50 protein-coding genes (2 of these 50 cut by a window edge) are annotated in these 57,671 nt (G+C 53.0%); 31 read left to right on the forward strand and 19 right to left on the reverse strand.

What is annotated here, in order from left to right; all coding sequences use genetic code 11:
* From pseC to C8N40_RS23075, 4 genes are all read right to left on the reverse strand, one after another.
* Positions 1-1,103: the 5' portion of a UDP-4-amino-4,6-dideoxy-N-acetyl-beta-L-altrosamine transaminase gene (gene pseC / locus C8N40_RS06675; protein WP_108211024.1), read on the reverse strand. The gene continues 103 nt to the left of window position 1, outside the view; 1,103 of the gene's 1,206 nt are visible here — the first part of the coding sequence; the start codon lies at positions 1,101-1,103; its stop codon lies off the left edge, out of view.
* A gap of 75 nt (positions 1,104-1,178) precedes the next feature.
* The gene (gene pseB / locus C8N40_RS06680) at positions 1,179-2,198 is read right to left on the reverse strand and encodes a UDP-N-acetylglucosamine 4,6-dehydratase (inverting) (RefSeq protein WP_108211025.1); all 1,020 of its coding nucleotides are present in this window, start codon (positions 2,196-2,198) and stop codon (positions 1,179-1,181) included.
* Positions 2,199-2,480: 282 nt separating this feature from the next.
* Complete coding sequence (locus C8N40_RS23070) at positions 2,481-3,437, reverse strand: AMP-binding protein (RefSeq protein WP_245905026.1); 957 nt, start codon at positions 3,435-3,437, stop codon at positions 2,481-2,483.
* Positions 3,323-4,111 carry an AMP-binding protein gene (locus tag C8N40_RS23075; protein ID WP_245905027.1) on the reverse strand — a complete coding sequence of 263 codons (789 nt, stop codon included), beginning with the start codon at positions 4,109-4,111 and terminating at the stop codon, positions 3,323-3,325. The genes C8N40_RS23070 and C8N40_RS23075 overlap by 115 nt, the downstream gene beginning before the upstream one ends.
* 121 nt (positions 4,112-4,232) lie before the next feature.
* Here C8N40_RS23075 and C8N40_RS22600 point away from each other — a divergent pair, with 121 nt between their 5' ends.
* Positions 4,233-4,391, forward strand: coding sequence for a hypothetical protein (locus C8N40_RS22600; RefSeq protein WP_170114032.1), 159 nt, complete (start codon positions 4,233-4,235; stop codon positions 4,389-4,391).
* Here C8N40_RS22600 and C8N40_RS06690 read toward each other — a convergent pair.
* Positions 4,384-5,706, reverse strand: coding sequence for a glycosyltransferase family 4 protein (locus C8N40_RS06690; protein ID WP_108211026.1), 1,323 nt, complete (start codon positions 5,704-5,706; stop codon positions 4,384-4,386). The two genes, C8N40_RS22600 and C8N40_RS06690, sit on opposite strands and share 8 nt — an antisense overlap.
* 187 nt (positions 5,707-5,893) lie before the next feature.
* On the opposite strand from C8N40_RS06690, the gene ffh reads away from it, so the two are divergent.
* Positions 5,894-7,228, forward strand: coding sequence for a signal recognition particle protein (ffh, locus tag C8N40_RS06695; protein ID WP_108211027.1), 1,335 nt, complete (start codon positions 5,894-5,896; stop codon positions 7,226-7,228).
* Between the two features lie 928 nt (positions 7,229-8,156).
* Here ffh and C8N40_RS06700 read toward each other — a convergent pair.
* Positions 8,157-8,642 (reverse strand): nucleoside deaminase, encoded by a 486-nt coding sequence (locus C8N40_RS06700; protein WP_108211028.1) that lies wholly within the window; start codon positions 8,640-8,642, stop codon positions 8,157-8,159.
* Between the two features lie 664 nt (positions 8,643-9,306).
* Between C8N40_RS06700 and C8N40_RS06705 the strand changes: the two genes are divergently transcribed.
* A complete protein-coding gene (locus C8N40_RS06705; RefSeq protein ID WP_245905028.1) occupies positions 9,307-9,891 on the forward strand; it encodes a hypothetical protein in 585 nt (194 codons plus the stop codon).
* A gap of 7 nt (positions 9,892-9,898) precedes the next feature.
* Here the strand turns inward: C8N40_RS06705 and C8N40_RS06710 are convergent, their stop codons facing one another.
* Both C8N40_RS06710 and C8N40_RS06715 read right to left on the reverse strand, forming a co-directional pair.
* A complete protein-coding gene (locus C8N40_RS06710) occupies positions 9,899-10,492 on the reverse strand; it encodes a DUF429 domain-containing protein (protein WP_108211030.1) in 594 nt (197 codons plus the stop codon).
* A 211-nt stretch (positions 10,493-10,703) separates the two neighbouring features.
* Positions 10,704-11,282 (reverse strand): DinB family protein, encoded by a 579-nt coding sequence (locus C8N40_RS06715; RefSeq protein ID WP_245905029.1) that lies wholly within the window; start codon positions 11,280-11,282, stop codon positions 10,704-10,706.
* A 203-nt stretch (positions 11,283-11,485) separates the two neighbouring features.
* On the opposite strand from C8N40_RS06715, the gene C8N40_RS06720 reads away from it, so the two are divergent.
* Positions 11,486-12,193, forward strand: coding sequence for a class I SAM-dependent methyltransferase (locus tag C8N40_RS06720; RefSeq protein ID WP_108211031.1), 708 nt, complete (start codon positions 11,486-11,488; stop codon positions 12,191-12,193).
* Between the two features lie 62 nt (positions 12,194-12,255).
* Positions 12,256-13,164 (forward strand): YihY/virulence factor BrkB family protein, encoded by a 909-nt coding sequence (locus C8N40_RS06725; protein ID WP_108211032.1) that lies wholly within the window; start codon positions 12,256-12,258, stop codon positions 13,162-13,164.
* Positions 13,165-13,364: 200 nt separating this feature from the next.
* On the opposite strand, the gene C8N40_RS06730 is transcribed toward C8N40_RS06725, so the two are convergent.
* Together C8N40_RS06730 and murB are read right to left on the reverse strand one after the other, a co-directional pair.
* Positions 13,365-13,862: a hypothetical protein gene (locus C8N40_RS06730; protein WP_146173526.1), complete on the reverse strand. Its 498-nt coding sequence runs from the start codon at positions 13,860-13,862 to the stop codon at positions 13,365-13,367.
* Between the two features lie 110 nt (positions 13,863-13,972).
* Positions 13,973-14,989, reverse strand: coding sequence for a UDP-N-acetylmuramate dehydrogenase (murB, locus tag C8N40_RS06735; RefSeq protein WP_108211034.1), 1,017 nt, complete (start codon positions 14,987-14,989; stop codon positions 13,973-13,975).
* Between the two features lie 203 nt (positions 14,990-15,192).
* Between murB and C8N40_RS06740 the strand changes: the two genes are divergently transcribed.
* The 4 genes from C8N40_RS06740 (at position 15,193) to C8N40_RS06755 (ending at position 18,438) form a co-directional block, all read left to right on the forward strand.
* A complete protein-coding gene (locus C8N40_RS06740) occupies positions 15,193-15,705 on the forward strand; it encodes an LVIVD repeat-containing protein (protein WP_108211035.1) in 513 nt (170 codons plus the stop codon).
* Position 15,706: 1 nt separating this feature from the next.
* Positions 15,707-16,456, forward strand: coding sequence for an LVIVD repeat-containing protein (locus tag C8N40_RS06745; protein ID WP_108211036.1), 750 nt, complete (start codon positions 15,707-15,709; stop codon positions 16,454-16,456).
* Between the two features lie 16 nt (positions 16,457-16,472).
* The gene (locus C8N40_RS06750; RefSeq protein WP_146173527.1) at positions 16,473-17,150 is read left to right on the forward strand and encodes a hypothetical protein; all 678 of its coding nucleotides are present in this window, start codon (positions 16,473-16,475) and stop codon (positions 17,148-17,150) included.
* 103 nt (positions 17,151-17,253) lie between these two features.
* Positions 17,254-18,438, forward strand: a complete 1,185-nt coding sequence (locus C8N40_RS06755; RefSeq protein WP_108211038.1) for a THUMP domain-containing class I SAM-dependent RNA methyltransferase — start codon at positions 17,254-17,256, stop codon at positions 18,436-18,438.
* A 262-nt stretch (positions 18,439-18,700) separates the two neighbouring features.
* On the opposite strand, the gene topA is transcribed toward C8N40_RS06755, so the two are convergent.
* On the reverse strand, positions 18,701-21,136 hold the full coding sequence (topA, locus tag C8N40_RS06760; protein ID WP_108211039.1) for a type I DNA topoisomerase: 2,436 nt from the start codon (positions 21,134-21,136) through the stop codon (positions 18,701-18,703).
* 165 nt (positions 21,137-21,301) lie between these two features.
* On the opposite strand from topA, the gene C8N40_RS06765 reads away from it, so the two are divergent.
* The 10 genes from C8N40_RS06765 (at position 21,302) to C8N40_RS06810 (ending at position 34,233) form a co-directional block, all read left to right on the forward strand.
* Positions 21,302-21,790, forward strand: a complete 489-nt coding sequence (locus C8N40_RS06765) for a SixA phosphatase family protein (protein WP_108211040.1) — start codon at positions 21,302-21,304, stop codon at positions 21,788-21,790.
* A 104-nt stretch (positions 21,791-21,894) separates the two neighbouring features.
* Complete coding sequence (locus C8N40_RS06770) at positions 21,895-22,641, forward strand: ParA family protein (RefSeq protein WP_146173528.1); 747 nt, start codon at positions 21,895-21,897, stop codon at positions 22,639-22,641.
* Between the two features lie 151 nt (positions 22,642-22,792).
* Entirely contained in the window at positions 22,793-27,034 is a 4,242-nt protein-coding gene (locus C8N40_RS06775) for a HAMP domain-containing protein (protein ID WP_245905030.1), read from the forward strand.
* Complete coding sequence (locus C8N40_RS06780) at positions 27,034-27,645, forward strand: chemotaxis protein CheW (RefSeq protein ID WP_108211042.1); 612 nt, start codon at positions 27,034-27,036, stop codon at positions 27,643-27,645. Before C8N40_RS06775 ends, C8N40_RS06780 begins: the two co-directional genes overlap by 1 nt.
* A gap of 26 nt (positions 27,646-27,671) precedes the next feature.
* Positions 27,672-28,049: a response regulator gene (locus C8N40_RS06785; protein WP_108211043.1), complete on the forward strand. Its 378-nt coding sequence runs from the start codon at positions 27,672-27,674 to the stop codon at positions 28,047-28,049.
* Between the two features lie 225 nt (positions 28,050-28,274).
* Positions 28,275-29,915 (forward strand): chemotaxis protein CheA, encoded by a 1,641-nt coding sequence (locus tag C8N40_RS06790; protein ID WP_108211044.1) that lies wholly within the window; start codon positions 28,275-28,277, stop codon positions 29,913-29,915.
* A 34-nt stretch (positions 29,916-29,949) separates the two neighbouring features.
* Positions 29,950-30,597: a chemotaxis protein CheC gene (locus C8N40_RS06795; RefSeq protein ID WP_245905031.1), complete on the forward strand. Its 648-nt coding sequence runs from the start codon at positions 29,950-29,952 to the stop codon at positions 30,595-30,597.
* A gap of 746 nt (positions 30,598-31,343) precedes the next feature.
* Entirely contained in the window at positions 31,344-32,678 is a 1,335-nt protein-coding gene (gene speE / locus C8N40_RS06800; protein WP_108211045.1) for a polyamine aminopropyltransferase, read from the forward strand.
* Positions 32,668-33,738: an agmatinase family protein gene (locus C8N40_RS06805; RefSeq protein ID WP_108211046.1), complete on the forward strand. Its 1,071-nt coding sequence runs from the start codon at positions 32,668-32,670 to the stop codon at positions 33,736-33,738. The genes speE and C8N40_RS06805 overlap by 11 nt, the downstream gene beginning before the upstream one ends.
* Positions 33,739-33,900: 162 nt before the next feature.
* Complete coding sequence (locus C8N40_RS06810; protein WP_108211047.1) at positions 33,901-34,233, forward strand: phage holin family protein; 333 nt, start codon at positions 33,901-33,903, stop codon at positions 34,231-34,233.
* A 78-nt stretch (positions 34,234-34,311) separates the two neighbouring features.
* Here the strand turns inward: C8N40_RS06810 and C8N40_RS06815 are convergent, their stop codons facing one another.
* Entirely contained in the window at positions 34,312-34,647 is a 336-nt protein-coding gene (locus C8N40_RS06815; protein ID WP_108211048.1) for a four-helix bundle copper-binding protein, read from the reverse strand.
* Positions 34,648-34,820: 173 nt separating this feature from the next.
* On the opposite strand from C8N40_RS06815, the gene recQ reads away from it, so the two are divergent.
* Positions 34,821-36,953 (forward strand): DNA helicase RecQ, encoded by a 2,133-nt coding sequence (recQ, locus tag C8N40_RS06820; RefSeq protein ID WP_108211387.1) that lies wholly within the window; start codon positions 34,821-34,823, stop codon positions 36,951-36,953.
* An 805-nt stretch (positions 36,954-37,758) separates the two neighbouring features.
* Here recQ and C8N40_RS06825 read toward each other — a convergent pair.
* Positions 37,759-39,321, reverse strand: coding sequence for a S8 family serine peptidase (locus tag C8N40_RS06825; RefSeq protein WP_245905032.1), 1,563 nt, complete (start codon positions 39,319-39,321; stop codon positions 37,759-37,761).
* Positions 39,322-39,904: 583 nt separating this feature from the next.
* Here C8N40_RS06825 and C8N40_RS06830 point away from each other — a divergent pair.
* Together C8N40_RS06830 and C8N40_RS06835 are read left to right on the forward strand one after the other, a co-directional pair.
* Positions 39,905-40,660, forward strand: a complete 756-nt coding sequence (locus C8N40_RS06830; RefSeq protein ID WP_342749956.1) for a helix-turn-helix domain-containing protein — start codon at positions 39,905-39,907, stop codon at positions 40,658-40,660.
* A gap of 167 nt (positions 40,661-40,827) precedes the next feature.
* Complete coding sequence (locus C8N40_RS06835; RefSeq protein ID WP_108211389.1) at positions 40,828-41,547, forward strand: pirin family protein; 720 nt, start codon at positions 40,828-40,830, stop codon at positions 41,545-41,547.
* A 143-nt stretch (positions 41,548-41,690) separates the two neighbouring features.
* Here C8N40_RS06835 and C8N40_RS06840 read toward each other — a convergent pair whose 3' ends face one another.
* Complete coding sequence (locus C8N40_RS06840; RefSeq protein ID WP_108211050.1) at positions 41,691-44,096, reverse strand: ABC transporter permease; 2,406 nt, start codon at positions 44,094-44,096, stop codon at positions 41,691-41,693.
* Positions 44,097-44,371: 275 nt separating this feature from the next.
* Here C8N40_RS06840 and C8N40_RS06845 point away from each other — a divergent pair, with 275 nt between their 5' ends.
* The 3 genes from C8N40_RS06845 to C8N40_RS06860 all read left to right on the forward strand — a co-directional run bounded on the left by C8N40_RS06845 (position 44,372) and on the right by C8N40_RS06860 (position 48,349).
* The gene (locus tag C8N40_RS06845; RefSeq protein WP_108211051.1) at positions 44,372-45,757 is read left to right on the forward strand and encodes a sigma-54-dependent transcriptional regulator; all 1,386 of its coding nucleotides are present in this window, start codon (positions 44,372-44,374) and stop codon (positions 45,755-45,757) included.
* Entirely contained in the window at positions 45,747-47,102 is a 1,356-nt protein-coding gene (locus C8N40_RS06850; RefSeq protein WP_108211052.1) for a sensor histidine kinase, read from the forward strand. Before C8N40_RS06845 ends, C8N40_RS06850 begins: the two co-directional genes overlap by 11 nt.
* Positions 47,103-47,896: 794 nt before the next feature.
* Positions 47,897-48,349 carry an OsmC family protein gene (locus C8N40_RS06860; protein WP_108211054.1) on the forward strand — a complete coding sequence of 151 codons (453 nt, stop codon included), beginning with the start codon at positions 47,897-47,899 and terminating at the stop codon, positions 48,347-48,349.
* Position 48,350: 1 nt separating this feature from the next.
* On the opposite strand, the gene C8N40_RS06865 is transcribed toward C8N40_RS06860, so the two are convergent.
* On the reverse strand, positions 48,351-49,223 hold the full coding sequence (locus C8N40_RS06865) for an SDR family oxidoreductase (RefSeq protein ID WP_108211055.1): 873 nt from the start codon (positions 49,221-49,223) through the stop codon (positions 48,351-48,353).
* Between the two features lie 152 nt (positions 49,224-49,375).
* Between C8N40_RS06865 and C8N40_RS06870 the strand changes: the two genes are divergently transcribed.
* The 4 genes from C8N40_RS06870 to C8N40_RS06885 all read left to right on the forward strand — a co-directional run bounded on the left by C8N40_RS06870 (position 49,376) and on the right by C8N40_RS06885 (position 51,736).
* A complete protein-coding gene (locus C8N40_RS06870; RefSeq protein WP_108211390.1) occupies positions 49,376-50,692 on the forward strand; it encodes a type IX secretion system plug protein in 1,317 nt (438 codons plus the stop codon).
* 90 nt (positions 50,693-50,782) lie between these two features.
* Positions 50,783-51,049 carry a hypothetical protein gene (locus tag C8N40_RS06875; protein WP_108211056.1) on the forward strand — a complete coding sequence of 89 codons (267 nt, stop codon included), beginning with the start codon at positions 50,783-50,785 and terminating at the stop codon, positions 51,047-51,049.
* Positions 51,050-51,099: 50 nt separating this feature from the next.
* Positions 51,100-51,348, forward strand: coding sequence for a hypothetical protein (locus C8N40_RS06880; protein WP_108211057.1), 249 nt, complete (start codon positions 51,100-51,102; stop codon positions 51,346-51,348).
* A gap of 94 nt (positions 51,349-51,442) precedes the next feature.
* Complete coding sequence (locus C8N40_RS06885) at positions 51,443-51,736, forward strand: hypothetical protein (protein WP_108211058.1); 294 nt, start codon at positions 51,443-51,445, stop codon at positions 51,734-51,736.
* 178 nt (positions 51,737-51,914) lie between these two features.
* Here C8N40_RS06885 and ychF read toward each other — a convergent pair whose 3' ends face one another.
* Both ychF and C8N40_RS06895 read right to left on the reverse strand, forming a co-directional pair.
* Positions 51,915-53,012: a redox-regulated ATPase YchF gene (gene ychF, locus C8N40_RS06890; protein WP_108211059.1), complete on the reverse strand. Its 1,098-nt coding sequence runs from the start codon at positions 53,010-53,012 to the stop codon at positions 51,915-51,917.
* A 158-nt stretch (positions 53,013-53,170) separates the two neighbouring features.
* Positions 53,171-53,503, reverse strand: a complete 333-nt coding sequence (locus C8N40_RS06895) for a DUF3276 family protein (protein ID WP_108211060.1) — start codon at positions 53,501-53,503, stop codon at positions 53,171-53,173.
* 135 nt (positions 53,504-53,638) lie between these two features.
* On the opposite strand from C8N40_RS06895, the gene C8N40_RS06900 reads away from it, so the two are divergent.
* Both C8N40_RS06900 and C8N40_RS06905 read left to right on the forward strand, forming a co-directional pair.
* Positions 53,639-54,052: a septal ring lytic transglycosylase RlpA family protein gene (locus C8N40_RS06900; RefSeq protein ID WP_108211061.1), complete on the forward strand. Its 414-nt coding sequence runs from the start codon at positions 53,639-53,641 to the stop codon at positions 54,050-54,052.
* Between the two features lie 3 nt (positions 54,053-54,055).
* Positions 54,056-54,967 carry a DUF58 domain-containing protein gene (locus tag C8N40_RS06905; protein WP_108211062.1) on the forward strand — a complete coding sequence of 304 codons (912 nt, stop codon included), beginning with the start codon at positions 54,056-54,058 and terminating at the stop codon, positions 54,965-54,967.
* Positions 54,968-55,037: 70 nt separating this feature from the next.
* On the opposite strand, the gene C8N40_RS06910 is transcribed toward C8N40_RS06905, so the two are convergent.
* Positions 55,038-56,630 (reverse strand): hypothetical protein, encoded by a 1,593-nt coding sequence (locus C8N40_RS06910; RefSeq protein WP_108211063.1) that lies wholly within the window; start codon positions 56,628-56,630, stop codon positions 55,038-55,040.
* A 111-nt stretch (positions 56,631-56,741) separates the two neighbouring features.
* A protein-coding gene (gene pgi, locus C8N40_RS06915; protein WP_108211064.1) for a glucose-6-phosphate isomerase crosses the window boundary here: on the reverse strand, positions 56,742-57,671 show its 3' portion. 717 nt of this gene lie beyond the right edge of the window; 930 of the gene's 1,647 nt are visible here — the last part of the coding sequence; its start codon lies beyond the right edge, outside the window; the stop codon is at positions 56,742-56,744.

A 57,671-nucleotide genomic window follows, 5' to 3' on the forward strand; every position in this document is an offset into this window, starting at 1 on the left:
TCAGCCGCCGGGAAGTCGCCCTTGCTGTAGCCCAAGTTGCGGTAGTAGGGCATGGTGTGGGCCGGGATGTAGTGCACCTGAGCAAAGATGTTGTGCTCCCTGAGGTAATCGTACAGTCCCTTGCGGTCGGGCACGCGGATGACGTAGAGGTGGTAGGCGTGGCCGGTCTCTTCGCCCTGTAGGGCTTCCATAGTAGTCTTCAGCGTCCCAATGCCCTCCACGCCGGCGAAGGCCTCGTCGTATGTTTTGGCTATCGCTCTTCTTCGTTCCAAGCCCTCGTCGGCACGGCTCAGCTGCGAGAGGCCCAGGGCGCAAAGCATGTCGGGTATGCGGTAGTTGTAGCCCAGCTCCTGCATCTCCATGTACCAGCCGCCGTGGTTCTCCTCCATCAGCGCCGGATCGCGCGTGATGCCGTGGGTTCGGTAGAGCAAGAGTTTCTGGTAGAGTTCCTCGCTGTTGGTGGTGACCATGCCGCCCTCGCCGGTGGCAATGTGCTTGACGGGGTGGAAGGAGAAAATAGCCAGGTCAGCGTAGTTCCCGTTGCCGCACAACTGCTTCTCTCCTTGGCTGTCGATAAAGTAGCCGCCGGGAGAGTGAGCCGCGTCCTCCACCAGCCACAAACCATGCTCGTTGGCCAGTTTCCTGAAAGCTTCCAGGTTCACCGGGTTGCCGGCAAAGTCCACGGGGATAATGCCGGCGTAGTAGCCCTTGGGCTTGGTCTCTATCAGCTCGCGCACCTTGTTTATGTCCAAAAGGGCCGTGCCGGGGTCGATATCGCAGAACTCGACCTGGCCGCCGCAGTAGCGTACCCCGTTGGCCGAGGCCACGAAGGTGATGGGCGTGGTGATGACTCTTGACTCGTGGCTAACGCCCAGGGCCAGGGAGCACAGGTGCAGGGCAGCCGTGCCGTTGGCGCAGGCCACGGCGTACCTGGCCCCCACGTAGCGGGCGAAGGCCTGCTCAAACTCGGCCACCTTCGGTCCTTGCGTCAGAAAGTCGGATTGCAAGGTCTCCACCACCGCGGCAATATCTGCCTCGGTAATATGTTGGCGGCCGTAGGGAATAGGGCGATCGGGCTGTTCTGTATGTTTAGCTTCTGACAAGGAGTTAGAAAGTTAGAAGGTTACAAAGTTAGAAAGTTGAAAAGTCACTCATTCACTCAGTCACTAATTCAAAACTTATACAATAAACGCCGGATCTACGTGCTGGCGAATCAGCTCCCGTAGTTGTTCTACGCTGAGCCAGTCGGTGTTGGTGCCGGAGTTATACTTGAAGCCCATCTCGACCATCCGGCCGTTGTGCGCCTTCAGAAATTCTTCTACATTCCAAATGGGGGTAGAGGGAAGTATGATGTAGTATTTGTCCAGTTCCACGGTATTGAGGGAGTCGGTCTCAGTGATCATTTCCTCGTGCAGCTTCTCGCCCGGCCGGATGCCCACGATTTCCTGCTCGCAGTTAGGTCCGATGGCCTCGGCCACATCGGTGATGCGGTAAGAAGGAATTTTGGGCACGAAGATCTCGCCGCCCCAATGGTGCTCCAGCGCATGGAAAACCAGCTCCACGCCCTCCTCCAGGGAGATATTAAAGCGGGTCATGTCCGGGTGGGTGATGGGCAGTACGCCATCGGCACGTTTTTTCAGGAAGAAAGGAACCACCGAGCCTCTGGAGCCAATCACGTTGCCGTAGCGCACCACAGAGAAGCGGATGTCGCGCTTGCCGCGCATGTTGTTGGCGGCCACAAAGAGTTTATCAGAGCACAGTTTGGTGGCGCCGTACAGGTTGATGGGGGCAGCGGCTTTATCCGTGGAAAGAGCCACCACGTCCTTCACGCCACAATCCAGCGCGGCATTTATAACGTTCTCGGCGCCCAGCACGTTGGTTTTGATGCACTCCATCGGGTTATACTCCGCAGCCGGCACCTGTTTCAGGGCAGCAGCGTGTACAATAATGTCAATCCCCTCGCAGGCGCGCTTAAACCGTTCGCCGTCGCGCACATCGCCAATAAAGTAGCGGATAGAGTTATACTTGCTGTGCGGGAACACCTGCGACATTTCGAACTGCTTAAGCTCATCGCGGGAGTAGATGACCACCCGCCGCACGTTGGGGAATCGGGCGTATACCATCTCCACGAACTTCTTCCCGAACGAGCCCGTACCGCCCGTAATTAGTATAGCCTTGTTGTTAAGGTCTAGTGCCATGCTATTTTCTCTCTTTATACTTTGGGCACAAAATGGTCACCCAATCATGCTGCAAGATACTTATTTTAGTGCAAGCACGCATGCACGGGCACGAGTGGCTACCTATAAAAAGAAAGGCGACCTATCATAGCCGCCCTTTTATACTTTATAACCCAAGTTGCGATTTACTTTGGTGGGAAGGTGTAAACCCACCCCCGCCCCTCCCAAGAGGGGAATTCCTGCAAGTGTAATATTATTCCCCTCTTGGGAGGGGTTAGGGGTGGGTCAATCGCAACTTGAGCTTTATACTACCTGCGTGGCTTCAGCCAGGTTCAATTCCCGGGTGGATATCTCCCGCATTTCCATCTTTCTGATTTTTCCTGTCACCGTCATCGGGAACTCCTCCACAAACTTCCAGTACCGGGGGATTTTGACGGTGGCGATTTTCCCTTTGCAGTAGGCGGTTAGTTCTTCCGGTGTGGTGGTGGCGCCCTCTTTCAGCTTTACCCAGGCCATAACCTGCTCGCCATACTTGGCGTCCGGCACCCCGATTACCTGCACGTCCACCACATTCTTTTGCGTCATCAGAAACTCCTCCACCTCGCGGGGGGCAATGTTCTCACCACCCCGGATGATGAGGTCTTTGATGCGGCCCACGATCTTCACATAGCCTTCTTCATCCATCTCCGCCAGGTCGCCGGTGTGCATCCAGCCATTTTGCAATACTTTGGCAGTGGCCTCCGGCATGTCCCAGTACCCGAGCATCACCGAGTAGCCGCGGGTGCAGAGTTCGCCCTGCTCGCCGCGCGGCACGATTTGCCCGGTTTCCGGGTCCACTATCTTTACTTCCAGATGCGGGTGCACGGTACCTACCGTCGAAACGCGCTTGTCGAGCGGGGCATCCGGGCGGCTTTGGATGGAGACAGGGCTTGTCTCGGTCATGCCATAGCACACGGTTACTTCCTGCATGTGCATCAGCTGTTGCACCTTTTTCATCGTGTCGATGGGGCAGTTGGAGCCGGCCATGACGCCAGTACGCAACGTGGAGAAATCATACTTATGAAAGTTGGGATGGTCCAGCTCAGCGATAAACATGGTGGGCACGCCGTAGAGCGAGGTGCATTTTTCGTCCTGCACGATCTGCATCACCTGCTCCGGGTCGAAAGAGGCGGCTGTGATGACCATGGTGGCGCCGTGCGTGATGAGGCCATGTTGCCAATCACCATTCCAAAGCAGTGGTAAAAGGGCACCGGAATGCATACGCGGTCCTGCTGGGTATACTTCAGAATCTCCCCGATAAAAAAACCGTTGTTGAGGATGTTGTGGTGAGAAAGGGTGGCCCCTTTGGGGAAACCGGTGGTGCCGGAGGTATACTGTATGTTGATCGGGTCATCAAAGGTTAGCGACTGCTCCCGTGCCTCCAGCTCTGCGGTGCTTATACGTTTGCCGGCCTCCAGAAAAGCCTCCCAGTCGCGGTCGAAAATTACGGTTTGCTTTGGATACTCGCAGGTAGGGCGTATGGCTTCCAGCATCTCCACATAATTCGTCTGCCTGAAGTTGGGTGCCGCTATTAAAAGGTTTACCCGGCTCTGGCGCAGCGCATACTGCAGGTCGTTGGTTTTATAGCCGGGGTTTATCGTGACAAGTATAGCGCCTACGCGGGCGGTGGCAAACTGCACCAGCACCCACTCGTAGCGGTTGGCAGACCAGATGCCCACCCTGTCGCCGCGTTTGATGTTGTAGGCAAGCAAGGCCTTGGAAACCTGCTCTACCTGCTCCCAGAATTCCTGGTAGGTGGCGCGGTAATTCTGCTCCACCATCACAAGCGCCTCGCGGTCTCCGTACTTTTCAACTGTTCTTTTCAGGCTCTGTCCGATGGTTTCGCCTAGCAAAGGAGTGGTGTTGGCGCCATGGCTGTAAGAAGGGGTATTCATAATAATTTGCGGTAATAAAAAGACACGCAAAATTCGGGCTTTAAGGCTGCTCGGGGTAAGTATAAACGTAAGCTGCTACAATTTCTAAAGGAGAAAAAGCAAGTATAATGGCAAGTATAAAATGAGCACAAAGTCTATTTTACAGGAATTTATACTTTATAAGAAAGCAAGTATAGCTACGATTTCTAACCCGAAAGGTAGCAGGAGCGAGGGAGCAGAAGGTGGTATTCCCCGGCAGAACGACATTGCCGGAAAATGGAAGTATACTTTAACTACTTGAGCAGTTTTTTGATGATCCTGGCCAGTTCCCCTGTCAGGGCCTCGCGGGAGAAGCGGGAGTGGTTGATGTAGGGCAGGTCCAGGTTGGGGTTTATTTTCCAGGCGCGGCTCAGCTGCGTCATGTGGTCGAGCATCAGGTCATAGGCGGTGTAGTGGAACAGACGGCCGGCCCCGCACTCGTCGATGATGTGGTCCATGTCGGAGTGCACCGGCCCTAAGGCAATGATGTGCTTGTTGGAGGCCAGGTACTCAAACAGCTTGCCCGGCACATTGGCGTATACATTCTCCACATCGGCTATGGCCAGGAACAGCACCGTGCTCTCCATCATATACTTAATGGCCTCCTGGTGCGGCACGTAAGGTATAAACTCCGTGATGCCCAGCACACCGGCCTTCTCGATGCGCTTCTTCATCCCTTCCGACACCTTGCCCACAAAGCGCAATTTGTAGTTTATCTCGCTGTGCACCGAAAGCAGGTGGGCCAGCACCTTCAAAAACACATCGATGTTGTACTGCTCGGTGATAGTTCCGGTATAGGTTATCAGAAACTCATCCTTGGGAGGGTTGCTGGGATAAGTGAAGTCGGCTCCGTCATACCCATTGGTGATAACATGCAGCTTGCGGGCATCTATACTTGCCGGCTTGTTGAGGAAGAGGCGCTTGGTATCCTCGCTTGTCACAATCACGGCGTCTGCCTGCTCCAGCACCTGTCGCTCATACTTCTGGTCGAGGCGTTTGGCAAGAGGCGTGTGCAGCAGCTGGTCGTAGTAATGGATGTTGGTCCAGGGGTCGCGCAGGTCGGCTACCCAGGGCAGGTTATACTTTTGCTTCAGCTTCAGGCCGATCAGCTGCGTGGAGTGCGGCGGGCTGGTCGTGACGATGGCTTTATACTTGCCACTCTGCAACAATTCCTCCGCCTTGCGTATAGCATGCTTGTTCCAGCCCACGCGGGCGTCGGGTATGAACAGGTTGCCGCGCACAAACTTGAAGATCTTGTCTACCAGCGTGTCCTTGGCCTGCTGGTTGGCAAAGCCGCTGTAGGGAATCTCCTTTTTGCCGGACAGTTTTTTATAGTACTCGAAAGGCTCTGAGGTGGCCGTGCGGTACACCGGCAGCTCGGCGGGAACTTCCTCGGCAAAGGATTCGTCCAGAAGGGGATAGGAGGCCTGTTTCTCATCTACCGTCAGCACGGTGGGCCGCACGCCAAACTGGGGCAGGTACTTACAAAACTTAAGCCCACGCTGCACGCCCGGCCCTCCGGATGGCGGCCAGTAGTAGGAGATGTAAAGTATGTCTGTCAGTTCAGTTTCTTTCAAAGCGGTCGGCAATAGGCGTTAGCTTTCAAATATAGTGAATAAATGTTTCACAAAAGGCTTTACGCAGCAATGTATCGGCTGTTGTGGCTATACTTTGCAGGGCCGGAAGCGTAAATTCTGATGTTGTGCAATAAAGTGGTAAGTATTCCTGAGAATCCTTACTTTTGTAGGTAAATCCAGAAAAAAGATGTTCGATAATTTAAGTAACAAACTAGACCGCGCCTTTAAAACGCTTAAAGGCCAGGGAAGCATTACCGAAATTAACGTAGCCCAGACCATCAAGGAGGTGCGCCGCGCCCTGGTGGATGCCGACGTAAACTATAAAGTAGCCAAGACTGTCACCGATAACATCAAGGAGAAGGCCATGGGCCGTGATGTACTGATCGCCGTATCGCCGGGCCAGTTGATGGTGAAGATCATGCACGAGGAGCTGACCGAACTGATGGGCGGGGAGAAGCAGGACATCAACCTGAAGGGCGATCCGGCAATTATCCTGATTTCCGGTCTACAGGGCTCTGGAAAAACAACGTTTACCGGCAAGCTGGCTAATTATATTAAAAGGCAAGGTCGCTCTGTGATGGTGGCAGCCTGCGACGTGTATCGTCCGGCCGCGATTACGCAGCTGCAGGTGCTGGCTGAGCAGGTGGGTGTGGAGGCCTATACAGAGCCGGAGAACAAGAACCCGGTGCAGATTGCCCTCAACGCGATTGAGCACGCCAGGAAAACGCACAAGAAAGTAGTCATCATCGATACCGCCGGTCGTCTGGCCGTGGATGAGGCGATGATGAAAGAGATAGAGGAGATCAAAAAGGCCATCAAGCCGTCTGAAACCCTGTTTGTGGTAGATTCCATGACGGGCCAGGATGCGGTGAACACGGCCAAGACCTTTAACGAGCGCATCAACTTCGACGGTGTGGTGCTGACCAAGCTGGACGGTGACTCCCGTGGTGGTGCGGCCCTTTCGATTCGCGCGGTGGTGGAGAAGCCGATTAAGTTTATCTCCACAGGGGAGAAGATGGAGGCGCTGGATCTGTTCTACCCCGATCGTATGGCGCAGCGTATCCTGGGCATGGGCGACGTGATCTCCCTGGTGGAGCGCGCGCAGCAGGCCTTCGACGAGGAAGAGGCCAAGCGTATCAACAAGAAGATCCGCAAGAACCAGTTCAACTTCGACGACTTCCTGACACAGCTGGAGCAAATTAAAAAGATGGGCGACATCAAGGACCTGGTAGGCATGATACCGGGCGTTGGCAAGGCGCTGAAGGATGTGGAGATCGATGATAATGCCTTTAAGCCAATTGAGGCTATCATTAAATCGATGACCCCGGCAGAGCGCGAGAACCCGGATATGATCAGCGGCAGCCGCCGCGCCAGAATTGCCAAAGGCAGCGGTACGGACATCACGCAGGTAAACAACCTGATGAAGCAGTTTAACGACATGCGCAAGATGATGCGCTCGATGAACAAGATGGCTGGCAAGCGTGGTGGCCTCGGCAACCTGGCGAATATGCTGAAGCGCTAAGCTGAGTTATACTTTATTTAAAGCGAGGGCTATACTTGGAAAAGTATAGCCCTCGCTTTTTTGTTAGATGGTTTGAGGTGGGGATATTTAGCTTGGCTATACTTTATACTTTCTGGTTATGCACATCGCTGTTCCCGACATCCGTGTCCGGAACCAGTCCTGCTGCGGATTTCCAAATCCGTTTAATTATACTTCGGCTATACTTCCCCCGCTGGCGCGAGTTTGCAACTCGTGCCTACTTATGATGTTGGGTTTGCAACCCAACTGGCTTGAAAAGCCATACTTTATACTTGGGCTATACTTCCTTAGCCACCGCTTCCTTCAGCTTGACACAAGCTATCCTTGCTAGCCACCTTTCATCCTCTAGTTCCCACAAACGTCTCGTTGCACCTCTGATTTTGGCTCCCTCCTAGGCCGGGAGGCCTCGCCTTCGGGCATCGCGCTGTGTGCCTGAAGCTGCCTCCGCGCTGCTCCGGCTGCCGCATCCGCGGCACCGCAACATGCACAAGGCGCTCAACCCAAAGGCTGGGAAGCAATCCGCTAGCCGCTGCCACTGCTGTCATCTCGACCATCGGGAGAGATCTGAAGAGAAATCCCGGTAGATCTCTCGCGCTGCTCGAGATGACAGGGAACTATGCAAGCACAAACTGTCCCCTTGAGGACTAGCCAAAACGGGAGTTTTGAGCTAGCGAGCGCAGCTCTGAGGGGTGTAATCGCCTGCTAGGTTTATACTTGTAGGGAAAGGTCGCGACCTGTCCGTGCGAGAACGGAGGCTATGAAACTTATACTTCAGCATCAGTAGCTACAGAACTCCCCTCCTTAGCTAAGGAGGGGCCAGGGTGGTTGGACCCGGTAATGCTGAAGGATCCTAGCCACAACCATCTGCTATAAAGCTTTAAACTCCCAAACCCCCTAACTCCTAAACTCTCTAATACCTTTGCTTATCCGGCTTCTTTTCCCAGGCCTCAAAGGCTACTTTGGCCTCCTCCGGGAGTAGCTGCACCATGGGGATGCGCCTTTTCTGGAGCGGCTTTTCCAACTCCTCATAGATAAAGGAATCGTCGAAGCCGATGCGGGCGGCGTCTTCGTGGCGGTTGCCGAAGTATACTTTTTTCAGCCTCGCCCAGTAAATGGCGCCCATGCACATCGGGCAAGGTTGGGAACTGGCGTACAGCTCACAGTCGGAGAGGTCGTGGGTGCCGAGAGCCTGGGTAGCCGCGCGGATGGCTTCCATCTCGGCATGAGCCGTGGGGTCGTGGGAGCGGAGCACGTTGTTATAGCCCCTGGCAATTATTTCCCCGTTCCGAACGATGACGGAGCCGAATGGCCCGCCGAAGCCCTCCTGCATCTTTTCAAGGGATAGCCTGATGGCCTCCCGCATAAAATCCTCCTGCTTTGCCTGGTTGTTTTCCATAGTTTCTTTTGGGTTGTTAAGGAAAGTGTCCGGTTAATGTGGCTTATACTTCGGCAAGTATGAAGTAACCACATTTCACACTGTCTTTCTCACTGACACTTACTCCAAACCTGTCGCTAAAGTTAGGCGTGCGAGCAGTCTATACATACAGTAGGGACTAGAAGTCGGTGCGGCTGTGCAGGGGGCGTAACCTAAGTTCCGCAGGAATCCAAACCTGGTTTGATGCTTTCGCGTCGGCTTGGGCAGGAGATATACGGAAACAGGTTGAGGTTGCGGCAGACGGGAACAAGGGGGCGGTACGAGTTGCTGAGGCCAAAAAGTAAATAGCTTATACTTCACTTGTGCGGTACGAATGCATACTCGAAGTATAAGCTATTGCAACTGTTTCCTCCTAAGAGGTGGTGTGATGGGTGATTATTACTATCAAAAAATATAGCAATTGTAAAATAAGTTTAATATTTTCTTGCTTAAAGATTATTTACGAGGCTGTTCCCATAGGGTTATCATATTTTGAAGTTTTCTGCTGCGGCGGTTGGGTGGCAGAGGGTGTAAAGACAGGGTTTAAGCATGCCTTCTTTAAGTTTTGAAAGATAATATCTTATAGTTTACCTGTGTCGTATCTGAGCGTATAGAACCACATAACCAACGATATTGTATGAAGGACATGTTTAGAATCTTAGGCACATGTGCTGTGCTGGCAGGGCTTTTACTTGGCTCCTGCACCGCTACCCGCGAGCAGCAGGTAGAGGACGACCTGAGCGACTTCAGGGCCTGGGTAAATGACTTTACAGCTAGCGTGGCCGACCGCACGGAGGAAGACTGGAAACGGGCCCGGGAAGATTTTAGCAAACGCACCCAGGAGCTGGACCGCAAGCAGGAAAACTTTACCGATGAACTCAAACAGGATTACCAGAACCTGAAGCAGGAGTTCCAGGATGCCGATGAAGAGTATAAGCGCAGCCACTCCGCTGGAGAGATGGAAGAATGGGAACAAAACCTACTTGGAGATTGGGCCACCACTACGCTGAATGAAACAAATGTAGAGGCCGCCTACGAAGCCTTTATGGAGCGCGTACGGGTAGAAAAAGAGAACTGGACAAACGAGGATTGGGAAATGGCCAAGCGGGTCCTGGAGCGGCTCAATGAGCGCAAGGACGCGATAAGCGGTAATGTTGCCACCGGATCAGAAGTGAAGATTAAGGCGCTGCAGATGGAGTTTCGTACCCTGGAGACAGCTGCCGACCTCTAAGCAGGGGTTATACGATAATCCTTCCCTCATACGGGTCGCCGTAAAGTATAGATTGCTGTTGCTGATGCCTGTGGCCTGAAAGCCAGCAAAGTATGGCGTCTACCTGGTGCCAGTTCCCGGGTAAAGCATGCAGCTTATACTTTAGGATACGCTGGAGGGCAGCAGTGTAATCCGGAAGCGCGGCAGGGTCTTTTTTGTAGCCTTGCAGTTGGGGAAGCAGCAGCCTGCTGGCCTCGGCAGGGTAGGTCTCCAGCATGGCAATGCCTTGGTTTGCCAGCTGCGCGCGCAGCCGCATGGCCCGCGCCGTAAGCCCACCCAGAAACATGGGCGACATGGCCTGCACTTCCCGGTCTGCCTGGCGGTAGAAGAAATCAGCGGCAGGGCTCTGTGCCGCAAAGCCATAAACTTTGGGTAGTGTTAGCGGCGCGTCGATATAGACCACATTTGGCTTTAGTTGCCGCACAAGTTCCTGCAGCCACTGGTCCGCATCGTTTCCTTTCTCGCATTGCCATACATGCAGCTCGCCCTGCTGCACCATGGCGGCGGCCGTTGTCCCGGCTAGTTTGGAGCCGAAGTCTACTCCAAGGTGGTTGTCTTCCATACATCATACTGTTGCTGCCCATTGCTGCTATACTCCCGAATAGGGCTTATAGTTATGCGGAGCAGGAGAGCATGGCCAGCCTGAATTTATATCGAAGTGCTGTGCCGGAAACCTGTGGAGAAAGTATAAGTTGGTTCTAAACTTGTACTTTATGATATGAACTTTATTGGCTTGATATACAGTAAATAAAGATGTTATGGAGAAGAGACGGTTATGCCTGTAGTTGGTTGATGAGTGCCTCCTTCTGGGCCATCATAATCTGCTTGTGGTGAATGAAATGATCCTGCAGAAAATTGAGGGCCTGGCAAATGGTAAGGTAGCCTACCACCGGGTGCTTGAACACACCTTTTGCCAGCAGCGCGGGAGGGAACCCGGTCAGTTCGTCTTCCAGCTCAAAGCGCATCGTGTCCCACTGCTTGCGCAAGACACTTAGCTCTGATACCTCCGGCACGTTGGCCACGATGTCAGGGGCTTTAAACTTCTGCCCCGAGTGCAGCGCCACCTTCATCAGCAGGGCCTTCGCCTCCTGTGCAAAAGGCACGTCCTGCAGTTCCTCGGGCCGTTGCAGCTTATAGCGAACATTTTCCAGTATGCGCTGCTCCACCAGAATAAGGTGGGCCACATGCTGGTTTATACTCCACTTGCCGGGCGCAGGGGCTGCATTCAACTGCTGATGGTCCAGGCCGTCCAGCTCATCCAATAAAGGATTTCTGAGCTCTTCCAGGCGCAAATACTTGGCTTCCAGTTTTGGGTTCATGAGCAGGTTATGGCTGAAGGCGTTAAGTGACATAGGCTTTGCTTCCAAAAAACGATGTTAAATCTATTGAAGTTTCGCAGATATGCAATATCACGATACTACTATTTTTAATATAAACGGCTGATGCAGTGATAACTGTATATACTGTCTTCGAATTTTATCATTTGATAAGTATAAATTGAGTTTGTCCGGACGGCTTTTGTGCCGAAATTGCAGACCTGAAAGTATAAGAGTACATGAAAAATGACCCGATTGGCGCTGCAGTGCTGGATTACCTGGCAGGGGCCGAAAATGCAGAGATCACCGTGGAAAGTAACCTGACCGAGGATGACGTGATTCCGGTGTATTACCTTTTTCGGACGGAGGAGCACATGCCTGAACTGGAACTGCTCGCCCTGGATGCGTGCCGTGGAAGCGTGCTGGATGTAGGCGCGGGGGCTGGCTGCCACGCCCTGGCACTGCAGCAGCGTGGAGTGGAGGTAACTGCCCTGGACATTTCGGAGGGGGCGGTGGAGTCCATGCATCGGCAGGGAGTCAAGCAGGTGCTGCGCCAAAACCTGTTCGACCTTCGGGACGCGAAGTATGACACATTGCTGATGCTCATGAACGGCATCGGTATAGCCGGCACCCTGGACGGGCTGGCGCATTTCCTGGAGCATGCCAAAACCCTGCTCAAGCCCGGCGGGCAAATCCTGCTGGAGTCGTCCGACATCCTGTATATGTACGAGGAGGAAGACGGCTCTGTGCTGCTGGACCTGAACGCCGGCTACTACGGGGAGGTAAAGTATAACATGACCTATAAAGACCAGGAAAGCGGCTGGTTTAACTGGCTCTTCATCGACCCTTCCATTCTGGAGGACCATGCGCTAAGCCATGGCTATACGTTTGAACTGCTGCTGGAAGGGGAAACGGGCAACTACCTGGCCCGGCTGGTGCTGGCGTAGCTGTTCCACTGTATCGTAGTGCTGTGAGTGCCGTACAATAGGAGCTGAAAAGCAACTGGAGCATGAACAAACAGTTAAAACGAAGCTGGAAACTCACCAAGCTAACCTTTAAAAAGTTCTCAGAAGACAGGCCGCTCGACTGGGCAGCTATCATTGGGTTTTATACGATTTTCTCGTTGCCTGCCGTGCTCATCATCACGCTGCGCATAGCCGGCATCGTGTTTGGCGACGAGGCGGTGCAAGGGGAGGTGGCCAAGCAGATTGGCGGCATTGTGGGCCGCAGCAGCGCCCAGCAAATCCAGAACATCATCGAGAACGCCGACCGTTCCGCTTCCACCACCATTGGTACTGTAGTAGGCGTGGCCACCATGGTTTTCTCGGCCACCACCGTGTTCGTGTCGCTGCAGGACTCCCTGAACGCTATGTGGGAGGTTAAAGCCAAGGCGGAGCTGGGCTGGCTGAAACTGGTGGTGGACCGCGTGCTGTCGCTGGCGCTGGTAGTGAGCCTGGGCTTTCTGCTGCTGGTGTCGCTCTCTGTTGATATTGTGATGGGGCTGGTCAGCGATTTTCTGCGGCAGGAGATGTCGGGCGTTGCCGTATACCTGATTACGGTAGGCAATGTGCTGGTTTCCGTCCTTATCAGCGCCGTCATTTTCGCGGCCATTTTTAAGGTGCTCCCCGATGCCAAAATTCGCTGGCCCAATGTATGGGTGGGCGCCACGGTAACGGCTATCCTGTTTGTGCTGGGCAAGTATGTGCTCAACATATACTTCCAGCACGACCCCCTGGCCGATACCTACGGCGCGGCAGGCTCGCTGGTGCTGATTCTGGTGTGGGTATACTATGCGGCTGTCATTTTCCTGCTCGGTGCCGAGTTCACGCAAGTATACTCCCGCGAGCATGACCGCGGTATCCACCCCCAGGACAATGCCGTGAAAGTGGAAACGAAAGAAATAGAGCGGAAAGAATAATGCCAATATCAGGTTGTGCGCTATCTGCCATTATTTTTTTATTAACCCCACCCATAGCCCCTCCAAGGAGGGGAATCCACACTACATGCCAAGCAGTTCGTGCGCATCAAGGAGTCCATAAGGGTATAAGTATAGAATAGCCTGAAAAGAGCGCTGGCCCGGTAGCTTTTCCTACCGAGCCAGCGCTCTTTAAAGTATGGCTACTTCACAAACCGTAGTTCTGCATTCACAGGGTTTCCTCCGGTAAAGGCTTGTATCAGCCTTCTGTCCACTCCGATGATGTCTCCGAGCAGATTCAGGTTGTCCACGTTGATGGTGGTGCTCAGGTCCATGTTCGTCATGGTGAGGCGCTCGATGTCAAGCACTCCCAGGTTCTCCAGCGTAATCTGCGTCTCATCGCTGTTAAATTCCCATTTGCCCTCATAGGTTTGATCCTGGCCGTTGACCTGGAAAGTAGCCTTGTAGGTTTTGTCCGCTTTCACGTTCAGCCGCAGCGTCTGGAAGGTATTCGCATTTTCGCCAACCCCGGGAATCAGGGACACATCGATGCTGTTGAGCAAAACCTTGTCGCCCCGCCACTCGCCGGATGTAATGATTTCAGTTTTAGTGGGTTCAGGCTGTGCATCATCGTCGTCATCGCAGGAGACTAGCGCACTACTCGATAAAAACAGGAACAGGTAGAGTAAAATATTTTTCACACGCATAATAGTAACTGGTAAAAGGTCATACAGTACACTATATAGCGCAGAAAGAGGCAAATGGTTAGGGCAAACCAAGTATAAATTTACCTGCCGGAACCAGCCGTAATTTACATGATATTCACCTCCGGATGCAGCCTGATGCCGAACTTTTGCTCCACTGAGGCAATCACCTCGAAAGCCAGTTTCCGGATGTCCTCGCCGCTGGCCCCGCCATAGTTTACCAGTACCAGCGCCTGGTTTTTATGCACCCCGTAGTTATTGATGACCTTGCCCTTCCAGCCGCATTGCTCAATCAGCCAGCCGGCCGGTACTTTCACGGTTGTTTCCGAAACCGGGTAGGAAGGGATGCCGGGGTATTGTTTTTGCAGCCCCTCGAACTGGCTCAGCGGTATTTCCGGGTTTTTGAAAAAGCTGCCTGCATTTCCGATTTGCTTCGGGTCTGGTAGTTTGCTCTGTCGGATATGGCACACGGCGGCGCTTACGTGCTGTATGGTCGGCTCCTGCACCTGCATTTCCTCCAGCGTGGTTTTTATGGCGCCGTAAGTGGTGTTCAGGGTATGCTTTTTATGCAGCCTGAAGGTCACGTGCGTTACGATGTACTGGCCCTTTAGCTCATTTTTGAAAACGCTCTCGCGGTAGCCAAAGCGGCAGGTTGCGTTATCAAAGCTGCGTACCTCCGCGGTCTCGATATGCACTGCCTCCAGCTCCTGAAACACGTCTTTCAGCTCCACACCGTAGGCGCCAATGTTTTGCAGCGGGGCCGCGCCTACCGTGCCTGGTATCAGCGACAGGTTCTCCAGCCCGCCCAGGTTCTGCGACAAGGTATAAAGTACAAACTCGTGCCATACTTCGCCGGCGCCCGCTTTCAGGTACACATGCTCCTCATCTTCCGCTATTTTCTCCACTCCCTTTATGCCATTCTGCAGCACAAGCCCGTCAAAATCTTTGGTAAAGAGTAGGTTACTGCCACCGCCAAGTATAAGTTTGGGCTCCTGTCGCAGTTCAGGCATTTGCAGCAGCTCCTGCAGCTCTGCCACCGTGTCGAACCGTGCGAAGAGCTTGGCCTTCACGTCGATGCCGAAGGTGTTGTAGGGTTTTAAGGGGAAATCGGTCTGCAGTCTCATAAGCGGGTGTTATTTGCGGCAAAGATAGGCATTTTGAGTTTAAGAGTTCGGGGACAAGGGGCAATCCCTGTTCTATTTACACTTTATGCTGAGGGAGGCGTTGGAAGATTTTAACTGGTGTAAGTATAATAACGTAAAGTTAATATTGAACTATACTAATTTTTTTATACCTTCCATCATCTATACTTTAAGGTGCGCGAACGATGAGAAAACAAGCTAAGAACCTTTTGTTGCTGCTGCTATTGCCCCTGCTTTGCTCTTGCCCGGGTGGCGATGAGCCCATGCCTGAAACGGCGTACTCCCCGATACTGATGAGCCGCCAGCAACTGGAAACATCCATCCTCAGGAAGGAGCCAAGAACTATCGCCAACCCTGGCAAGATCTACCGCTACGGCCACTATATCCTCATAAACGAGCCCTACAAAGGAGTGCACATCATCAACAACCAAAACCCGAAGGCACCTGTCAATATTGCCTTTATACAAGTGCCGGGTTGCGTGGATATGGCCTTGAAGGACAATGTTTTATACGTTGATAATGCTGTGGATCTTGTGGCCATTAAGCTGAGCGATTTCAACAGCATAGAAGTTGCCAAACGGGTACGCGGCGCCTTGCCACCCTTGCTGCCTCCTGACAACCTGGGGGTAGCGTATTCCATGGCTGGCGCACCTGAAGATGCCGTTATTGTAGGTTGGGAACTCAGAAAAGGGGAATAATATGAACAGGTTATACTTCATCGCCCTGGCGGTATTGGGGGCTGGCACTTTGTTTTCTTGCACCAGCGATACCAACCCTACACCTGTAAATGACGGTGCGCAGGGGGCAGGAGGCTCTATGGCCAGGTTCGCCATTAGCGGCAACCACCTGTATACCGTGGACCATTTTGGCCTCAACCTGTTTGACATCAGTAACCCGGAAGACCCCCAGCAGGGGCAGCGGGTGCCAATTGGAGTCGGCATCGAGACCATTTTCCCCTTTGAGGATAAGCTGTTTATCGGCACCCAGACCGGGATGCATATCTATAATGTCCAGCAGCCGGAGTCCCCAAGGCACCTTTCGCAGTACCAGCACGTGGTTAGCTGTGACCCTGTAGTAACCGATGGGCGCTATGCCTATGTTACCCTCAGCACGGGCACCGCCTGCCGCCTGGCCATCAACGAGCTCCAGATCGTGGATTTGCAAAACATCGCCTCTCCCACGCTGCTGAAGCAGTATAGTATGACCAACCCCAAGGGACTGGGCATAGACAAAGGCAAGTTGTTTGTGTGCGACGAGGGACTGAAAGTATACGATGCCACGGACGTAATGGCGCTGAAGCTGGAGCAGCATTTTCAGATCAACGCTTTTGATGTGATCCCGGACAACGGGCGGCTGCTGGTTATCGGCAGCGATGGCCTTTACCAATTCACCTATGAAAACGGCAAGCTGGAACTGCTGAGCACCATCCTGATCAAACCATCCACCTAACCTGCCGCCACCCCCGATGATGAAAACCCTTACTGCCTGTATACTTTTGCTGCTCCTGCCGCTGTTGCAAGCCCGTGCACAGGTGCTGGACCCTGCTCCGGATAAAAAAATAAGTATCAAGTTCAGTCCGCAGCATTTGTTCATAAACGGCCTGCACCTGTATGTCGAGAAAGTACCGGGGCAGGGGAGCCGGCATGGGTTTGTGTTTTCACCCAGGCTTTATGTGGGCAACACGGGTACGGTTGATGTGTTAGCGGGTCGCAATTGGGTCGAGGAGTCTGATGTGAAAGGCTATGGGGCAGAAGTGCTGCACAGGTTCTACCTCAGCGACTACATCAGCCAGTATAACCGAAGGGTGTATCTTTCCTATGGGGTTAATTACCATCGCTTTAACCTTGAGTTTGAAAGGCAGGGATGGGTTCGTGAAACTGATGCAGAAGGGCTGGATGTGTATAAGTACAGGTTGCGCCCCTTTAACGAGAAAATCAACCGCGTGGGGGGAGTTGCGTTACTGGGCCTGCAGGTTCCGGCAGTAGAGGGCGTGTTGCTTTTCGATTTTTATCTCGGGGCTGCCCTGAAGCATAGCTCTGCCAACACCGATTTCAGCCACGTGCGCTTCAACAGGAATGCCTTTGATTTTGGTTACTCAGGCCTGCATTTTGTCAGCGGACTCACTGTCGGGGTGGCGCTATAGGCACCTTCTGTAATAACTTCTTTGCTCCGAAACTGCTTGGCATTGCCTTATTCGGAACTCGCTACACTATCTGCTATCTTTGCAACCAGATAAAGTATAAAGTATGGCGAAGAAGACGCAAAGCGAGAATTTTAATATCATAGCCACCACGCTGGCCGGCCTGGAGGAGGTATTGGCAGCCGAGCTGCGCGAACTGGACATGGAGTATGTAAAAGTGGGGAACCGCGTGGTGACCTGCTCGGGTAACCTGCGCCAGCTGTACGAGGCCAACCTGTGGTGCCGCACTGCCATCCGCATCCTGAAGCCTATCCGCCAGTTCAAGGTTCGTGACGAGAAAAGCCTTTATGAGCAGGTGCAGAAGACAGATTGGTCGGAGTTCTTCGGCGTGGACATGACCTTCGCCATCGATGCGGTGGTGAGCCACTCCACTTTCGAGCACTCGCTGTATGTGGCGCAGCTAACCAAGGATGCCATAGTGGACCAGTTCCGGGCCAACACCGGTGAGCGGCCTTCAGTGGACCGTATCCGACCCGATGTGCGCCTGAACCTGCACATGCACGACAACCTGGTTACCCTTTCGCTCGACTCCTCTGGCGACTCGCTGCACCGCCGCGGCTACCGCCTGCAGACGAACGTGGCGCCGCTGAACGAAGTACTGGCTGCTGGCATCATCGCCCTTTCCGGCTGGGACAAGAAATCACCGTTCATAGACCCGATGTGTGGTTCCGGCACCTTCCTGATAGAAGCCGCCCTGATGGCACAGAACATCGCGCCTGGCCTCTTCCGCCGCGACCCTTACGGCTTTGAGAAGTGGAAAGACTATAACGAGTCGCTTTTTGAGATGGTCTGGAACACAGCTGAGGCGAAGGAAAAGCGTACGCTACAAGCGCAAATTATAGGCTATGACCTGGACGCAGATTACGTAGAGGCTGCCCGCAACAACATCGCCAACGCCGGTCTGGAAAACATCATACAGGTAGAGCAGGCCGACTTTTTCGAAACGCAGGCTCCGGAAGGCCACGGCGTGGTCGTGATGAACCCGCCCTACAACGAGCGCATTCAGTCGGAAGACATCAACGAGCTCTATAAAAACATCGGCGACACTTTAAAGAACAACTACCAGGGCTACGACGCCTTTGTGTTTACCGGTAACCTGGAGGCCGCCAAAAGTATAGGCTTGCGCACCTCGCGCCGTGTGCCGCTCTACAATGGCTCTATTGAGTGCCGTCTGCTGAAGTATGAGCTGTACCGTGGCTCCCGAAAAGGCGGGGGAGAGGAAGTGGCTTAGAAGTTAGAAAGTTAAAAAGTTAGAAGGTTAGAAAGTGGGGGAGATGCAACTGCCCACATTTAGCTCCTAAGCATGTGAGCAGTTTATCAGCAAGGAGCCATAAGTATAAGTATGGCAGCTTTCGCTTAGAGCAAGACTACATACTTATGAAATGCGATAAAAGCCAATCATACAGCTAATCGTGAGCGAAGGGAGTCAAGAATATCATAACAAAAAGAGCACCTTATGCAGGTGCTCTTTTTGTTTGAATGCATAAGTAACGCTATGCCTTTTTCTTAGGCGCGGCTTTCTTGGCTGTGGTTGTTTTTTTAGTAGCTGTAGCCTTTTTGGTGGCTGTTTTCTTTGTAGCCGCAGGCTTTTCGGTTTCAGCTTTCTTTTTAAAGCCGCCGCGGCCTTTCTTTTCAGGCGTAGCCTCGGCCAGCGCCAGGCATTCTTCCAGCGTCAACTCAGCAGGCTCTTTGCCTTTCGGAATCTTCACGTTCTTTTTGCCAGCCGCGATGTATGGGCCATACCGGCCGTTCAGCACCTGTATGTCCGGGTTTTCCGGGAAGGTCTTAATAACTTTCTCTGCATCCGCCTTGCGTTTGGCCTGTATCAGATCTACAGCTTCCTCGGCTGTTACGATCATGGGGTCCAGCGTTTTGGGCAGTGAGTAGAACTTGCCGTCGTGGCGGATGTAGGGCCCGAAGCGACCAACAGCTGCGGTCATTTCCTTTTCTTCGAAGGTGCCTACAATGCGCGGCAGTTTAAACAGCTCCAGGGCATCCTCCAGCGCCAGGCTTTCGATGAACTGGCCTTTGCGCAGGCTGGCATAAACCGGTTTCTCGCCGGTCTCCGGGTTTTCCTCTCCCAATTGCACATAAGGGCCAAATCTGCCCAGTTTGGCAACTACCGTTTTGCCGGAAACAGGGTCCGTACCCAGCTCGCGGGCACCCGAAACTTCTGCTCTGGAGATATTCTCACTCGATGCGATGCGCTCGTGGAACTTCTCGTAGAATTTCTCCAGCATGTCCTCCCACTCTTTCTGGCCCTGCGCAATCTCGTCGAACTCGGCCTCCACACGGGCTGTAAAGGAATAGTCAATCACGTTCGGGAAGTGCTCCACCAAAAAGTCGTTCACTACCATTGCCGTGTCCGTCGGGAACAGCTTGGCTTTCTCGGCGCCCGTAATCTCGGTTTTGGTTTGGGAGGAGATATTTTCTCCTTTCAGCGTCAGTACCCGGAACGGGCGTTCCTTTCCCTCGCGGCTGTCTTTCTCTACGTAACCACGTTTCTGGATAGTAGAAATGGTAGGAGCGTAGGTAGACGGGCGGCCAATGCCCATTTCCTCAAGTTTCTTTACGAGGCTGGCTTCGGTGTAGCGGGCGGCCGGGCGGCTGTAGCGCTGGGTGGCCACCATCTGGCGCAGGTCTATAGTTTGCCCGATGCTCAGAGGCGGCAGCATGCCTTTTACATCCTCATCAGCGCCTTCCTCCTCATCGTCTTTCGATTCGATGTATACTTTCAGGAAGCCCTCAAACTTGATCACCTCACCGTTAGCCTGCAGCTTCTGGTCGGGCTGTGTGGAGATGCCGATGGTTACAGTCGTTTTCTCTATCTCTGCGTCCGCCATCTGGGAGGCAATGGCGCGTTTCCAGATCAGTTCGTACAAACGCTGCTCATTGCGGTCACTGCTCACGGTCATCTGCGAGAAATCTGTTGGGCGGATAGCTTCGTGTGCCTCCTGTGCGGAGGCCGATTTGGTTTTGAAGCGTCGCGTTTTCACGAACTTTTCCCCAAAAGAGCGCTGTATTTCGCGACTGGCACCTTGTATGGCCTCCTCCGACAGGTTCACTGAGTCGGTACGCATGTAGGAGATCTTACCGGCTTCGTACAGGCGCTGCGCGATGGTCATGGTCTGTGCCACGGAGAAGTATAGCTTCCGGCTGGCTTCCTGCTGCAGGGTAGAGGTGGTGAACGGCGGAGCAGGGCTGCGCTTGAGCGGCTTTTTCTCCAGGTTCTCAATTTTATAATCTGCACCGATACATTGCTGCAGGAAATGCTGGGCCTCCTCTTCGGTTTTGAACTTCTGTGGGAGCTCGGCCTCCAGGGTGCGGCCCTGTACATCAAACGATGCCGTAATTCGGAAAGTAGCCTCCGCCTTGAATCGCTCAATCTCGCGCTCGCGCTCCACCACCAGGCGTACCGCCACCGACTGTACACGACCAGCTGAAAGCCCAGTTTTGATTTTCTTCCACAGTACCGGCGACAGTTCAAAACCTACCAGGCGGTCCAGGATACGGCGCGCCTGCTGGGCGTTTACCAGGTCCATGTCGATGCCGCGCGGCGAGCTGATGGCGTTAAGTATGGCGTTTTTAGTGATCTCGCGGAAAACGATGCGACGCGTCTTGGCGTCGTTCAGGTTCAGGGCCTCTGTCAGGTGCCACGAAATGGCTTCTCCCTCGCGGTCGTCGTCCGATGCCAGCCAAACTGTCTCCGCCTCCTTTGCCAGCTTGCGCAGCTGCGACACCACCTCCCGCTTATCGCTGGAGATGACATAGGTGGGCTTGAAACCGTTCTCTATATCAATGGCATTGTTGTCCTTAGGCAGGTCGCGCACATGGCCGAAGCTGGATTTCACAACGAAATCCTTCCCTAAATATCCCTCAATCGTCTTGGCCTTGGCAGGCGACTCTACTATGACTAAATTTTTTATCATCCTTTATCTTTACAGGGCGAACAGGTGAGATTTTGCCCAAAGTTCAAATTTTTTTTTCAACAATTACAACCCAATCCGTATAAGAGGGGTTTAAACTACGCAATTAAAACTCCGCCGGCCCTGTGTCGGGCCAGTACAAGTACTATACGGTCATCCGACAAATCTATGCAAAGAATCGTGCTCCTATGCCGTCATGCTGAAGCGTATGAACCCTTTCCGCTCCAGCCTGACTTTGAACGCGAACTTACTCCCAACGGCCATCAGCAGGCAAAAACGACAGGCCAGTGGCTGCGCGAAAAATTTTCTAAAGTTGATGCCCTCCTGGCCAGTCCCGCTGCCCGGGCCAACGCCACGGCCCGCATCATCGCCAGCCGTTTATACTTTGATGAGGAGAACATCACCTATAACCCGGACCTCTACAATGCCCGCGAGACAAAACTGATAAATAGCCTGGGGGAGCTGCCGGACAAGGTGAAGCAGGTGCTGCTGGTGGCTCACAACCCCGGCCTGACACGCCTTGCCCGCGAGCTAACGGAGAACCTGCGCCTTGGTTACCTCGAGCCAGGAGGCGTTGTAGCAGTAGCCCTGCAACTGGAGCAATGGCAGGAAATCCACACTACCACCGGCCTGCTGCTGGAACAGTTTGAGTCCTAAGGGACCGGCTCCGGAAATATTATACTTTTAAAATATTCCTCTTTTGCTTATTTTAGTGGTGCGGCTGGTTGCAAACGATCCTCCGCATCCTTAATACCCACACCATGAAGACGAAGGTAGTAGCCGTCATTAACCAGAAAGGCGGCACCGGCAAAACAACTACAACCATAAACCTGGGCAGTGCCCTGAGCAAGCTGGGCAAAAAGGTGCTTTTAATAGACCTGGACCCGCAGAGCAACCTTTCCTACTCACTGGCCATTTCTAACCCGGAGGCGACGCTGGCCAGTGTTTTTCTCGGCGACCAGAGCCTACAGGATACGTGGGTAGAGAAGGACGGGCTGTGGGTGGTGCCCGGCTCAAACGAACTGGTGGATGTAGAGATCTCGCTGGTAACAGAGCCGGACCGGGAGAAGTTTCTTCAGAAAATTCTGGCAGAGGCAAAAGGCTTTGATTTTATACTTATTGATTGTCCACCCTCACTTTCCGTTCTCACGCTAAACGCCCTGACTGCAGCCCATGAGGTGCTCATACCCTTGCAGATGGAGGTGCTCACCCTGCAGGGGCTTGATCAGATCATGAACACGGTTCAAAAAGTAAAAAAAGCCTTCAACCCGCAACTTAAAGTAAAAGGAATCGTAGTGGTGATGTTTGATGTGCGCCGAAAGCTAAGCCAGGAAGTGCTGGAGTACCTGCACGAGAATGTTAAAGAGAAAATATTCCGCATCCACATCCGCATGAACGTGAAACTTGCTGAAGCCCCCTCTTTTGGGCAAAGTATTTTGGACTACGACGCTTCCTCCAACGGCGCGCGCGACTACATGGCGCTTGCCGAGGAGTATCTGGAAAGCTGATAAACAGTTATCAGCATAAGCGGGAAATTTTATACTTTTATAGTAAATTGCACTACATACATCCTGCGGCAGCCGCACAGCATGAGGCATAAGCAAGCCACCCGGAGTGGCACTGCACAGGAAAGACACCCTATTCCAACCAAACGAATATATGGCCTTAGGTAAAAACTTGAAGCTGAGCAAAGACAAGCTCATCAGTGACGTAGAAGCCAAAGAAGAGAAGAAAACCACTCCTCAGGCTAAAGCGGAGAAAGGAGCTGCCACCACGGCTGTGGGGGATGCACCGGCCAAACCAGCGGCCCCGGCCCCAAAAGAGTTGCCTGCTAATGCTGCCAGACTAACGGCAGATAAGGCTGACTCTACCAAAAAAAGACAAGGCAAACTGCCGAGTAACCCCGAGTACATCAGCGACCAGTTGAACAGGGTACTCTATGCCCTCGATGCCTTTAAGAAGGGAGACGTATCGGTGCGCCTGACCAAGCAGAACGACGATATTTTCGCCGACATCGCCGAAGCTTACAACTCCATGGTGGAGATGATAGGTGGTGTAGGCGGTGAGGTGTCGCGTATCTCGAAAGTGGCCGGAGTGGAAGGGAACCTGAAGGCCCGAGCATCGGCAGAGAATGCTTCCGGTTTCTGGAAGGACATGATCAACAACATCAACGGCCTCGTGGACTCCATCGCGGTACCGGTACTGGAAGTAGGCAAAGTACTTAAGAATATATCCCGCGGTAACCTGGACGAGACATTCCAGATCCCTGTATCCGGCGACTTCAAGGTCATGGCCGAGACAATCAACCGCACCATTGACAACCTGAACCTGTTTGCCGGTGAGGTAACCCGTGTGGCATTGGAGGTAGGTACCGAAGGTAAACTGGGCGGGCAGGCATCGGTGCCGAACGTGGCCGGTGTTTGGAAAGACCTGACTGACAATGTGAATACGATGGCCTCCAACCTGACTTTCCAGGTGCGAGACATTGCTAACGTATCTACCGCTGTGGCGAAGGGAGACCTAACCCAGAAAGTATCGGTGGACGTGAAAGGCGAGATGGCCGAGCTGAAGGAGAACATCAACCGCATGGTGGACTCCCTGAACATCTTTGCCGGTGAGGTAACCCGTGTGGCCCGCGAAGTAGGTACGGAAGGACGCCTGGGCGGCCAGGCGAAAGTACCGAACGTGGGCGGCGTGTGGAAGGACCTGACCGACAACGTGAATACGATGGCCTCCAACCTCACCTCCCAGGTGCGCGACATCGCCAACGTATCTACAGCGGTAGCGAAAGGCGATTTGACGCAGAAAATCACGGTAAACGTTCGCGGCGAGATGGCCGAGTTGAAGGAAAACATCAACCAGATGGTGGACTCGCTCAACATCTTTGCTGGTGAGGTAACGCGCGTGGCACGTGAAGTGGGTACTGAGGGTAAGCTAGGCGGCCAGGCCAATGTGCCGAATGTAGGCGGCGTGTGGAAGGACCTGACCGACAACGTGAACTCCATGGGCTCTAACCTGACGCTGCAGGTGCGTGACATCGCCAACGTGGCGACTGCCGTAGCCAAAGGCGACCTGACCCAGAAGGTATCGGTGGACGTGAAAGGCGAACTCGGGGAGCTGAAGGACATCCTGAATGAAATGGTGGACCGGCTAAATGTGTTTGGCGCGGAAGTAACCCGCGTGGCACGCGAGGTAGGTACCGAAGGGATGCTGGGCGGCCAGGCCAACGTGCCGAACGTGGCCGGCGTGTGGAAGGACCTGACCGACAACGTAAATTACATGGCCTCCAACCTGACGCTGCAGGTGCGTGACATTGCTAACGTATCGACCGCTGTAGCAAAAGGCGATTTGACGCAGAAAATTACGGTGAACGTTCGCGGTGAGATGGCCGAGCTGAAGGAGAACCTCAACCAGATGGTGGACTCGCTCAACATCTTTGCTGACGAGGTAACCCGTGTGGCGCGCGAGGTGGGTACGGAAGGACGCCTGGGCGGCCAGGCCAACGTGCCGAACGTGGCCGGCGTGTGGAAGGATTTGACCGACAACGTAAATATCATGGCCTCCAACCTGACCACGCAGGTGAGAGGTATAGCAAAAGTAGCTACCGCCGTAGCCAAGGGCGACCTGACCCAGAAGGTATCAGTAGATGTAAAAGGCGAGATGGCCGAGCTGAAGGAGAACCTCAACCAGATGGTGGACTCGCTCAACATCTTCGCCGGGGAAGTTACCCGTGTGGCCCGCGAAGTGGGAACCGAGGGTCGGCTAGGAGGGCAAGCCAACGTGCCAAACGTGGGTGGGGTATGGAAAGACCTGACCGACAACGTGAACTACATGGCCTCCAACCTCACCTCCCAGGTGCGCGACATCGCCAACGTGTCTACCGCCGTGGCAAAAGGTGACTTGAGCCAGAAGATTACGGTAGAGGCCCGCGGCGAGCTGCTCGACCTGAAGGAGAACCTCAACCAGATGGTGGACTCGCTGAACATCTTCGCTGACGAGGTAACGCGCGTGGCGCGCGAGGTGGGTACGGAAGGACGCCTGGGTGGCCAGGCCAACGTGCCGAAGGTGCGTGGTACCTGGAAGGAACTCACTGATAACGTGAACACGATGGCCTCCAACCTGACGCTGCAGGTGCGTGACATTGCCAACGTAGCGACTGCGGTAGCGAAGGGAGATTTGAGCCAGAAAGTATCGGTGGACGTGAAAGGCGAGCTGAATGAGTTGAAAGAGAACATGAACCGCATGGTGGACTCGCTCAACATCTTCGCCGGTGAGGTAACCCGCGTGGCGCTGGAGGTAGGTACCGAAGGTAAACTGGGCGGACAGGCCAATGTGCCGAACGTAGCCGGTGTATGGAAGGATTTGACCGACAATGTGAATACCATGGCCTCTAACCTGACAACACAGGTAAGGGGTATCGTGAAAGTAGTAACAGCGGTATCCAAGGGTGACCTGACCCAGAAGCTGACCCTGCAGGCGAAAGGCGAAATGGCCGAGCTGGCCGATACCATCAACACCATGGTGATCGACCTGAACCGCCTGGCCGGTGAGGTGTCACGTGTGGCAAGAGTAGCGGGTGTGGAAGGTAAACTGACAGAGCGTGCCACACTGCAGGGGGTAGGCGGTAGCTGGAAAGAACTGGTGGATACCCTGAACGACCTGCTGGAGTCCATCGTAACGCCGGTGCTGGATGTATCGCGGGTGGTACGTGCCATCTCCGAGGGTGATCTGACCCAGCGCGTGGAAGCGCAGACCGCAGGCGACATTCTGGACATGGCCAATGCCCTGAACCTGGCCGTTGACAACCTGAACGCCCTGCTGGGTGAAATTAATGACTCGTCGCTGGTAGTGGGCTCCTCTTCTGAGGAAATGGCCGCTAAAGGCCTGGACATGAACAAGGTGACGCTGGATGTGGCCCTGGCGATGCAGCAGATGGCGGAAGGTGCCCAGAACCAGGCCCTCAAGACGGACCAGACGTTTAAGCTGATTGAGGAAATCATGAAGGCGACGAAGGAAACGGCAAATCGGGCTGAGGTAGTGAACAAGTCGGCCTTGCTTGGTGAGGAAAGCTCGCAGATAGGTCTGAAAACGGTGGCCGAAGTGGTGAAGAACATGGAGGAAATTTCCAGCTCTGCCGCGCTCACCGCCAAAACAATTGAGGTACTAAGCACCCGTTCTCAGGAAATTTCCAAATCCCTGGGCGTTATCACAGACATCGCCTCCCAGACAAACCTGCTGGCCCTGAACGCTGCCATCGAGGCGGCCCGTGCCGGGGAAGCCGGACGCGGTTTTGCCGTGGTAGCTGAGGAAATCAGGAAACTGGCCGAGGGCTCACGCAAATCAGCCAGTGAGATTGCCACACTCGTGGAGGACGTGAAGAAAGATACTGCCTCAGCCGCTATGGCGATTTCAACGATGGAGGGCCGGGTGTTGAAAGGAAAGAACGCTACGTTTGAGGCGTCCGGAGCCTTCAAAAACATTGCCGCCTCCAGTGGCGAGACCCTCCGCACCGCGCAGGACATCCTCACAGCGACAGAAGTACAGAAAACCACGATTGGGGATGTAGTGAAGTATGTGGAGGAAGTGGTGGCCATTGCCGAGCAAACGGCCTCGGGCACACAGCAGGTGGCGAGCACCGCCAAGCAGCTCTCCGCCTCCATGCAAGAGCTTACCTCTTCGTCGCAGAACCTGAACGACATTGCGGCAGACCTGCAGGTAAGTATCTCTGCCTTCAAGCTGGTTGACGGCAACCTGGTGTTTAACGATAGAAAGAGACTGCTGTCTACCATTCCGGTGAACCAGCGCAAGCAGCGCGGCAATCAGGCGGCTAGCAAGCGAATCAATTCGGAAGTGCCGCAGCGATTTAACGATGCTCCATTGGGTGACAGGAAGAAGAAATAATGCCGAAGACATCAAAAACAAATAAAAAGGCGGAGCCGGAAGCAGCACTTACGGCTCCGCCCGAAACAACATCCGCGGAGGTAGCTGCCTCTGAGGCAGGTAAGGGAGAGGCAACCGTTTCGGAGGCTGCCCGGGAACTGGTATCCCCTGAAATGGTGCACCTCATCGTGTTCAAATTGGGCACAGAAGAGTATGCCATCCGGATAGACCAGGTGAAAGAGGTAACCGTGACCCCCGAAATCACCCGCATGCCCCGCACACCAGACTTTGTGAAAGGGGTGGCCAACATTCGCGGTGATATTATTGCCATCATAGACCTGGCCAGGCGCTTCAACATCAGGCCGGATGCCGCGGCAGTTGGGGTGAGTTCCAGCTATACGTTGGTGGTGGAAACCGACACCTACAGCATTGGCGTAGATGTGAAGGAGGTGCCGCAGTCGTTGAACCTGCCCCTGACCAAGATCGACAAGACGCCGTCCTTTTTACAGGACGTGAGCGTGAGCGAGAACTTTATTGAAGGAATAGCCAAGACCGACAACCGACTCATCATTGTGCTGGACATGCACAAGATCCTGACACATGAGGAGGTGAACCAGTTGCCTAACTTATAGAACTAAAATTATACTTTATAAAAGGTATGAAAAGAATATTGATCGTAGATGACTCTTTCTACATGCGCACCATGCTTAAAAACATGCTTAGCGATGCCGGCTATGAAATTGTGGGAGAGGCTCCGAATGGGCAGACTGCGTTAGAGTTGGCAAAGGAAACAAAGCCGGACCTGATTACGCTGGATGTGATTTTGCCTGACAGCACGGGGCTGGAAGTACTGAAAGGCATCCGGCAGGAGCAGCCGGACCAGAAGGTGATTATCGTAAGCGCCGTAGGGCAGGAGGTTATCGTGAACGAGGCCATGGAGTATGGCGCCAAATCTTATATCGTGAAGCCTTTCTCGGAGGAGAACGTGCTGGAGGTGGTAAGCAAGGTGCTGGCCGAGGAAGCGCCTGAAAGCTAATTCTATACTTAATCATAAACATGCTATTCCGGTAGGGGCATGGCTTTGTAATCCGGACAGCTGAGCGTTTAAAAGTCCTTTACTGTCTCCCGGTGTCAGGGCGGGCCAGGGGCCTTGCTTATCCGGGAAAGTATAAACTTGTCCTTCCTGAACCAATTATAGCCTGAGCGCTAGGCGCCGGACTGTTTATGGCGGAAGGTCGTGTCAGTACTACTGACGTTATTTATGAAATCGAGAGAACAGGAGTATAAAGAAATATTTATTGCCGAGGCCCTGGAGTACTTTGATGCTCTGAACAGGCATATCAGCACGCTGGAGAAAGAGCCGGAAAGCGAAGAGACGCTTGCCGAGATATTCCGTTTGCTGCATAACCTAAAGGCTAACTCCAAGGCAATCGGGTACCTTCAGATCTCCGATGTCTCTCACAAACTGGAGACGGCCTTCAGCCTTATCCGCAACAAGGAACTATCCTTCAGCGATGAGGTGGTAAAGGTGCTGTTTGATGGCGTGGACCTGCTGGGCGAGCTGATCCATAACGTGGACAACCCGAACTACGGGGAGCCCGATCCGCTTTTGCTTCGCAACCTCGATATTATTGTGGAGAACCTCTCCGACAGTACCATCGAGCTGGCCAAAGTGCAGCGGTATAACACGTCAAAAAACCTGTCGCTGTCAGAGCTTATCTATATCCAGATCCGAAAGCTGGACCATATGATGAACCTGGTGGGTGAGCTGATGATAGACCGCGACCGGGTTCTTTCCATCAGCAGGGAGCTGAACAGCGATGAGCTCAAGAGCGTGAGTTCGCACTTGTACCGCATCACGGAAGAGCTGCAGTACAGTGTAATGGACGCCCGCCTTGTAAACATAGGCTCGCTCTTTAACAAGTTTCCGCGCATTGTGCGCGATGTGGCCGCCGCCGAAGGAAAGCAGGTGAACCTGGTGCTGGAAGGGCATGACATCCAGATCGACAGGAACATCCTGCAGATTATGGCTGACTCGCTGCTGCACCTGGTGCGGAACGCCATTACACATGGCTTAGAGAAACCCGAAGAGCGCCAGGCAGCAGGCAAGGACACGACGGGGCAGTTGAGGCTGGCCGCGCAAAGCGATCGGGAGAACGTACTGCTCCGGCTGATAGACGATGGCCGGGGAATAGACCTGAACGTGGTGCGGCGCACGGCCGTTGAAAAGCAGCTTGTTTCCGCAGATGCTGCACGAAGTATGGGCGAACACGAAGTGCTCTCGCTGCTCTTCGAGCCGGGCTTCTCCACGGCAAAGGAGGTGACCGAGTTCTCGGGCCGGGGCGTGGGGCTCGATGTGGTGAAGAACGCCATCGACTCGATTGGCGGGCGTATCAGTGTCAGCTCCGTAAAGGGCTCCGGCACCACCTTCAGCATGCAGCTGCCGACCTCTATCGCTGTGAAAGGAGCGCTGCTGTTTGAGGTGGACAGTATTTACTTCGCCATTCCGCTCATACACACAGAGCAGGTCGTGTCGCTGGACAAGGACGAGCTGCATGAGGTAGGGGGAGTGCTGATTGCTGACCTGAAAGGGGAGACGGTAACGGTGGTGTACCTGAACGAGTTGCTGAATGCCCCGGAGCAGGAAATGAGGCTGGGGGATAAGACGAGGTTAAACGGGCAGGTACAGAATATCATTATCGTGTCTTACAACAACAGAAAGCTCGGTTTGATTGTAGACAAATTATACAGGCAACAGGATATAGTGGTAAAGGCGCTGAGCAAGCCGCTGGATCAGATTGATATTTACGGGGGGGTGACACTACTAGGCACCGGCAAAGTATGCCTGGTGCTGGATGTGCCGGCCATCACCCGTTATTTTACACAGAGAAGGCAGATTTGAGGCGATGGGTAAATCAAGTACAAACGAGATAACTATGATGATGGAAGCTCATATTTCAGAGTTGGAGAGAGATATTATCAAAGAGATACTCAATATTGGGTTGGCCAGGGCAGCCGATTCTTTTGCGGCTATCGCAAAAGACAAAGTGCTCCTGAAAGTGCCGGATCTCAAATTGATCGAAATCAAAGAGCTTCTCAGCCTGGTCTCGGAGTATGAGAGTACCCACGTGATCATTCAGTCTGACATAAAAGGCGATTTTAACGGCGCCACCCTGATGCTCTTCTCCGACGACCACATCGCGCGGCTCACGCAGGTGTGCCTGGGCGACGACAGCGGCTACAAGGGGGAGCTGTCGGTGATGCAGGAGTCGCTGCTGCTGGAGATCAGCAACATTATTACCGGAGCCCTGGTGACGCAGATGGCCAACATCCTGAAGGCCAATATCTACGGCTCCCCGCCTAAAGCGCCCAAAGGCTACATTGCCGATTCCCTGAAGGATATACTGGTGCAGCACCCGCTGTTTCAGCCGCTAGTGTTTACGGTCATCACCCGTTTTACCCACAATTACAAAAGCGTGGAGCTGCCCCTGCTGCTGTTCTTCGACTCGAAGACCTTCCTGAATATCATCGATATCATCCGGTCGTTTGAGCTGGGCAAGAACAACTTGCTGGACGCCGAGTAAGTTTATTTGCAGTAGTCTGCGTTTTTAGAGAAAGTATAAGTATAAAGTATAGGCACCCGCATGATTTATACTTTAACCTATGATAGCGGCCTTGCAGCGGCTCGGCAAGTATAAATACTTGCCGATTGCTCTGGTGCCTGGGCGGAAGTCGCCAAGTATACAGGTGCTCAGATAACAGAGCAAAAGCTATCTGGTGCTCTCCACACTTTTTACTTTTCTGAGGCCTTCTACCTGAGCACCATCTGTTCCTCTCAAATCTGGTTATACTTTCCGGACACGGTTCGAAGTATAGTTCTAGGTTGTTGACCTTCAGTATGGCCATCTCACCCGCCACGCGCTACTCTTGGCTAAGTATAACTTGCATTACGGCCTCCCTTACCTGCAGGGCAATCACATTTTAAATACTGACTATACTTGTCATTGCGTGGGGCTTTTAGCAGTGCAAAGTATAAGTATAACCTCCCCTCGACTAAGCTTCTTCATTGTCAAATAGGTTTCTTTTCGGAGCAAAGTCTGTGTTCCAGAGCTCTACTCCCTTACCTGGTTATCATTTTATACTTGCGGACCCGAAACAGAAGTAAGAGCAAATAGGCGAGTGGCAGACCCGCTGCGCATGCGTTCAGGAAATTATTAACCCTCTGGGAAACAATGAAGTATACCTTGATGCTGGCCTTTTACCTTTGATTATAGAGCCAGATTTCGTTTTTTTGCCCACTTTTCATTTTTTAAACCTTCTATACTTATTGATGAACGCTTTAGGCAGACACATTCTTGTTGAGTTTTACGATTGCTCCCCGGAACTGATGAACGATGTGGTTCACATCGAAAACAGCATGGTGGCCGCCGCTGAAACGGCAGGCGCCACTGTCATCAACAGCACGTTTCACCATTTCTCGCCTTACGGAGTGTCGGGTGTGGTGGTGATTCAGGAAAGCCACCTGGCCATCCATACCTGGCCGGAGTATGGCTACGCCGCTGTAGACCTTTTTACCTGTGGCGATTCTGTAGACCCCTGGGTGTCTTATAGTTACCTCAAAGAAGCCTTCGAGGCAGGGCATGGTTCCTCTATGGAGCTGCGCCGTGGCCAACTGAACCTGCTGAAGCGAACTGACTTTAACCTGGAGCAACTGCGTGATGTGTCGGCCAAGCCTCAGGAAGAGCCGGGCACCATTACCCGCGACGTGTGGTTTACCGAACGCGACGAGAACATTGCCCTGTCGCTGAAGCACACAGGCGACCAACTTTACAAAAAGGACTCGCCTTACCAGCGTGTGGAGGTGTACGAGACACTGGCCTACGGCAACATGCTGACGCTGGATGGCATGGTGATGTGCACGCAGAAAGATGAGTACGTGTACCACGAAATGATCACCCACGTGCCGATGATGAGCCATAGCAAGGCTAAGCGCGCCCTGGTGATTGGCGGCGGCGATGGCGGCACGGTGCGCGAGCTGCTGCGCTACGAGCAACTGGAGGAGGTGACGCTGGTGGAGATAGACGAGCTGGTAATTGAGGCCTGCAAGCTGCACCTGCCCGAAACGGCTGTCTCGTTCGACAACCCGCGCCTGAACCTGTTGGTGGAAGACGGCATCAAGTATATCAACGAATGCGAGGACGGCCGTTACGACCTTATCATCGTGGACTCCGCCGACCCGGTTGGCCCGGGAGAGGGCTTGTTTACAGCCGAATTCTACAGCCAGGTGTACCGCTGCCTGACACCGGACGGTGTGATGATCACGCAGTCGGAGTCACCGCGCTTTAACAGTGCCGTGTTTGTGGAGATCTACGATACCTACAAGAAGATTTTCGGACAGGACAAGGTACACTGCTACCTGGCAGCCATCCCAACCTACCCAACCGGAACCTGGAGCTTCTCTTACTCGTCTAAGGGTAGTTCTAACCCGCTTCAGTTCGACCGGGAAGCGGCGGCCAGGTTCTCAAAAGCGCAGGGCCTGAAATATTATAACGAAGAAATACATGCAGCTGCCTTTGCACTGCCTAACTTTGTAAAGGAACTGCTGGCCAGCGGTTCCCAGGAAGCAATTGAAGCATACTCAGCTGAACCCACAAATGAACAGTAAAGAACAGAAAATTCAGAACTTCGACCCAAACGGTGTCGGCGACATCCACGGAGGACTTTTCGGTCTGCCCTTTACGGTAGAAGAATCCGAAGTTGTGATCATCCCGGTGCCCTGGGAGGTGACCGTGTCCTACAGTGCTGGTACGGCGCAGGGCCCGCAGGCCGTGAAAGACGCCTCTCCGCAGCTCGACCTCTATGAGCCAAGTATAAAAGACGCTTGGAAACTGGGCGTGGCCATGGAAGAGATTTCCGAATTATGGGCTGCCACCAGTGAGGCGCTCCGCGACAAGGCGAAGGCCTACATCAACTGGCTGGAGGCCGGAAGCCCTGAGGTAGGAGCTTCGGAGTTTGAAAACCTGCCTGCCGAGGTGACAGCCAAAGGGGAGGAGCTGCTGGCCTGGCTGAAGCAAAAGGCGCTCGGCTACCTGGACCAGGGCAAACTGGTAGGCGTACTGGGCGGCGACCACAGCACCCCGCTGGGGCTGATGCACGCGCTGGCCGAGAAGCACGAGGAGTTCGGTATACTTCAGGTAGATGCCCATGCCGACCTGCGCGACGCCTACGAAGGCTTTGAGTACTCGCATGCCTCCATCATGTTCAACGCCCTCAAGCTGCCGCAGGTGAAGAAGCTGGTGCAGGTAGGTATCCGCGATATCTGTCAGGCAGAGGCGGAACTGGCCGAGCAGTCTAACGGCCGCGTGACCATCTTCTACGACGCCACGCTGAAGGAGAACATGTATGCCGGCGAGAGCTGGAAGAAAGAGTGCAAGAAGATCATCGCGCAGCTGCCGCAAAAAGTATACATCAGCTTCGACATCGACGGCCTTGATCCGAAACTCTGCCCCGGCACGGGCACGCCGGTTCCGGGAGGGTTGGAGTTTGAGCAGGCCGTGTACCTGATCAGGCAACTGGTAAAATCCGGCAGAGAGATCATCGGCTTCGACCTGTGCGAGGTGGGCCCCGGCGAAAGCGAGTGGAACGGCAACGTAGGAGCGCGCATGCTCATGAAGCTGATCAACTGGATGGCCGTATCGCAGCAACGCCTGGAGGCACAGTTTTAATGTATAGCGAAGTATAGATTTATACTTACAGGAAAGCCCGCAACTGTTGCGGGCTTTCTTTTTATACTTCCGGCCCTGGCCATACTTTATACTTTGCGCTGCGTATGTATAGCGCAGCAACTATAACATGCTTCTACTATATTTCATCCAAAAAATAAAACTATGGGATTTATACTTAAACTTATTCTGACGGGTGCAGCTGCCATGATAGCAGCCTATGTGCTACCTGGGGTTTCTATTGACGGATTTCTCACCGCGCTGATACTGGCGCTGGTGCTGGCGGTACTGGATGCCATCGTGCGGCCTGTCCTTGTTTTCCTCACCATCCCGGTAACCATACTTACCCTGGGGCTTTTTCTGCTGGTCATCAACGCTGTTATCATACTTCTGGCCGACTGGCTGGTGGCAGGCTTTGATGTGGCGGGCTTTTTTTGGGCGCTTCTCTTCAGCCTGGTGCTCTCCATTGTCTCCGCCATACTGGATATGATCTTCTGAGGCAGCGGTAGTCTATAGACAAAGCAAAAGCGGCGGTTCATTTTCATGGGCCGCCGCTTTTGCATGTATAAGTATAAATTACTTCTGCTGCATCCACTGCTCGCAGGCCTCGGCGCACTCGCGGCAGGCATCAGCGCACTTCTGGCAATGGTCGTGCTGGTGCTTGCGGCACTCTTCCTCGCAGAGGCGGCAAATTTCGATGCACTCCTTCATCACATGCTTGGCGTGCTGCGAGTTGCGGGCCACAAAACGGGCCGTCAGGGTGCAGATGTCGGCACAGTCGCGGTCGAGCATAATGCAGCGCACCATCATTTTTACGTCATCTTCCTGCAGACACATGGTGGCGCAAGTCTCGCAAGCGGTGATACATTTTATCAGCACGTGCTCCAGGTTGTTGGTTATCTCTGATTTCATAGCTTATGATTTATGTTAGTTATCCAGTTAAACCTACGCAGTAGGAGAGGCATGGTTCTTAGTTTGTTGAAAGCAGGCCGGAGGCTCGTAATTGCGCGGGCGAATGGTTATCTTTGAAAAACAAAACATGGCAGGTGCAGCCAGAACGCCATGCCACTGTGAGGAATAAGGGAATGGTTACGATCAGGGAGGCACGAGAGGCCTTAAAATTATACTTTGGTTACGAGCAGTTCCGGCCCATGCAGGAGCAGATCATCGACGGTGTGCTGCAGGGGCGGGATGTGGTGGTGCTGATGCCGACCGGCGGCGGTAAATCCGTCTGCTACCAGGTGCCGGCGGTGGTGCAGCCGGGCATGTGCGTGGTGGTGTCGCCGCTGATTGCCCTGATGAAGGACCAGGTGGAGGCGCTGCTGGCCAACGGTATTCCGGCAGCGTACATCAACAGTTCCCAAAACGCCGAGCAGCAGTACGCGATTGAAAACCAGTGCCTGGAGGGCAAGCTGAAGCTGCTCTACGTGTCGCCGGAGAAGCTGCTGTCCTCAGGTTTCCTGGCTTTTCTGCGCCGGGTACGCATCTCGCTCTTTGCCGTGGACGAGGCGCACTGCATCTCTTCCTGGGGCCATGATTTCCGGCCGGAGTACACGCAGCTGAAGGCGCTCAAGCAGCAGTTCCCCGACACCCCGGTTATCGCCCTTACTGCCACCGCCGACAGGCTCACGCAGAAGGATATCCAGGAGCAGCTTTACCTGCGCAACCCGCAAGTATACGTAGCCTCCTTCGACCGGCCAAACATCAACCTGATGGTGAAGCCCGGCCGCGACCGCTTTAACAGAATTACCGATTTTCTCTCTCGCAAGCCGAACCAGCCCGGCATTATCTACTGCCTCAGCCGGAAGGCCACCGAAAGCCTGGCCGATAAGCTCAAGCGCAGCGGCTTTAACGCCACCTACTACCATGCCGGTATGTCGGCCAACCAGCGGGCCAAGGCGCAGGAGGATTTCCTTAACGACGACGTGCAGATTGTGTGCGCGACCATCGCCTTCGGTATGGGTATCGATAAATCCAACGTGCGCTGGGTTATTCACTACAACCTGCCCAAGAACATCGAAGGGTACTACCAGGAAATCGGCCGCGCCGGGCGTGACGGGGCTAAATCAGATGCCTTGCTTTTCTATAGCTACGCCGATGTGCAGAACCTGCGCACCATGCTGCAGGATAACCAGAACGAGGCGCAAACGGAGCTGCAACTGGTAAAGCTGGAGCGCATGCAGCAGTTCGCGGAGGCCGCTGCTTGTCGCCGCCGTATCTTGCTGCAGTACTTTGGCGAAAGTATGGAGAAGGACTGCGGCAACTGCGACATCTGCCGGAATCCCCCCACCCGCTTCGATGGCACCGTGATTGCCCAGAAAGCCTTGTCTGCCATAGCCCGTACCCAGGAGCAGGCTAACATGGGTTTGCTGGTGGATGTGCTCCGCGGGGCCAGAAATGCCCAGGTGTTGCAGGGCGGGTTCGATAAAGTGAAAACCTACGGCGCCGGCCGCGACATCAGTACCCTGGACTGGACCCGCTACCTGCACCAGATGCTGAACGAAGGGCTGATTGAAATGGCCTACGACCAGGGCTATACGTTAAAGCTGACCGAGCAGAGCCGGCAGGTACTGTTTGAGGGCAAAAAAGTACAGCTCGTTAAATTTGAGGATGTGAAGCAGGAGGAACCGGCCATCAAGGCCCGTCCGAAACGCGAGCTCATCAAGGATGCTCTCTTTGAGAAACTGCGCGCACTCCGCAAAAGCCTGGCCGATGAGTATGGCGTGCCGCCTTACGTGGTGTTTACCGATACCACCCTGCAGGAAATGGCTGCCGAGCGGCCCACCAACAAGATTGCCATGCTGGCCATATCGGGCGTAGGCGCCCAAAAGTATGAGCGCTACGGAGACTCCTTCATCACAGAGATCATCGACTTTATAAACGAGGAGCAAAACAAAGGCAACAAGATGAAGGGGGCCACACACCTGGCTACACTGGAGTTGTTGCAGCAAGGCCTTAGCATTGAGGAGATTGCCAAAATGCGCAGCCTGAATCCCGTAACGGTTTTCTCGCACCTGGCCACCCTCTATGAGCAGGGCTACGACGTGGATCTCTCCAGGTATGTGAGCAGTGCCGAGTATAAAGTTATCGCCAAAGCCATTGCCAAATTTGGAGTAGATGCCAAGCTAAAGGACCTTTTTGAAGCCTTGGGTGAAGCGTATGCCTACTATAAGATAAGGCTCTCGGTTTCGATTTATAAGAAGCAGAATAGTTGGTAAGGATGCTGTGGAGCGTAGGGCGCATATTACTTTGAGGTAATTTTGTGGCCCGAATGGCTTGCAGAGCCATACTTTATACTTTGAATGTACTTCTATACTTGACTCGCGCAAGCGTCCGCTTGTGCCGTTATACTTTAGTTATACTTTACTGCCGCCGCTGCCCGCAACTTGACAGAAGCTATTCTTTCTAGCTTCTGTTCATCCTCCAGACTTACTTAAGCTACTGTTGCATTTCCGGCATTGGTGCTCTCAAGCCCGAGAGGGCTCGCCTTCAGGCATCGCGCTGCTTTCGCTTCCTGCCCTCGTGCCTCGGGCTGCCTCGCCTCTGGCTCGTCACCGGAACCTCTCGAGGCGCTCAACCCAAAGGCTGGGAATCATTCAATAGCTACTGCCTTTGCTGTCATCTCGACCTTCGGGAGAGATCTGGAGAGAATTCCCGATAGATCTCTCGCGCTGCTCGAGATGACAGAGTGAGTGGTGAGTATAATTTCCCTCCTCGGAGGGGCTGGGGGTGAGTTTATACTTTGTAGGGACAGGTTGAGACCAGTCCGCGCGAAAACAGAAGCTATAAAACTCATATTTAGCACCAGTAATTACAGACTCCCCGCCTTAGACAAGGAGGGGCAAGGGGTGGTTGGACCCGGGGCTACAAAAACTCTCACCCATTGTTACATTAGAGCTGGAAGAGGTGAAGAGGAAATGTAATAGACTTATACTTCCACAGTCAACCTCAATTATAACCAGATATAAAGCAGCAGGGCCACCTATACTTAGGTGGCCCTGCTGCTTTATACTTTACTGCTCCTTACTTTAAAGAGGCAATCGGATCCGGGGTGCTGTCCTTGTCGCCGGTGATGTAGCCTTGGCTAAGCACCTCGCCACGGAGGGCCAGTATACCCGCCACGTGAGGCGCGGCCATCGAGGTGCCGTAGTGGCCACCAGAGAAGCTGCCATTTTTCGTAGTAGTCGACACGTTAACACCCGGGGCAGCAAAGTCCACGCTGGCGCCGAAGTTAGAGGAAGCCCACATTTTGTGGTAGCTATCCATGGCCGAAACAGTATAAACACCTAGGGCATCCACGCGGGCTGGCGAAGAACTGGCGCAGTCTACGTTGCTGTTACCAGCTGCGATGGCGAAAAGGATGCCGTTGGCTGCCGCCGTCTTCACGGCATTGTCCAGGGTAGAGGAAATGCCACTGCCCAGGCTCATGTTTACCACATCACCCGGCTTGCTGTTTCTGTTTACATAGTTCACCGCTGAGATTGCTCTTGAAACAGTGCCGGCGCCGGCGTCGTCAAATACGCGCAGGGCAACGATGGTGGCGTTAGCGGCCACGCCCAGCATGCCTGAGCCGTTGTTTTTCGCCGCGATGATGCCTGCCACCGAGGTACCGTGGCCAAAGCCATCCTCGATAGACTCGTTACCATAGATAAAGGAGAAGCTTCTGGCCATATCCACGTTCAGGTCCGGGTGGTCGGTGTCAATACCGGAGTCAATTACCCAGATGGTTTTGCCTGTGCCGTCGCCGTAGCCCACGCGCTCGATGTTCCATGGAATGGTTTCACCGGCGAGCGGGGTGAGGGCGGTGTAAGCAAGGGCAGGATTGGTTGGGGCTGGCTCAACCGGAGCAGGATCGGTAGGAGTAGGCTCGGTCGGGGCTGGCTCAGTCGGTGTTGGTTCTACAGGAGCCGGCTCTGATGGTGCAGGCTCAGCAGGCGCAGGTTCAGTTGGAGCGGGTTCGGTTGGGGCTGGTTCAGTCGGTGCTGGCTCAGTAGGAGCAGGTTCAGTAGTACTGCCGCCATTGCCTTTTCCGTTTCCTTTGCCATTACCTTTTTCAGTGACGTCGCCATTGCCTTTCCCGTTGCCGCCGTCTATTTTAGAGGAGCCACCTGTGTTGTTCCGCTCTCTGCCGTTTCCTTTCTCCGTTATCTCAGACTTGTCTGACCACTTTGGGGCAAGGGCGATGATACGGTCCTGCTCTACGTAGGCTACCTCCGGGTTATTGCGCACTGCTGCCAACTGGCCGGGCGTGAGGCGGGCGGCAAAGCCGTTCACCACGCCTTCGTACACCTGCTGTACCTCTTTTATCTCAATTTTGGAGGCAGTTAACACGCGGTCGCGCTTCATGGCGGCTTCTGTTTTGCTCACCTTAAAGTCCTGGCCATTGCTGGTGTTAAAGCTGTTGCCGTTTTTCAGCACCACAATGTACTGGCCTTCAATCGCCTGGCCGTCCTGGGCAGAGAACGTAGCCTGGGGCTGGTTAAACTGGTTTTCCATCAGTTCGTCTTTCTGACAGCCTGACAGGGTCATCATGGAAGCAAGGGCAGCTAAGGCCACTGTGCGACCGGGAGTAATTATACGAATCATAGCTAAAAGTTGAGTAATAGGATTGTAAATGGTTGTTTGGGTCTAAAGTCCAATTAAATACCTCACCGAAACCCAGGTAAACTTTGAAAAGTTCACTTTAAGGGTTTTGTAACTGAGAAAATTTAATGGTGTGGCTTTGTATAGTTATAAAAATGAAGTAGGGAGCAGGCCCACATGCAGATGCGGGAATAAAAGAACCGAAAAACCTGTGTATTTAGGATTTTTCTGTACTAGTAGCTGGGGTTTATTGGATGTAGAGTTGTTTCAAATAGTATATGTGTTTTTGCTGTACCTTATTATTGTTCTATAAAATTCCGCTAATAAAAGCTTATTTCAAAGTATAACTACATTATTGCGGCAATATAAAGTTGCACAAAAGAAACAATTTTCAATATTCTTAGAAATGTAAAATTTATTCTGTTTTTTGGATTATATGATTTTCGTATGAATTTAGTATTTCTGCTAATAATGTTAGTATTATTGCTAATTATTTATTAGTTTTACACGCGAGCGGCTAAAAATTGGCTGACCGAAGTAAAAAGAAGGAGCTACTATGCAGTTGGTTACATTAAACATTAGACACTTGCGCAAGCAGGCAGGCTACACGCAGGCACAACTTGCCGAGAAGCTGGATATTAAGCGCTCGCTGGTGGGTGCTTATGAGGAGGGAAGGGCAGAGCCAAAACTGAGTACGCTGGTGAATGTAGCCAGGCTGTTCGATGTCTCGCTCGATGACCTGATAACCCGCGACCTGGTACATGAGGCCCCATCGGCTTCAGATAATACTGCTGCCCGTGCCAATGGCGGCAACTTGCGCGTGTTGGCTATCACCGTGGACGAGCAGGAAAACGAAAACATTGAACTGGTGCCCTACAAGGCTTGCGCCGGTTACCTGAATGGCTATGCCGATGCAGAGTTCATAGAGGAGCTTCCGCGTTTCCGTTTGCCGATGCTCGGTACCGGCGGCACTTACCGCGCTTTTGAAATTAATGGCGACTCGATGCTGCCGATTGCTTCAGGCACTGTAATCGTGGGTCGGTTTATTGAGGACTGGAGCCAGATAAAAGACGGCACGCCGTGTATCATCGTGAGCCAGAAAGAGGGCGTAGTCTTCAAGCGCGTCTTCAACAAACTAAAAGATGCCTCGGTGCTTCGCCTGCACTCCGACAACCCGGTTTACTCGCCTTATGAGTTACATATCGGGGATGTGGTGGAGATTTGGGAAGCCAAGTCCTACATCAGCTCCACGTTCCCTATAGCAGACCTGTCTCTCGACAAGCTCTCGAGCATTGTGCTGAACCTGCAGAAAGAGATGCAGCAACTGAAGAAGGCAGAGTAAGTTTTAACGTTTTTTATGGAAGCCTGATGCAGCGATAAGTGCTGTATCAGGCTTTTTTGTTGCCCTACCTGCCATTAGCTAACAAGAAATCAGCTGTATCCGTAAAGCCTAAGCAAACAGGGCGCGGCCTGCGGCCTGTAACGTTGTGCATCTTAGAAAAACCAACTATGATAAAACTGATACCTGCCGCTGATCATCATCATGCTAAAATAGGAGACTGGCTGGAGTCATACTATCTTTTCTCCTTCGCCGATTATTATGACCCCGCCAACGTGCAGTTCGGTCCGCTGCGTGTCTTCAACCACGACCGCATTACCGGCCAAAACGGGTTTCCGCTGCACCCGCATGCCGAAATGGAGGTAGTAACCGTTGTGCTGGACGGGGAGCTAACCCACAAGGATAGCCTGAGCAACGATGTTACCCTGAAAGCGGGGGATGTGCAGCGCATGACGACAGGCACCGGCTTCTCACATTCCGAGTCCAACAACTCCGACAAAAACACCGAGCTGCTGCAGCTGTGGTTCCTGCCCAACAAAAAGGGGCTCGCCCCGGCATACGAGCACATGTCCCTGGATTTTCTGGATGCTAAAAACAAACTGGTGCCGCTCGTAACCGGACAGAAAGTGCTCGAGAACGTAGTGTACCTCAACTCTAACTCCACGGTATACTATGGGCATGTGGGGCGCGGGGAGAACATCGATTTCAAGACATTCAAAATCCGGAAGGCGCTGGTGTATGTGCTGACCGGTGGCATGCTGGTTAACAACGTGGAAGCCGAAACCGGGGACCAGGTGCGGCTGGAGAGCCAGGATATTATCAGCCTGCACGGCAGCGCCGAGGCCACATTTATACTGGTAGATGTGCCGGCCGCCGAGGTGAATTACTGATTTATACTTTGACTTATACTTTACCTTATACTTATAAGAAAAGCCGGCGCCACCTGAGGAGGGTGGCGCCGGCTTTTATACTTCAGTCTTTATACTTCAGCCAAAGTATAAAGACTGAAGCTTATACTTTATACTTATACTTTCTACTCGCTTTTCAGGGATATCACCGGGTTAGCCAGGGCTGCCTGCACGGCCTTGGCCCCCATGGTTAGCAGCGCGATAAAGAGCGTTGCCAGGCCAGCCAGCACAAAAGGCCAATACTCTATACTTACGCGGTAGGTAAAGTCCTCCAGCCAGAGGCTGATGATATAGTAGGCAATGGGTGCAGCCAGCACGAAGGCTGTCGCTACCAGCTTGATGAACTCCTTGGAGAAAAGGATAGCAATGTTGAAGATAGAGGCGCCGAGCACCTTCCGGATACCCACCTCTTTGGTGCGCTGGGCGGCCATAAAAGCCACCAAACCATACAGGCCAAGGCAGCCGATAAAGATGGCGATGAAGGAGAAAATCTTGAACAGTTTGCTCTGGCGCGCCTCTTCCTGGTAAAAGTTAGCGATGGTCTCGTCCAGGAACTCATAGCTGAATACATCATCCGGATAGGCCATGTTCCATACTTTCTCCAGGTGCGCAATCGCCTCCTGCTTCTGGCTCATGTCAATCTTGGCGTTCATGAACAGGTATTCATCCGGCCCGGTGAACATGATGGTCGGGTCGATAGGGGCATGCAGCGAATTCTGATGGAAATCCTCCACAACACCAACGATTGGAGCCTTGTATTCCCGGCCAACCCGGATTGTTTTACCAATGGCCGCTGCAGGGCTCTCTATGCCGAGTTTGCGGCGCATGGTTTCGTTGATGAGCACGGCAAGTGAGTCTGAGTTGGTATAGGCGCGCCCAGCAGCCAGCTTGATGTCGTACAGCTTCAGGTAATGCTCGTCCGCAAACTTTAGGTTCGCCTCAAAGGTGGCGTCCTCGCTGGAGTTGTTGTAGGCAAAGTTTGAGCCCCAGGTAAAGTTGGAAGAAGGTGGCGCACCCGAAAAGCTGACACCAAGTATGGCGGGGTTGGTCAGGAACTTTTCATATAGGGGCTGTATCTTTTTGCCTGCCTGGTTTGGCAGCAGCACCGTTACAATGGCCTCTTTCGAGAAGCCGAGCGGTTTGCTGCGGAAGTAGTCCATCTGCTCGTTTACAAGAATGGTACAGATAATGAGCACCTGGCAAATGGTGAATTGCAGCACCACCAGCGCCTGCCGGATGGGCAGACCCGCCACCTGCTGCGTGTTAATCCGGCTCTTGAGCGCGGCAATCGGCTGGAAGTTGGAAAGTATAATGGCAGGGTAGAGGCCGGCAAACAGCGTTACCAGCAGCACCTCCACTACCAGGAACAACAGGATGGCCGGATCGGAGAAAATACTGAAGGAGATCTCCAGCTCCAGCAGGCTGTTGAGGTAGGGCAGCGCCAGCTCGGTAAGTATAACCGAGCAGAACGTAGCCAGCAGCGTGATCAGGAACGTCTCGCCGATGAATTGCAGTACCAGTTGGTTTTTGCTGCTGCCCAGTACCTTTCTCACGCCTACCTCTTTCGCACGTTTCACGGCTTGTGCGGTGGCCAGGTTAATGAAATTGATACAGGCCACCACCACCAGGAATATCCCTACCAGCGCCATCGACCAGATAATCTCCTTGGCAATAGTGCGCTGGCTGAAATTTCCTAAATCTGTGTTAAAGTGCAGGTTGTTCAGGGGCTGTAGCTCATAACTTTCTTTTCCTCTTCTGTCTTTTTCCCGATGCCTGTTAACGAAGGCTGATATCTCCGCTGACTTCGCCTCCGGAGAAACGCCTTCCGGCAGCAACACATACAGCTGAAAATTACTCGTCAGCATGTTGTAGGTGGTCATGTCGAACTTGGTGTAGTTCTTAATGGTAGGGTAGGAGATAAGCATGGTGAAGGGGAAGTCGGAGTTGGAGGGCGGATCGGGAATCACAGCCGTCACCTTCAGCGTCACGATGTTGTTGAAGCGGATCATCTTTCCAAGAGCGCCCCCCTCCGGAAAATACTTGTCTGCGGTGCTTTGGGTAAGCACCACGTTGTTCGGCTCCGCCAGGCCGGGCCGCGGGTCTGTCTCCCCTGTCTCAAAGTCGAAGATGTCGAAGTAGTATGGCTCTACGAAGGCAATCGGTTTCTCTTCCAGAAACCGCTTCGGCGCCTCGCCTTTGTCGCTGATAACGTTGATCTGGGCTGATTCCTCGCCATAAACGATAGACGTCTTTTCCATACCCAGGTTGTCGTTGCTTCGTAGCAGGTCGGGGATAGGGAAACGGGTACCGATATGGTGCTGCGCTTCGTCGCCCGCATTGTATACGGTGGTCAGGCGGTAGATGCGATCGGACTTGGAGTGGAAGGTATCGTAACTCAGCTCATACTTTATCACCAAAAAAAGCAGGATACTGCAGGTAATGCCCAGAGTGAGACCCGCAATATTGAGCAGGCTGTAGCTCTTGTTGCGCATTAGCGAACGCAGGGCCGTAAGGAAATACATCTTTATCATAGTTCTATTGTTTGAGGTAGGCATCTTGTTCCTCTACACCAAATGCCAAGAGCTGTGCCAAAGCCTTAAAAGGGCACTACAGACCGGCAGGCGTAAGTATAGGCTTTCTTCTATGTCCACTGCCGGACACTTTCTGTCCATCACCGGACAACCTGTTTTATACTTTATGCGCTAATTTGCCTATATTGGATGAATGTAAAGCTGGCATAGTATTTTTATACCAGGTAGCAGTATAGCGTTGCTCAATCACATAATCACGCATTCAACACAAAACTATGGAAGAACAAAATCTGGGACGCATCCTGGTGATTGATGATAACGAGGACGTGCTGTTCTCGGCCAAAATGCTGCTGCGGCGACACGCTAAAGAAGTGGTGATGGAGAAAAATCCCAAAAAGATTCCATTCCTGCTTTCCAACGAAGACTTCGACCTCATCCTGCTCGACATGAATTTCAGCCAGGATATTACCAGCGGCCAGGAAGGGTTTTACTGGCTCAAGGAGATTCTCAAGTATGACCCCTCGGCGGTGGTGGTGATGATTACCGCTTTCGGCGACGTGGAGATGGCGGTGAGGGCCCTGAAAGAGGGTGCTACCGATTTTGTGCTCAAACCCTGGCAGAATGAGAAACTGGTAGCCACGCTCTCGGCCGCTGCCAGGCTGCGCAACTCCTACCGGGAAGTAAGCCAGCTGAAAGAAGTAAACCGCACGCTCAGCACCCAGCTAAACACAGGCAGGAACATCATACAAGGCGAGAGCCAGGCCGTGCGCCAGTTGTTCACCATTATAGACAAGGTAGCCAGAACGGATGCCGACATCCTTTTGCTCGGTGAGAACGGAACGGGCAAGGAAGTCATCGCCCGCACCATTCATGAGCGCTCCTCCCGGGCCGATAAGGTGTTTGTAACCGTGGACATGGGCGCTATAACCGAGTCGCTTTTTGAGAGTGAGCTGTTTGGCCACAAAAAAGGCGCCTTTACCGATGCCAAGGAAGACCGGGTGGGAAGGATAGAGGCGGCCAATGGCGGCACGCTGTTCCTGGATGAGATCGGGAATCTGTCGCCGGCCATGCAGGCCAAGCTGCTCACGGTGCTGCAGCGGCGCGAGGTAATCCGGGTTGGCACCAACCGGCCTATCCCGGTGAATGTGCGCCTGATTTGCGCCACCAACATGCCCCTGAAGGAGATGGTGCAGCGGGGGGAGTTCCGCCAGGACTTGCTGTATCGCATTAATACCGTGGAGCTGCACCTGCCACCCCTGCGCGAGCGCCTGGAGGACATCCCGCTTTTTGCCGATCATTTCCTGCAGGAGTATGCCCTTAAGTATAAACAGCCCGTTAAGCGCCTCGGAGAGTCGGCCCTGGCCCGCTTGAGACGCTACGGCTGGCCCGGCAACGTGCGCGAGTTGCAGCACGCCCTGGAGCGCGCCTCTATCATGAGCGATAACCGCGAACTGCAGTCCGAAGATTTCTTCTTCCTGTCGGAGGAAGGGCCTGCCGCCGCACCTGCCGTTACGGCTCAAACACTGGACCTGGACGACCTGGAGCGCGAAGCGGTGCAGCGGGCCCTGCAGAAGCACGACGGCAATATCTCCAAAGCAGCCAAGGAACTGGGCCTGAGCCGCGGCGCCCTCTATCGTAGACTCGAAAAGTATGAGCTATAGGCATTATAAACTCAAGCTCCTGCTGCGTGTGCTGCTGCTGGCCATCTCCGTTTTTATACTTGCAAAAATAGAGTTCAGGCAGGAGTATAGCGGTACATTGGTAGGGCTGAGTCTTTTTGTACTTTTACAGGTCTGGTTGCTGATGCGGTACATGGAGCGCACCAACCGGCTGTTCCTGCGCTTTCTCAACTCCATTAAGTATGATGATTTTACGGAGCAGTTCCATGTGGGCGGCGAGGGCAAAACGCAGCGGATGCTGGCCATGCGCCTGAACGAGGTAATGGAAAAGTTTAAGGAAGTGCGGGCAGAGAAGGAGGCCCACCTGCAGTATTTCGAAGTGATTGTGCAGCACATCGGCATTGGCATTATCACCTACAAAACCGACGGAAGTATCCTTTTGCTCAACAACGCCGCCAAAAAGCTGCTGCAAGTGGGGCAACTGCGCCAGGTGCAGCAACTGGAAGAAACCAGTCCGGTGCTGGGGCAAAAGCTGCTGCAGCTCGAAAGCGGGGAAAAAATGCTCGTGCCCATGCGGCAGCAGGGGGAGCAGGCAAACATTTCGGTGCATGTTATCGAGCTGTCGCTGCTCGGCGATAGGGTACGACTGGCTTCGCTGCAGAACATTCAGACGGAGTTGGAGGAGAAAGAGATGGAGGCCTGGGGTAAGCTTATCCGGGTACTGACGCATGAGATCATGAACTCCGTTACGCCTATTTCGTCCCTATCAGCCAGCGCCTGCGAGGAAATCCATACTTACACCGATACCGATGCTGAAGAAGTTACCCTGCTGCGCGAGGAGCTTGAGGACATAGGGCAGTGCCTGCAAACGATCAGCCGCCGATCTGACGGGCTTATCCGCTTCGTGAATGAGTTCCGTAACCTCACCACCATCTCCAAACCCCAAATGAGCCGCTTTGACGTGGGGGAACTGCTGCGGGAGATAAAGCTCTTGCTGCGGGAGCAATTCGCTCGTCACCAGGTGGATTTACAGGTGCAGAGCCCGCGCGACAACATGCTCCTCACTGCCGACCGAAGTATGGTGGAGCAGGTGCTCATAAATCTGGTGAAGAATGCCATGGAGGCGGTGCACGAGCAGCCCGATGGGCAAGTGCTGCTGCGCGCTGCCCTGGATGAGCGCAGCCGCGTCACCATTGCTGTGGCAGACAACGGCCCAGGCATGACGGAGGAGGCGATGGCCAAGATCTTCATACCATTCTTCAGCACTAAAAAAGCCGGCTCCGGAATCGGCCTTAGCCTTTCGCGCCAGATGATGCGCCTGCACAAAGGCACCATCTCCGTGCAGTCGGAGTTGGGGCAAGGCACTACATTTCTGCTGCGCTTTTAGAGCGGTTTTGTCTGTGGAGTTTGTAAGTAACCCCACCGCAACCCTCCCCTAAGAACAGGGGAGGGAGATTAGAAATACCGGGTCCAACCACCCCTGGCCCCTCCTTAGCTAAGGCGGGGAGTCTGTTGTTACTTTCTCCAAGGTATGAGTTCTATAGCCTCAGTTCTCGTGCGGACAGGTCGCGACCTGTCCCTACAAAGTATAAACCCACCCCCAGCCCCTCCCGAGAGGGGAATTATGGGTATCCCCCTGCCCCTACAAGGGAGAACTTTGGCTGTTAAGTTCTACAGAAACTGTCCCCTTGAGGGGGCCATAGGGGTGTTTACTTTTAGCAAAACTTCTACCACTGGCTTTACACCCCTGTAGTCCCCTCAAGGGGACAGTAGTAATTGCCGTAGCTATCGATTCTGTTCCCAGCCTTTGGGTGGAGCGCCTCGAGAGGTTCCGGTGCCCGGAGGGCATTGCGACGTAGGAGCAAAGGAAGCGAAAGCAGCGCGATGCCCTTATCGAGGGCCCCTACCCCCAAGGCGAGCCCTCTCGGGCTTGAGAGCTCCAAAGTAGGAGATAAAACAAGACGTTTGTGGGAACCAGAGGATGAACGGAGGCTAGTAAGAATAGCTTGTTTCCAGTTCCGGGAAGCGGTGGCTATGAATAGGTATTAAAGTATAAGCCGGCAAGTAAAAGTGCGGCCAACGCGCACATTTACTCAGCAGCTATACTTTCAATATGACTTCCTAAAACCTTTCTCCCCCAGCTCCTTATACTTATACAACACAGCACACAAAGTATCCATCATGAGTTTAGAAGAGAGAGAAGGTTTTGTAACGGTTTACACCGAGAGCAGCGCCCCTTTGGTGGCACACATCAGCGCCGGCACGGATACCATGACCATTGATGAATCCGGGATAGCACAGGGAGTAAAAGAAGGGGCCGATCCGTATGACTATCTACTGGCAGCACTTGGTTCCTGCACTGTTATCACGCTGCACATGTACGCCCAGCGGAAAGGCTGGCCGCTGGAGCGGGCCGAGGTAAGCCTGCGCCACGAGCGCATCCACGCCGACGACTGCCAGCACTGCGAAGAGAAAACCGCTAAGTTAACAAATGTAGTCAAGCACCTTCGCCTCATCGGAAACCTCACGGAGGAGCAGCGGCAGCGACTGAAAGTGATAGCCGGAAAATGTCCGGTACAGAAGACGCTGGAGGCAGGCATTGCGGTAGAAACGCACCTGCTGGAGGAAAAGTAAGTTACGCCTGTGCTGTGCTCTTTTCTTGCGCTAGCTTAAAATAACCTTCCAGGGTTTGCTCTCCAACTTGCGGCGCCACGCAATCTTGGGTAGAGACCTTTGCCAAAAAGGCTGCCTTGTGGTAAAGGGAAGTATCAATATGTTTCATCATAGGTAGAAGCAAGTCCACGGCCACTTTGGGAACATGGAACACGCTGCCATGGTAACCGGCTGCAGCTCCCACAATTCTGGCGATTTCCAGCCGGGTGTATACTTGCTTGCCTCCTAATGGAATCACCGCCGAAGACTTGCCTATACTTTGAACCACCATCTTGGCAACATCCGCCTCATGGATGGGGTTCGTCCGTTTGCTGCCATCACCTATCACTCCTAACCTACCTCGTCGGGCCATAGCGGCCAATTCATCAAAAGCCGAAAAGAGCGCCGTTGGCTGAAGGATAGTATAGTTCAGGCCTGATTGAATAAGCTCCCTGGAAAAGTCGGCATGTGCCCGAAAGTAGGCCAGCTGCGGGTGCTCCTCTGCCGAAAACGCTGAGATGTAGACGAATTGCTTTACGCCTGCAGCCTTCGCCTTCTGCAGCAGGTTATAGTTTGCCTGGTAATCAATGTCGTGAAAAGATGCTTTGCTACGGTCGCTCAGGCTGATGCTTTTGCCCAAGGCCGATACGACGACGTCAATTCCCAGGCAGCAGCCCCTCAGTTCTTTTGGCCGGGTGGCATCGGCATAGAAAATTTCGTCCGGGGCAATTGAAAGAGAGGTAGCTTTCTCACAAGTCCGAACCAAGGCGGTTACCTGATAGCCACGGAGTTTAAGTAACGACAGAAAGTGACGTCCCAGGTGGCCCGTGGCCCCGGCTAAGAGAATGCGCTTCATGATGCACGGCTATTTATTCTTGTTAAAGTATAAAATTATAAAGTAAATAACAAGCAACTCTTTTCTTGGTACTATCACGGTTATACTTTTTGGTTATATTCGTTTCTCATAAACTTCCGGCCGGTTACAAAGTATGGCCAAACCAAACGAAGATGCTGAAAAGACAACTCTATACTTGCCTATTCGCCAGCGCACTGGCAGCAGGTGCTGCGGCATGTGTGCCCTTGGAGCAGCAGGTGCAAAGCAGCTCCGCCACGCAGCAGGCACAGCTCCGCTACGAGGATTTTATTTATGACGAAAGTATACAGTCGGTGCAGGCCTACGTGGCCACTGGTTTTGAGGAGGAGGTGCTGGAGCCGCCGGTGGTTGAGCTAGGTTCCGGCGTGCCGGTTATACTTGAGTTCGACAGGCTGAATGCTACGCCTAATCGTCTGGTGGCCAAGCTGATTCATTGCGACGCCAACTGGAAACCCTCTGGCCTTAACGACTCGCAGTTTCTGAATGACTTCAACGAGTTCTTTATCACGGATGCCCAGAACTCGGTAAATACCCGCGTAAACTATGTGCATTATACGTTCCGGGTGCCGCGCGTAAAGCTGAGCGGGAATTACCTGCTGCAGGTGCAGGAGGAGGGAGGCAAGCTGCTGCTGACGCAGCGCCTGTTGGTGTACCAGAAACTAGTGGCGGTAACCAGCAAACTTGGCGCACCGCTTGGCCCCAGAGGCAGGGAAACGCGCCAGCCAGTGGAGTTCAACGTCTTCTATGCCGACTATGAACTGGTGAATCCTGCTGCGGAGGTAAAGGCCGTTATGCGCCAGAATTACCGCTGGGACAATGCCAAGCGACTGGCCCGCCCCACGTACGTGCACGATGCGCAGCGCCGCCTGGAGTATGTTTTCTTTGAGCCAAACGAGCTGTTCAAGGGCCTTAGCGAGTTCCGCGCCTTCGATACCCGCAGCCTCAATTTTAAAGGCCTTGCGATAGATAACATCGACCTGCAGCAAAACCCAACCGTCGTTTACCTGCAAACCGACAAAAACCGCAGTGGGCAGGCCTATAGCCAGGACCCGGACATCAACGGGAAGCGCATTTTTGGCAACCGCCAGTACGGCAACGGTGATGTGAATGGCGATTATACCTGGGTGGATTTTGAGCTTCAGGTGACAGAGAAGGTGCCCGGCGAAGTATACCTGCAAGGCGATTTAACAAACTGGCGGCAGACGGAGGAGGCCAAATTAAATTTCGATGCCGAGCGCCAGGCCTACACCGGCCGCATGCTCCTGAAGCAGGGCTACTACAACTACTACTATACTTTTAAATCCGGCAGCGGCTCTGCCGACGACAGCTATTTCGAAGGCAGCCACTTCGAAACCGGCAACGATTACGACATCCTCATCTACTACCGCCCACCCGGCTCCCGCGCCGACCTGCTTATCGGTTACGACAGGTTATACTTTAACAGGAAGTAGGGTACGGGTATAGAGCAGATAAGCGTAGGTTTTGGTTTATACTATAGTTGTGGTGCATTTAAATTATAAAACAATCAGAAACTATACTTTATGAATGAACGTGACTTAGGCTTACTTGAAGGTATGATTGGGAGACTTAGCAGTGACTTGAATATGGTCAAAGCATTCAGTCATGTTGCATTAAGAGAAATTTCTAAACTGCCAGAAACAGAAGAATACCAGTCTCTGATAAAGGATGTTGAAGGTCTGCATGCACAAAATGTTCTTGACACAGATAAAGTATTCAAAGAATTACTAAGCTATACCATCAATCCAGACCAGCGAGATTTTTCACTTGATGAGCTTTTAAATAAGTAATAAAAATTAATGCCTATCCACTACTTTTTCAATATGTAGTTTTCTTTTCTATGAAGAAGATAGCTTTCATATCTACAGCTATCGTGCTGGTAATCTTAGGAAGGTTGTGGCTCGGTGTATATCATCATGATGAATTTGCAGAAACACATCTATTTATCAAGCATCGACCAACATGGAAATGGACATTCTACTCCCCAATTGGTATGAGCGATAAGAAAGTTGAAGACCTAAGTATAGAGCAAAAGAAAGAGCAGCTTCTATTTGAAGAGTTCATTAGTAGCAAAGGAATGAGTAAGTAAGTCCAGAAAAACGAAACCACAACAAAACCTATAAGTTAGCTACGCCACATTATAGGCAAGTCCGTTATGCTTAACCACAATCATAGAAGAAATAATGAGAGCTAATAAAAAGTATTTCACAGCTCAAAACCTGTATATACTTTGGGCAATTATATCAGGTATTGCTATTGTGGTTGTGCCGCTGATATTAGGACTTACTTCGTCAGGTGGAGAGCAGAAGCCGTTAACTTGGATAGCTTTTACAATCGAGCCAATAGTTTGGGGATTTCTGTTGTTGAGTGTTCTGACAGCGCTGATATTTCAGGAATGGGTAAAGAGGTATTGGTACATCAATTTACTGGTGCTTGGACTAACAGCTTGGATTCTGTTCAGCTACTATTTCCAATAAACCCGCAAAAGCGAATGAATGGCATTGCATAGCCCTGCACATAAACTATGCTCTCGCTCGTCTTATATACCAAACGTTAGCTACTTAAAATCTAAAACACGCTCAACTAAATCCACGCAAACTAAAAAAGGCAGGTCTAAAACCTGCCTTTTCTGCTATTGATACTTTGTACCCTTCCTTACACGTTAAAGCGGAAGTGCATGATGTCGCCGTCCTGCACCACGTAGTCCTTGCCTTCCACAGCCATTTTACCGGCTTCTTTGATTTTGGCTTCTGTTTTATACTCCTGGTAATCCTTCAGCTTAATCACTTCGGCGCGGATGAAGCCTTTCTCAAAGTCAGAGTGGATAACGCCGGCAGCCTGAGGAGCTTTCCAACCTTTCTGGATCGTCCAGGCGCGCACTTCCTTCACACCAGCCGTAAAATAGGTGATAAGGTTGAGCAGGTCGTAAGAAGCACGAATCAGCTTGTTCAGGCCAGACTCCTTCAGGCCATACTCAGCCAGGAACATTTCTTTTTCCTCCTCGTCGGTCAGCTCGGCAATCTGCGCTTCGATAGAGGCAGAGATAAGCACTACCTGCGCGTTTTCGTTCTTCACGTGCTCGGCCAGTGCCTTGGAGTACTCGTTGCCTTCAATCATGGAATTTTCATCCACGTTGGCGGCATAAATCACAGGCTTGGCTGTTAGCAGCTTCAGATCCTCTACTGCTTCCAGGTCGTCCTCGGTCACCTCCAGGCTGCGGGCGTTCAGGCCGGCCTCCAGGTGCGCTTTATACTTCTCTAGGCTGGCCATTTCCTTCTTGGCCTTGGCGTCGCCGGACTTGGCCGTGCGGATTACTTTCTGGATTTTCTTGTCGATCGACTCCAGGTCCTTCAGCTGCAGCTCGGTGTCGATGATTTCTTTATCAGAGATTGGGTTTACCTTACCGTCTACGTGCACGATGTTCGGGTCCTCGAAGCAACGCACCACGTGGATGATGGCGTCTACCTCACGGATGTTGGCCAGGAACTTGTTGCCCAGGCCTTCGCCCTTGCTGGCACCTTTTACCAGGCCGGCAATGTCTACAAACTCAATCACGGTTGGCAGCACGCGCTCCGGGTGCACCAGCTCTTCCAGTATCTGCAGGCGCTCGTCGGGCACCGTAATCACGCCCACGTTCGGCTCGATGGTACAGAAAGGATAGTTGGCAGACTCTGCCTTGGCGTTAGAAATAGCGTTGAACAGGGTAGACTTGCCAACATTTGGCAGCCCCACAATACCGCATCGTAGTCCCATTTATACTTTAGTTTTTTGTATCAGGCCGCAAATATACAACAATTTAGGCTGCCATGCGCGCTTATACTTTTAAATAAGCAGGGGGGAGGGGGCAAAGAAAAAAGCCCGCGGGAATCCACGGGCTTTTGCTATACTTTCTTATTTGTAAAGCGGGAGGGTTATTCCCACTTCAGTTCTTCGTCAAACGAAGCTTCCTCGGTTTGAGCCACCGGGTTCTCCAGGGCGGCGAGGGCTTCTTCCGTCAGCAGATCGGATTTAACGTGGTCGATAGTTTCCTGCAGTGCCTCCATAAACTTGGCGAAATCTTCTTTGTACAGAAAGATCTTGTGCTTTTCATAGGAGAAGCTGTCGTCTTTAAACTTGCGCTTGCTCTCTGTGATAGTCACGTAAAAGTCGTTGGATCGCGTTGACTTTACATCAAAGAAATACGTTCTCTTCCCGGCTCTTACTCTCTGGGAATAAATTTCAGCTTTGTCGTTGTTCTCTTCCACCGTTAATTAGACGTTAAATTCAACCTTGAGAACCTAAAAGTAATATATACTTCTGATATATAAAAGTTTTGGAATTTAAAATTTGCCTAAATTATTTTAGCTCTATATTTGTAGCCGGACCAATCATGTAATACTATGAATTTATGTTCAGTAGTATTGTTCTTTCTGATTTCTGTTTTTTCGGGCCCGGATAGCTTCACGGCAGACGGCAAAGCCAGCTACTACGCCGACCGCTTTCATGGCCAGCGCACCGCCAGCGGCGAGCGCTACGACAAAACCCAGCTAACGGCCGCCCACGCCTCCCTGCCCTTCGACACCAAAGTGCAGGTCACGAACCTCAAGAACGGCAAAAGCGTGGTGGTGCGCATCAACGACAGGATGGCCGCCAGCAAATACCGCGTCATCGACCTCTCCAGAGCAGCCGCCCATGAGATCGGCATGATACGCGACGGCACCGTAACGGTAAGTATAGCCGTGGTACCCGACGAGCCGGCACAACAAGATGCGCCCGTTGCCGTTTCAGATGCAGAAACCAAGCCCCAGCTGTAAACCATGAAAAAGCCGCTCACCCTTGCCGATGTACAGAAGTTCGAGAACATGGAGTTTCTGGCAAAGCAACTGGTCGAGGGCTTTATCACTGGACTGCACCAGTCGCCTTACCACGGATTTTCGGTAGAGTTTTCGGAACACCGTCTCTACAACAACGGCGAGAGCACCCGCCACATCGACTGGAAAGTATACGCCCGCACCGATAAGCTTTTTGTGAAGCGCTTTGAGGAGGAAACCAACCTGCGCTGCCACATCCTGCTCGACGTGTCGCCCTCAATGTATTACCCGCTGGAAAACAACGGCAAACTCACCTTTTCCATACTTTGTGCCGCCGCCCTGGCCACGCTCTTGCGCAAGCAGCGCGACGCCGTGGGTTTGGTTACCTTCTCTGACAGGATAGAGCAGCAGACGCCGGTTCGCTCCACCGCCTCACACCTGAACACCCTGCTTATACTTTTGCAGCAGCAACTGGACCAGCAGCCCACCGCCAAGGATACCAACGTAGCCGAAGTGGTGCACCATATTGCGCAGCAAATCCCCAAGCGCTCTTTGGTAGTGATTTTTAGCGATATGCTGAGCAAGGTGGATGACCTGGATGAGATTTTCTCGGCACTGCAACACCTTAAGCATCAGAACCACGAGGTGCTTATTTTCCATGTGATGGACCGCAAAACCGAGGAGGAATTTGATTTTGCTGAGCGCCCTTACGTGTTTGTGGATGTGGAGACGGGGCAGGAGCTAAAACTGCAGCCCTCGCAGGTGCGCGAGCATTACCGCACGGCTGTAGAAAAGTATAAAAAAGACTTGGCGCTAAAGTGCGGACAGTATAAAATAGACTTTGTGCCCGTAGACATCAGCGAGCCCTTTGACAAAGTTTTATACGCCTATCTGGTAAAGCGGGCTAAGGGAAGATAGTTGTTCGTTATTAGTTAATCGTTATTCGTTTTAGGTCGATTAACGAGCAACGAATAACGCACAACGAAAATTAATTGCCCTCGCGATCGTAGGCGTGCACCCGCACATCTTTGGTGGTTTTGTCCTTGGCTTCCGTGCCGAAATTTATCTCGTTGCCGCGTTCGGTGTCGTATACCTGTGTATACTTTTTCCAGCCGCTCACGCTGGAGTTGTCCGTTATTTCATCCTCGCCCAATCCGCCGTAAATTTTGACAAGTATACTTTCATCTGCCTGGCCGGAAAGTATAAATTTGTCATCCCCAGCCAATCCATGGAGTATAATTTCCTCGGTTTCGCCTCGCTTAAAGATGCGCTTGTAGAGTTGGCGTGCGGGAGCAGCACCTGTGGCAGGTCTCGTAACGATTACCTCCACATCTCCATCACCAAGGCGCTTTACAACAAACTGCTCCGGTGCATCCGAACCAGGAATCGTTACCTTCTTAGCAAGTATAGCATACATCTGTGCGGCTGCCTTGGGAAGCAGATGGCGACGGCTTTTCAAGTTGTGGGCCATTTCCGGGCCAACCAAAGTATAAATTGGTAGCGGCAGCTCCTTTACTGCCCTGTCGATCACATCATCGGTTAATTGCTGCTGCATCTCCTGGGCAATACGTTGCCAATCCTCCCGGCTTAGTTCGTGCAGCAGGCGCTCATCTATAAATTTAGCGTTCAGCATGTACGCCTTCACGTCGCTAAAGTCGTGGTCAAAAGTATGGAACTTGCGACCCAGCAGCTTACTGGTGGCGATGGACGGTATCAAACCGCTCTTCATTTTCAGGAAAACCTGGTCACGGTCTTTGGGCACGGGAAAGTAAGTTGTATCCGCCCTTTGCGCGGTAACAGCCCAATCCCACTGGCCCTTGTGCCGGTCCCAATCACCCAGGAGCAGGTCCAGCAGGCGGGCGCGGGCAAAGGCCTCTTGGCTAAAGTGATAGGTATTGCGCAGAAACCGCTTCCGAAGTGCGCCCTCCGAGTCCTCGAAGTTAAAGACATCTGCTGAAAAGGCAGGAGTGATGTCGGCGGGGCTGTCATACTTTTCTTCCAGCATAAAAACCTTACCCTGTACCAGTAGGCTGAACTCGCCGAAAGTTGTATCAGTGGCGGCCACATAGTATAGCTTAGGGTTAGTATGATAAACGCCCACGGCGCTGGCCAAAGGTGGCACCACCAGGGCGCCGAAAGGGTTGGCCGCAGAGGTCTGGTCGCGAAGCACATTAGTGACAAAGGTAGATTGCCAGAACGGGCTCACCACCTCCTTGGGATCTTTGTCGAGGGAGCGGAAGGCGTAGAGGCGGCCCTGCCTGTCTTCCAGTTGAAAGCTGGTGGTCTGGTAGCCGCCGCCTTTTTTCACCACCTGCAGGCCGCCGTTCACGGAGTCTAACCTGAAAACGGGTAGTTTAACCGGTGTTGTCCAGAGCGGACGGTGGTGGTTTCCCCAGAAAAAACGGTGAAAGCCGCTGCGGTCGTAGTGGCGCCCCAGTATCACCCAGGCGCTATCCGGACCGGCAGCGGCTTTCCCGTTCAGTTCTTCCTCAGTAGCCAGGGCATCGTGCTGGAAAAATTCCTCGTTTACGCAGCTGCTCAGAGCCAGACTGCAAAACAGCACCAACGCCACTCGCTTCATGTAATTTAGTTAAGAGTGATGAGTTAAGAGTTATAAGTTATTAGTTGTTAGTAATAGGAATGGTGAACGAGCCACTTTTAACTCATAACTCTCAACTCTTAACTCAATAAGCTATTTATTTTCGGTGTAATACTGCATCAACCCGCTGGTAGAGCTGTCGTGAGGGGAGGTTTTGCCCTGCAGCAGCTCGCCCTCAATGGTGCCAGCCAGTTGCTTACCCAGTTCCACGCCCCACTGGTCGAAGCTGTAGATGTTCCAGATCACGCCCTGCACGAAGGTTTTGTGCTCGTACATGGCAATTAGGCTGCCCAGCTCAAATGGCGTCAGCTTTTTCATCATGATGGAGGTGGTGGGCTTGTTGCCCTCGAAGAGTTTGTGTGGCAGCAGCTGCTCCAGTTCCTCGCCGCTCATGCCTTTCTGCGTCAGTTCCTCACGCACTTCCTCCGCGTTTTTGCCTTTCATCAGTGCTTCTGTTTGGGCAAAGAAGTTCGACAGCAGCAGCGGGTGGTGGGTACCGATAGGGTTGTGGCTTTCGGCCGGGGCGATGAAGTCGCAGGGGATCAGGATGGTGCCCTGGTGGATAAGCTGGAAGAACGAGTGCTGGCTGTTGGTGCCTGCCGCGCCCCATACCACCGGCTGCGTCTGGTAATCCACGCGCTTGCCGTTGCGGTCGGTGCTTTTGCCGTTGCTTTCCATCAGCAGCTGCTGCAGGTACTCGGGCAGCAGACGCAGGTACTGGTCATACGGAAGTATGGCATGGGTCTGGCAGCCGAAGAAATTCGTGTACCAGATGCTCAGCAGCGCCATCAGCACCGGAACATTTTTCTCCAGAGGCTCCTGGCGGAAGTGCTTGTCCATCGACTCGGCACCAAGCAGCAGCTCCTCGAACTTCTCATAGCCCAAAGCGCAGGCTACCGACAAGCCAATAGCCGACCAAAGCGAGAAGCGGCCGCCCACCCAATCCCAGAAACGAAAAGCGTTTTCCTCGGCAATACCAAACTTGGTCACCGCCTCGATGTTAGTGGAAAGCGCCACAAAGTG

Source organism: Pontibacter mucosus (assembly GCF_003054055.1).
GTDB classification, from domain to species: domain Bacteria; phylum Bacteroidota; class Bacteroidia; order Cytophagales; family Hymenobacteraceae; genus Pontibacter; species Pontibacter mucosus.

What these genes read in the sequence shown, in the direction of transcription:
- pseB (WP_108211025.1), bottom strand. Translation starts at nt 2,198, where the DNA reads ATGGCACTAGACCTTAACAACAAGGCTATACTAATTACGGGCGGTACG.
- C8N40_RS23070 (WP_245905026.1), bottom strand. Translation starts at nt 3,437, where the DNA reads ATGCATTCCGGTGCCCTTTTACCACTGCTTTGGAATGGTGATTGGCAA.
- C8N40_RS23075 (WP_245905027.1), bottom strand. Translation starts at nt 4,111, where the DNA reads ATGAATACCCCTTCTTACAGCCATGGCGCCAACACCACTCCTTTGCTA.
- C8N40_RS22600 (WP_170114032.1), top strand. Translation starts at nt 4,233, where the DNA reads ATGAGCACAAAGTCTATTTTACAGGAATTTATACTTTATAAGAAAGCA.
- ffh (WP_108211027.1), top strand. Translation starts at nt 5,894, where the DNA reads ATGTTCGATAATTTAAGTAACAAACTAGACCGCGCCTTTAAAACGCTT.
- C8N40_RS06700 (WP_108211028.1), bottom strand. Translation starts at nt 8,642, where the DNA reads ATGGAAAACAACCAGGCAAAGCAGGAGGATTTTATGCGGGAGGCCATC.
- C8N40_RS06705 (WP_245905028.1), top strand. Translation starts at nt 9,307, where the DNA reads ATGTTTAGAATCTTAGGCACATGTGCTGTGCTGGCAGGGCTTTTACTT.
- C8N40_RS06710 (WP_108211030.1), bottom strand. Translation starts at nt 10,492, where the DNA reads ATGGAAGACAACCACCTTGGAGTAGACTTCGGCTCCAAACTAGCCGGG.
- C8N40_RS06715 (WP_245905029.1), bottom strand. Translation starts at nt 11,282, where the DNA reads ATGTCACTTAACGCCTTCAGCCATAACCTGCTCATGAACCCAAAACTG.
- C8N40_RS06720 (WP_108211031.1), top strand. Translation starts at nt 11,486, where the DNA reads ATGAAAAATGACCCGATTGGCGCTGCAGTGCTGGATTACCTGGCAGGG.
- C8N40_RS06725 (WP_108211032.1), top strand. Translation starts at nt 12,256, where the DNA reads ATGAACAAACAGTTAAAACGAAGCTGGAAACTCACCAAGCTAACCTTT.
- murB (WP_108211034.1), bottom strand. Translation starts at nt 14,989, where the DNA reads ATGAGACTGCAGACCGATTTCCCCTTAAAACCCTACAACACCTTCGGC.
- C8N40_RS06740 (WP_108211035.1), top strand. Translation starts at nt 15,193, where the DNA reads ATGAGAAAACAAGCTAAGAACCTTTTGTTGCTGCTGCTATTGCCCCTG.
- C8N40_RS06745 (WP_108211036.1), top strand. Translation starts at nt 15,707, where the DNA reads ATGAACAGGTTATACTTCATCGCCCTGGCGGTATTGGGGGCTGGCACT.
- C8N40_RS06750 (WP_146173527.1), top strand. Translation starts at nt 16,473, where the DNA reads ATGATGAAAACCCTTACTGCCTGTATACTTTTGCTGCTCCTGCCGCTG.
- C8N40_RS06755 (WP_108211038.1), top strand. Translation starts at nt 17,254, where the DNA reads ATGGCGAAGAAGACGCAAAGCGAGAATTTTAATATCATAGCCACCACG.
- topA (WP_108211039.1), bottom strand. Translation starts at nt 21,136, where the DNA reads ATGATAAAAAATTTAGTCATAGTAGAGTCGCCTGCCAAGGCCAAGACG.
- C8N40_RS06765 (WP_108211040.1), top strand. Translation starts at nt 21,302, where the DNA reads ATGCAAAGAATCGTGCTCCTATGCCGTCATGCTGAAGCGTATGAACCC.
- C8N40_RS06770 (WP_146173528.1), top strand. Translation starts at nt 21,895, where the DNA reads ATGAAGACGAAGGTAGTAGCCGTCATTAACCAGAAAGGCGGCACCGGC.
- C8N40_RS06775 (WP_245905030.1), top strand. Translation starts at nt 22,793, where the DNA reads ATGGCCTTAGGTAAAAACTTGAAGCTGAGCAAAGACAAGCTCATCAGT.
- C8N40_RS06780 (WP_108211042.1), top strand. Translation starts at nt 27,034, where the DNA reads ATGCCGAAGACATCAAAAACAAATAAAAAGGCGGAGCCGGAAGCAGCA.
- C8N40_RS06785 (WP_108211043.1), top strand. Translation starts at nt 27,672, where the DNA reads ATGAAAAGAATATTGATCGTAGATGACTCTTTCTACATGCGCACCATG.
- C8N40_RS06790 (WP_108211044.1), top strand. Translation starts at nt 28,275, where the DNA reads ATGAAATCGAGAGAACAGGAGTATAAAGAAATATTTATTGCCGAGGCC.
- C8N40_RS06795 (WP_245905031.1), top strand. Translation starts at nt 29,950, where the DNA reads ATGATGATGGAAGCTCATATTTCAGAGTTGGAGAGAGATATTATCAAA.
- speE (WP_108211045.1), top strand. Translation starts at nt 31,344, where the DNA reads ATGAACGCTTTAGGCAGACACATTCTTGTTGAGTTTTACGATTGCTCC.
- C8N40_RS06805 (WP_108211046.1), top strand. Translation starts at nt 32,668, where the DNA reads ATGAACAGTAAAGAACAGAAAATTCAGAACTTCGACCCAAACGGTGTC.
- C8N40_RS06810 (WP_108211047.1), top strand. Translation starts at nt 33,901, where the DNA reads ATGGGATTTATACTTAAACTTATTCTGACGGGTGCAGCTGCCATGATA.
- C8N40_RS06815 (WP_108211048.1), bottom strand. Translation starts at nt 34,647, where the DNA reads ATGAAATCAGAGATAACCAACAACCTGGAGCACGTGCTGATAAAATGT.
- recQ (WP_108211387.1), top strand. Translation starts at nt 34,821, where the DNA reads ATGGTTACGATCAGGGAGGCACGAGAGGCCTTAAAATTATACTTTGGT.
- C8N40_RS06825 (WP_245905032.1), bottom strand. Translation starts at nt 39,321, where the DNA reads ATGATTCGTATAATTACTCCCGGTCGCACAGTGGCCTTAGCTGCCCTT.
- C8N40_RS06835 (WP_108211389.1), top strand. Translation starts at nt 40,828, where the DNA reads ATGATAAAACTGATACCTGCCGCTGATCATCATCATGCTAAAATAGGA.
- C8N40_RS06840 (WP_108211050.1), bottom strand. Translation starts at nt 44,096, where the DNA reads ATGATAAAGATGTATTTCCTTACGGCCCTGCGTTCGCTAATGCGCAAC.
- C8N40_RS06845 (WP_108211051.1), top strand. Translation starts at nt 44,372, where the DNA reads ATGGAAGAACAAAATCTGGGACGCATCCTGGTGATTGATGATAACGAG.
- C8N40_RS06850 (WP_108211052.1), top strand. Translation starts at nt 45,747, where the DNA reads ATGAGCTATAGGCATTATAAACTCAAGCTCCTGCTGCGTGTGCTGCTG.
- C8N40_RS06860 (WP_108211054.1), top strand. Translation starts at nt 47,897, where the DNA reads ATGAGTTTAGAAGAGAGAGAAGGTTTTGTAACGGTTTACACCGAGAGC.
- C8N40_RS06865 (WP_108211055.1), bottom strand. Translation starts at nt 49,223, where the DNA reads ATGAAGCGCATTCTCTTAGCCGGGGCCACGGGCCACCTGGGACGTCAC.
- C8N40_RS06870 (WP_108211390.1), top strand. Translation starts at nt 49,376, where the DNA reads ATGCTGAAAAGACAACTCTATACTTGCCTATTCGCCAGCGCACTGGCA.
- C8N40_RS06875 (WP_108211056.1), top strand. Translation starts at nt 50,783, where the DNA reads ATGAATGAACGTGACTTAGGCTTACTTGAAGGTATGATTGGGAGACTT.
- C8N40_RS06880 (WP_108211057.1), top strand. Translation starts at nt 51,100, where the DNA reads ATGAAGAAGATAGCTTTCATATCTACAGCTATCGTGCTGGTAATCTTA.
- C8N40_RS06885 (WP_108211058.1), top strand. Translation starts at nt 51,443, where the DNA reads ATGAGAGCTAATAAAAAGTATTTCACAGCTCAAAACCTGTATATACTT.
- ychF (WP_108211059.1), bottom strand. Translation starts at nt 53,012, where the DNA reads ATGGGACTACGATGCGGTATTGTGGGGCTGCCAAATGTTGGCAAGTCT.
- C8N40_RS06900 (WP_108211061.1), top strand. Translation starts at nt 53,639, where the DNA reads ATGAATTTATGTTCAGTAGTATTGTTCTTTCTGATTTCTGTTTTTTCG.
- C8N40_RS06905 (WP_108211062.1), top strand. Translation starts at nt 54,056, where the DNA reads ATGAAAAAGCCGCTCACCCTTGCCGATGTACAGAAGTTCGAGAACATG.
- C8N40_RS06910 (WP_108211063.1), bottom strand. Translation starts at nt 56,630, where the DNA reads ATGAAGCGAGTGGCGTTGGTGCTGTTTTGCAGTCTGGCTCTGAGCAGC.